At 68.1% G+C, this 54127-nt stretch carries 61 protein-coding genes and 1 tRNA gene; 30 read left to right on the forward strand and 32 right to left on the reverse strand.

Features of this window, described 5'->3' with window-relative positions; translation table 11 throughout:
- Nucleotides 1-104: 104 nt before the first annotated feature.
- Nucleotides 105-1865, reverse strand: coding sequence for an ABC transporter ATP-binding protein (locus ACWIGI_RS31435; RefSeq protein ID WP_454206443.1), 1761 nt, complete (start codon nt 1863-1865; stop codon nt 105-107).
- 84 nt (nt 1866-1949) lie between these two features.
- Here ACWIGI_RS31435 and ACWIGI_RS31440 point away from each other — a divergent pair, with 84 nt between their 5' ends.
- On the forward strand, nt 1950-2387 hold the full coding sequence (locus ACWIGI_RS31440) for a MarR family winged helix-turn-helix transcriptional regulator (protein ID WP_454206445.1): 438 nt from the start codon (nt 1950-1952) through the stop codon (nt 2385-2387).
- Nucleotides 2388-2405: 18 nt separating this feature from the next.
- On the opposite strand, the gene ACWIGI_RS31445 is transcribed toward ACWIGI_RS31440, so the two are convergent.
- From ACWIGI_RS31445 to arc, 4 genes are all read right to left on the reverse strand, one after another.
- Entirely contained in the window at nt 2406-3881 is a 1476-nt protein-coding gene (locus ACWIGI_RS31445) for a serine/threonine-protein kinase (protein WP_454206447.1), read from the reverse strand.
- A complete protein-coding gene (locus tag ACWIGI_RS31450) occupies nt 3878-5143 on the reverse strand; it encodes a DUF7373 family lipoprotein (protein ID WP_454206449.1) in 1266 nt (421 codons plus the stop codon). The genes ACWIGI_RS31445 and ACWIGI_RS31450 overlap by 4 nt, the downstream gene beginning before the upstream one ends.
- Nucleotides 5130-6608 carry a serine/threonine-protein kinase gene (locus tag ACWIGI_RS31455; RefSeq protein ID WP_454206451.1) on the reverse strand — a complete coding sequence of 493 codons (1479 nt, stop codon included), beginning with the start codon at nt 6606-6608 and terminating at the stop codon, nt 5130-5132. The genes ACWIGI_RS31450 and ACWIGI_RS31455 overlap by 14 nt, the downstream gene beginning before the upstream one ends.
- A gap of 175 nt (nt 6609-6783) precedes the next feature.
- Complete coding sequence (gene arc, locus ACWIGI_RS31460) at nt 6784-8544, reverse strand: proteasome ATPase (protein ID WP_454206453.1); 1761 nt, start codon at nt 8542-8544, stop codon at nt 6784-6786.
- A gap of 243 nt (nt 8545-8787) precedes the next feature.
- Between arc and ACWIGI_RS31465 the strand changes: the two genes are divergently transcribed.
- Entirely contained in the window at nt 8788-9249 is a 462-nt protein-coding gene (locus ACWIGI_RS31465) for a hypothetical protein (protein ID WP_454206454.1), read from the forward strand.
- A 54-nt stretch (nt 9250-9303) separates the two neighbouring features.
- On the forward strand, nt 9304-9726 hold the full coding sequence (locus ACWIGI_RS31470) for a hypothetical protein (RefSeq protein WP_454206456.1): 423 nt from the start codon (nt 9304-9306) through the stop codon (nt 9724-9726).
- A gap of 171 nt (nt 9727-9897) precedes the next feature.
- On the opposite strand, the gene ACWIGI_RS31475 is transcribed toward ACWIGI_RS31470, so the two are convergent.
- The gene (locus ACWIGI_RS31475; RefSeq protein ID WP_454206458.1) at nt 9898-10731 is read right to left on the reverse strand and encodes a tRNA (adenine-N1)-methyltransferase; all 834 of its coding nucleotides are present in this window, start codon (nt 10729-10731) and stop codon (nt 9898-9900) included.
- 86 nt (nt 10732-10817) lie between these two features.
- Here ACWIGI_RS31475 and ACWIGI_RS31480 point away from each other — a divergent pair, with 86 nt between their 5' ends.
- Nucleotides 10818-11741: a RecB family exonuclease gene (locus ACWIGI_RS31480; RefSeq protein ID WP_454206460.1), complete on the forward strand. Its 924-nt coding sequence runs from the start codon at nt 10818-10820 to the stop codon at nt 11739-11741.
- A 57-nt stretch (nt 11742-11798) separates the two neighbouring features.
- Here the strand turns inward: ACWIGI_RS31480 and hisG are convergent, their stop codons facing one another.
- The 4 genes from hisG to ACWIGI_RS31500 all read right to left on the reverse strand — a co-directional run bounded on the left by hisG (nt 11799) and on the right by ACWIGI_RS31500 (nt 14051).
- Nucleotides 11799-12650, reverse strand: coding sequence for an ATP phosphoribosyltransferase (gene hisG / locus ACWIGI_RS31485; protein WP_454206462.1), 852 nt, complete (start codon nt 12648-12650; stop codon nt 11799-11801).
- 87 nt (nt 12651-12737) lie between these two features.
- Nucleotides 12738-13001 (reverse strand): phosphoribosyl-ATP diphosphatase, encoded by a 264-nt coding sequence (locus tag ACWIGI_RS31490; RefSeq protein WP_067710097.1) that lies wholly within the window; start codon nt 12999-13001, stop codon nt 12738-12740.
- Nucleotides 13002-13172: 171 nt separating this feature from the next.
- Nucleotides 13173-13754, reverse strand: coding sequence for a TerD family protein (locus tag ACWIGI_RS31495; RefSeq protein ID WP_454206464.1), 582 nt, complete (start codon nt 13752-13754; stop codon nt 13173-13175).
- A gap of 84 nt (nt 13755-13838) precedes the next feature.
- Nucleotides 13839-14051, reverse strand: coding sequence for a hypothetical protein (locus tag ACWIGI_RS31500; protein ID WP_454206466.1), 213 nt, complete (start codon nt 14049-14051; stop codon nt 13839-13841).
- A gap of 337 nt (nt 14052-14388) precedes the next feature.
- On the opposite strand from ACWIGI_RS31500, the gene ACWIGI_RS31505 reads away from it, so the two are divergent.
- The 3 genes from ACWIGI_RS31505 to ACWIGI_RS31515 all read left to right on the forward strand — a co-directional run bounded on the left by ACWIGI_RS31505 (nt 14389) and on the right by ACWIGI_RS31515 (nt 15828).
- The gene (locus ACWIGI_RS31505; protein WP_454206468.1) at nt 14389-15288 is read left to right on the forward strand and encodes a helix-turn-helix domain-containing protein; all 900 of its coding nucleotides are present in this window, start codon (nt 14389-14391) and stop codon (nt 15286-15288) included.
- Complete coding sequence (locus ACWIGI_RS31510; RefSeq protein WP_454206469.1) at nt 15285-15488, forward strand: DUF397 domain-containing protein; 204 nt, start codon at nt 15285-15287, stop codon at nt 15486-15488. The genes ACWIGI_RS31505 and ACWIGI_RS31510 overlap by 4 nt, the downstream gene beginning before the upstream one ends.
- A 136-nt stretch (nt 15489-15624) precedes the next feature.
- A complete protein-coding gene (locus ACWIGI_RS31515; protein WP_454206471.1) occupies nt 15625-15828 on the forward strand; it encodes a DUF397 domain-containing protein in 204 nt (67 codons plus the stop codon).
- 232 nt (nt 15829-16060) lie between these two features.
- Here the strand turns inward: ACWIGI_RS31515 and ACWIGI_RS31520 are convergent, their stop codons facing one another.
- Entirely contained in the window at nt 16061-16744 is a 684-nt protein-coding gene (locus tag ACWIGI_RS31520) for a DUF998 domain-containing protein (protein ID WP_454206472.1), read from the reverse strand.
- 89 nt (nt 16745-16833) lie between these two features.
- Nucleotides 16834-17700: a helix-turn-helix domain-containing protein gene (locus ACWIGI_RS31525; RefSeq protein ID WP_454206474.1), complete on the reverse strand. Its 867-nt coding sequence runs from the start codon at nt 17698-17700 to the stop codon at nt 16834-16836.
- A 153-nt stretch (nt 17701-17853) separates the two neighbouring features.
- Between ACWIGI_RS31525 and ACWIGI_RS31530 the strand changes: the two genes are divergently transcribed.
- Nucleotides 17854-18627, forward strand: coding sequence for an ATP-grasp domain-containing protein (locus ACWIGI_RS31530; RefSeq protein ID WP_454206476.1), 774 nt, complete (start codon nt 17854-17856; stop codon nt 18625-18627).
- A gap of 302 nt (nt 18628-18929) precedes the next feature.
- Here the strand turns inward: ACWIGI_RS31530 and ACWIGI_RS31535 are convergent, their stop codons facing one another.
- Complete coding sequence (locus ACWIGI_RS31535; RefSeq protein ID WP_454206478.1) at nt 18930-19130, reverse strand: CsbD family protein; 201 nt, start codon at nt 19128-19130, stop codon at nt 18930-18932.
- A gap of 227 nt (nt 19131-19357) precedes the next feature.
- On the opposite strand from ACWIGI_RS31535, the gene ACWIGI_RS31540 reads away from it, so the two are divergent.
- On the forward strand, nt 19358-20164 hold the full coding sequence (locus ACWIGI_RS31540; protein WP_454206480.1) for a hypothetical protein: 807 nt from the start codon (nt 19358-19360) through the stop codon (nt 20162-20164).
- Between the two features lie 84 nt (nt 20165-20248).
- On the opposite strand, the gene ACWIGI_RS31545 is transcribed toward ACWIGI_RS31540, so the two are convergent.
- The 3 genes from ACWIGI_RS31545 to ACWIGI_RS31555 all read right to left on the reverse strand — a co-directional run bounded on the left by ACWIGI_RS31545 (nt 20249) and on the right by ACWIGI_RS31555 (nt 22685).
- Nucleotides 20249-21499: a DUF6630 family protein gene (locus ACWIGI_RS31545; RefSeq protein ID WP_454206482.1), complete on the reverse strand. Its 1251-nt coding sequence runs from the start codon at nt 21497-21499 to the stop codon at nt 20249-20251.
- 123 nt (nt 21500-21622) lie between these two features.
- Entirely contained in the window at nt 21623-22126 is a 504-nt protein-coding gene (locus ACWIGI_RS31550) for a nitroreductase/quinone reductase family protein (RefSeq protein WP_454206484.1), read from the reverse strand.
- Between the two features lie 190 nt (nt 22127-22316).
- Nucleotides 22317-22685: a VOC family protein gene (locus tag ACWIGI_RS31555; protein WP_454206486.1), complete on the reverse strand. Its 369-nt coding sequence runs from the start codon at nt 22683-22685 to the stop codon at nt 22317-22319.
- Between the two features lie 236 nt (nt 22686-22921).
- On the opposite strand from ACWIGI_RS31555, the gene ACWIGI_RS31560 reads away from it, so the two are divergent.
- The 5 genes from ACWIGI_RS31560 to ACWIGI_RS31580 all read left to right on the forward strand — a co-directional run bounded on the left by ACWIGI_RS31560 (nt 22922) and on the right by ACWIGI_RS31580 (nt 25507).
- A complete protein-coding gene (locus ACWIGI_RS31560) occupies nt 22922-23260 on the forward strand; it encodes a DUF1330 domain-containing protein (protein WP_454206488.1) in 339 nt (112 codons plus the stop codon).
- Nucleotides 23261-23456: 196 nt separating this feature from the next.
- Complete coding sequence (locus ACWIGI_RS31565) at nt 23457-23918, forward strand: DUF4189 domain-containing protein (RefSeq protein WP_454206490.1); 462 nt, start codon at nt 23457-23459, stop codon at nt 23916-23918.
- A gap of 11 nt (nt 23919-23929) precedes the next feature.
- Nucleotides 23930-24367 carry a DUF4189 domain-containing protein gene (locus tag ACWIGI_RS31570; RefSeq protein WP_454206492.1) on the forward strand — a complete coding sequence of 146 codons (438 nt, stop codon included), beginning with the start codon at nt 23930-23932 and terminating at the stop codon, nt 24365-24367.
- 106 nt (nt 24368-24473) lie between these two features.
- The gene (locus ACWIGI_RS31575; protein ID WP_454206494.1) at nt 24474-24878 is read left to right on the forward strand and encodes a hypothetical protein; all 405 of its coding nucleotides are present in this window, start codon (nt 24474-24476) and stop codon (nt 24876-24878) included.
- A 167-nt stretch (nt 24879-25045) separates the two neighbouring features.
- The gene (locus ACWIGI_RS31580) at nt 25046-25507 is read left to right on the forward strand and encodes a hypothetical protein (RefSeq protein ID WP_454206496.1); all 462 of its coding nucleotides are present in this window, start codon (nt 25046-25048) and stop codon (nt 25505-25507) included.
- Between the two features lie 61 nt (nt 25508-25568).
- On the opposite strand, the gene ACWIGI_RS31585 is transcribed toward ACWIGI_RS31580, so the two are convergent.
- From ACWIGI_RS31585 to ACWIGI_RS31595, 3 genes are all read right to left on the reverse strand, one after another.
- Nucleotides 25569-25644, reverse strand: a tRNA-Glu gene (locus ACWIGI_RS31585).
- A gap of 64 nt (nt 25645-25708) precedes the next feature.
- Nucleotides 25709-26245: a hypothetical protein gene (locus ACWIGI_RS31590; protein ID WP_454206498.1), complete on the reverse strand. Its 537-nt coding sequence runs from the start codon at nt 26243-26245 to the stop codon at nt 25709-25711.
- Nucleotides 26246-26257: 12 nt separating this feature from the next.
- A complete protein-coding gene (locus ACWIGI_RS31595) occupies nt 26258-26503 on the reverse strand; it encodes a hypothetical protein (protein WP_454206500.1) in 246 nt (81 codons plus the stop codon).
- A 513-nt stretch (nt 26504-27016) separates the two neighbouring features.
- Between ACWIGI_RS31595 and ACWIGI_RS31600 the strand changes: the two genes are divergently transcribed.
- The 7 genes from ACWIGI_RS31600 to ACWIGI_RS31630 all read left to right on the forward strand — a co-directional run bounded on the left by ACWIGI_RS31600 (nt 27017) and on the right by ACWIGI_RS31630 (nt 32778).
- Entirely contained in the window at nt 27017-28405 is a 1389-nt protein-coding gene (locus ACWIGI_RS31600; protein WP_454206502.1) for a TY-Chap domain-containing protein, read from the forward strand.
- Between the two features lie 583 nt (nt 28406-28988).
- A complete protein-coding gene (locus ACWIGI_RS31605) occupies nt 28989-29438 on the forward strand; it encodes a hypothetical protein (protein ID WP_454206504.1) in 450 nt (149 codons plus the stop codon).
- 89 nt (nt 29439-29527) lie between these two features.
- Nucleotides 29528-29944 carry a YybH family protein gene (locus ACWIGI_RS31610; RefSeq protein WP_454206505.1) on the forward strand — a complete coding sequence of 139 codons (417 nt, stop codon included), beginning with the start codon at nt 29528-29530 and terminating at the stop codon, nt 29942-29944.
- Nucleotides 29945-30236: 292 nt separating this feature from the next.
- Entirely contained in the window at nt 30237-30491 is a 255-nt protein-coding gene (locus ACWIGI_RS31615) for a hypothetical protein (protein WP_454206507.1), read from the forward strand.
- 212 nt (nt 30492-30703) lie between these two features.
- Nucleotides 30704-31399, forward strand: a complete 696-nt coding sequence (locus ACWIGI_RS31620) for a hypothetical protein (RefSeq protein WP_454206509.1) — start codon at nt 30704-30706, stop codon at nt 31397-31399.
- A gap of 165 nt (nt 31400-31564) precedes the next feature.
- Nucleotides 31565-32338 carry a phosphotransferase gene (locus tag ACWIGI_RS31625; RefSeq protein WP_454206511.1) on the forward strand — a complete coding sequence of 258 codons (774 nt, stop codon included), beginning with the start codon at nt 31565-31567 and terminating at the stop codon, nt 32336-32338.
- A 77-nt stretch (nt 32339-32415) separates the two neighbouring features.
- Nucleotides 32416-32778: a nuclear transport factor 2 family protein gene (locus ACWIGI_RS31630; RefSeq protein ID WP_454206513.1), complete on the forward strand. Its 363-nt coding sequence runs from the start codon at nt 32416-32418 to the stop codon at nt 32776-32778.
- A 106-nt stretch (nt 32779-32884) separates the two neighbouring features.
- Here the strand turns inward: ACWIGI_RS31630 and ACWIGI_RS31635 are convergent, their stop codons facing one another.
- Complete coding sequence (locus ACWIGI_RS31635) at nt 32885-33319, reverse strand: hypothetical protein (protein ID WP_454206515.1); 435 nt, start codon at nt 33317-33319, stop codon at nt 32885-32887.
- 534 nt (nt 33320-33853) lie between these two features.
- Between ACWIGI_RS31635 and ACWIGI_RS31640 the strand changes: the two genes are divergently transcribed.
- Entirely contained in the window at nt 33854-34255 is a 402-nt protein-coding gene (locus ACWIGI_RS31640; protein ID WP_454206517.1) for a DUF4259 domain-containing protein, read from the forward strand.
- A gap of 106 nt (nt 34256-34361) precedes the next feature.
- Here the strand turns inward: ACWIGI_RS31640 and ACWIGI_RS31645 are convergent, their stop codons facing one another.
- On the reverse strand, nt 34362-35600 hold the full coding sequence (locus tag ACWIGI_RS31645; protein ID WP_454206519.1) for a thiolase family protein: 1239 nt from the start codon (nt 35598-35600) through the stop codon (nt 34362-34364).
- A gap of 117 nt (nt 35601-35717) precedes the next feature.
- Nucleotides 35718-37001 carry an NADH:flavin oxidoreductase/NADH oxidase family protein gene (locus tag ACWIGI_RS31650; RefSeq protein WP_454206521.1) on the reverse strand — a complete coding sequence of 428 codons (1284 nt, stop codon included), beginning with the start codon at nt 36999-37001 and terminating at the stop codon, nt 35718-35720.
- A 62-nt stretch (nt 37002-37063) separates the two neighbouring features.
- Here ACWIGI_RS31650 and ACWIGI_RS31655 point away from each other — a divergent pair, with 62 nt between their 5' ends.
- The 4 genes from ACWIGI_RS31655 to ACWIGI_RS31670 all read left to right on the forward strand — a co-directional run bounded on the left by ACWIGI_RS31655 (nt 37064) and on the right by ACWIGI_RS31670 (nt 39920).
- Complete coding sequence (locus ACWIGI_RS31655) at nt 37064-37639, forward strand: TetR/AcrR family transcriptional regulator (protein ID WP_454206522.1); 576 nt, start codon at nt 37064-37066, stop codon at nt 37637-37639.
- Between the two features lie 73 nt (nt 37640-37712).
- Complete coding sequence (locus ACWIGI_RS31660) at nt 37713-38630, forward strand: acetoacetate decarboxylase family protein (protein WP_454206524.1); 918 nt, start codon at nt 37713-37715, stop codon at nt 38628-38630.
- Nucleotides 38631-38670: 40 nt separating this feature from the next.
- Nucleotides 38671-39384, forward strand: a complete 714-nt coding sequence (locus tag ACWIGI_RS31665; RefSeq protein ID WP_454206526.1) for a type 1 glutamine amidotransferase domain-containing protein — start codon at nt 38671-38673, stop codon at nt 39382-39384.
- An 83-nt stretch (nt 39385-39467) separates the two neighbouring features.
- Nucleotides 39468-39920 carry a hypothetical protein gene (locus ACWIGI_RS31670; protein WP_454206528.1) on the forward strand — a complete coding sequence of 151 codons (453 nt, stop codon included), beginning with the start codon at nt 39468-39470 and terminating at the stop codon, nt 39918-39920.
- A 29-nt stretch (nt 39921-39949) separates the two neighbouring features.
- On the opposite strand, the gene ACWIGI_RS31675 is transcribed toward ACWIGI_RS31670, so the two are convergent.
- On the reverse strand, nt 39950-41401 hold the full coding sequence (locus ACWIGI_RS31675; RefSeq protein ID WP_454206530.1) for an amidase: 1452 nt from the start codon (nt 41399-41401) through the stop codon (nt 39950-39952).
- Between the two features lie 241 nt (nt 41402-41642).
- Complete coding sequence (locus ACWIGI_RS31680; RefSeq protein WP_454206532.1) at nt 41643-42533, reverse strand: LysR family transcriptional regulator; 891 nt, start codon at nt 42531-42533, stop codon at nt 41643-41645.
- A gap of 112 nt (nt 42534-42645) precedes the next feature.
- Here ACWIGI_RS31680 and ACWIGI_RS31685 point away from each other — a divergent pair, with 112 nt between their 5' ends.
- Both ACWIGI_RS31685 and ACWIGI_RS31690 read left to right on the forward strand, forming a co-directional pair.
- A complete protein-coding gene (locus tag ACWIGI_RS31685) occupies nt 42646-43023 on the forward strand; it encodes a DoxX family protein (RefSeq protein WP_454206534.1) in 378 nt (125 codons plus the stop codon).
- Nucleotides 43024-43151: 128 nt separating this feature from the next.
- A complete protein-coding gene (locus tag ACWIGI_RS31690) occupies nt 43152-43325 on the forward strand; it encodes a hypothetical protein (RefSeq protein ID WP_454206536.1) in 174 nt (57 codons plus the stop codon).
- A 64-nt stretch (nt 43326-43389) separates the two neighbouring features.
- On the opposite strand, the gene ACWIGI_RS31695 is transcribed toward ACWIGI_RS31690, so the two are convergent.
- From ACWIGI_RS31695 to ACWIGI_RS31715, 5 genes are all read right to left on the reverse strand, one after another.
- Complete coding sequence (locus tag ACWIGI_RS31695; protein ID WP_454206538.1) at nt 43390-44178, reverse strand: MerR family transcriptional regulator; 789 nt, start codon at nt 44176-44178, stop codon at nt 43390-43392.
- A gap of 274 nt (nt 44179-44452) precedes the next feature.
- Nucleotides 44453-45220, reverse strand: a complete 768-nt coding sequence (locus ACWIGI_RS31700; RefSeq protein WP_454206540.1) for a hypothetical protein — start codon at nt 45218-45220, stop codon at nt 44453-44455.
- A complete protein-coding gene (locus ACWIGI_RS31705) occupies nt 45204-46403 on the reverse strand; it encodes a hypothetical protein (protein WP_454206542.1) in 1200 nt (399 codons plus the stop codon). Before ACWIGI_RS31705 ends, ACWIGI_RS31700 begins: the two co-directional genes overlap by 17 nt.
- A gap of 149 nt (nt 46404-46552) precedes the next feature.
- Nucleotides 46553-47488, reverse strand: coding sequence for an alpha/beta fold hydrolase (locus tag ACWIGI_RS31710; RefSeq protein ID WP_454206543.1), 936 nt, complete (start codon nt 47486-47488; stop codon nt 46553-46555).
- A 236-nt stretch (nt 47489-47724) separates the two neighbouring features.
- The gene (locus ACWIGI_RS31715) at nt 47725-48273 is read right to left on the reverse strand and encodes a TetR/AcrR family transcriptional regulator (protein WP_454206545.1); all 549 of its coding nucleotides are present in this window, start codon (nt 48271-48273) and stop codon (nt 47725-47727) included.
- Between the two features lie 126 nt (nt 48274-48399).
- Here ACWIGI_RS31715 and ACWIGI_RS31720 point away from each other — a divergent pair, with 126 nt between their 5' ends.
- Complete coding sequence (locus ACWIGI_RS31720) at nt 48400-48927, forward strand: hypothetical protein (protein WP_454206546.1); 528 nt, start codon at nt 48400-48402, stop codon at nt 48925-48927.
- Nucleotides 48928-49009: 82 nt separating this feature from the next.
- The gene (locus ACWIGI_RS31725) at nt 49010-50188 is read left to right on the forward strand and encodes an NAD(P)/FAD-dependent oxidoreductase (protein WP_454206548.1); all 1179 of its coding nucleotides are present in this window, start codon (nt 49010-49012) and stop codon (nt 50186-50188) included.
- 327 nt (nt 50189-50515) lie between these two features.
- Here ACWIGI_RS31725 and ACWIGI_RS31730 read toward each other — a convergent pair whose 3' ends face one another.
- The 3 genes from ACWIGI_RS31730 to ACWIGI_RS31740 all read right to left on the reverse strand — a co-directional run bounded on the left by ACWIGI_RS31730 (nt 50516) and on the right by ACWIGI_RS31740 (nt 53977).
- Nucleotides 50516-52318: a choline/carnitine O-acyltransferase gene (locus tag ACWIGI_RS31730; RefSeq protein WP_454206549.1), complete on the reverse strand. Its 1803-nt coding sequence runs from the start codon at nt 52316-52318 to the stop codon at nt 50516-50518.
- A gap of 23 nt (nt 52319-52341) precedes the next feature.
- The gene (locus ACWIGI_RS31735) at nt 52342-53187 is read right to left on the reverse strand and encodes a class I SAM-dependent methyltransferase (RefSeq protein ID WP_454206551.1); all 846 of its coding nucleotides are present in this window, start codon (nt 53185-53187) and stop codon (nt 52342-52344) included.
- Between the two features lie 61 nt (nt 53188-53248).
- Nucleotides 53249-53977, reverse strand: coding sequence for a HalD/BesD family halogenase (locus ACWIGI_RS31740; protein WP_454206553.1), 729 nt, complete (start codon nt 53975-53977; stop codon nt 53249-53251).
- Nucleotides 53978-54127 lie beyond the last annotated feature (150 nt).

Consider the following 54127-nt stretch of genomic DNA (forward strand, 5'->3'; position numbering starts at 1 on the left):
ATCTTCCTTTTTGGGGCCCCTTCGACTCTCCAGCGCGGTCGTCCCTGGTGGCTGCCACGACTCCGGCGCGGCACGACCGCTCACAGAAACCGGCACGCGGCCGCTCAGGCCGCCGCCAGCACCTCGTCGCGCGCGAGCAGATCCGCGTAGAACCCGTTGCGCGCCAACAGTTCCTCGTGCGTTCCGCGCTCGGCGACCCGTCCGTGATCGAGCACCACGATCTGATCGGCATTGCGAATGGTCGACAGCCGATGCGCGATGGTGATCGTGGTCCGGCCCGAGGACAGCGCGTCGATCGCGGCCTGCACTTCCCGCTCGGTGCGGGTGTCCAGGGCGCTGGTGGCCTCGTCCAGCACCATGATCGGCGGGTTCCGCAGGATCGCGCGCGCCACCGCGAGCCGCTGCTTCTCGCCGCCGGAGAACCGGTAGCCGCGTTCGCCGACGAGGGTGTCGTAGCCCTGCGGCAGGCTCGCGATGTGCTCGTGGATCTGAGCGGCGCGGGCCGCGGCGACCAATTCCGCGTCCGTGGCATCGGGTTTGGCGAAGCGCAGGTTGTCCGCGACCGAGGCGTGGAACAGGTAGGTCTCCTGCGACACCACGCCCACGGTGTTCGCCAGGTCCGCGAAACTCAGCTCCCGCACGTCGATTCCGTCGATCGCGACCCGGCCGTCGGTGACGTCATAGAGCCGGGCCACCAGGTAGCCGAGTGTGGTCTTGCCGGAACCCGTTTCGCCGACGATCGCCAGGCTCGTGCCCTCGGGCACGCTGATGTCGATGTCGTTCAGCACCTTTCGATCGGCGGGATCGTAGGTGAAGCTCACGCCCTCGAAGCGCACGTCGCCGCGCACGCCCCGCTCGGGCAACGCGGCCGGGACGGCCGGTTCGGCGATATCGGGTGTCAGGTCCAGGTATTCGAAGATGCGCCCGAACAGCGCCAGCGAACTCTGCACTTCCACACCGGTGGACAGCAGCATCACCGCGGGCCGCAGCAGTCCGGCCTGCAGCGTGGTGAACGCGACCAGCGTGCCGATGGACACCAGCGGGTTGCCCGAGGCCGCGGTCAGACCCGCCGCCCAGTACACCACCGCGGGCATGGCCGCCATCACGATGGTGATGGTCGACTGCCGCCACCGCCCGGCCATGCCGGAGCGGATCTCGAGATCCACCAGCCCGCGCGACTCCTTCGCGAAGTCGTCGACCAGCGCCGGGGAGCGACCCATGGTGCGGCCCAGCAGAATTCCGCTGACCGACAGCGATTCCTCGACGATCGCCGACATGCCCGCGAGCTGCTTCTGCTTCTCGGCGGTGATGCGCCGGCGCTCGGAGCCGACCTTGCGGCTGATCCAGACGAAAAACGGCAGCATGGCCAGCGACACCAGGGTCAGCCGCCAGTCCAGCACGAACATGGCGATGACAGCGGCGAGCACGGAGGTGAAGTTGGAGATGAGCGAGGTCGCGGTCGAGGTGACCGTGGACTGCATGCCGCCGATGTCGTTGGCGATGCGCGACTGCACCTCACCGGTGCGGGTCGCGGTGAAGAACGAGAGCGGCATCGACTGCAACCGCGCGTAGACCGCGGTCCGCAGATCGTGCATGACCCGCTGCCCCACGGCGGTCGACAGATACGTCTGCCAGACCCCGAAGACAGCGGTCAGCGCGGACACCGCGATCATGCCCGCGGCCATCAGGGTGAGCAGCCCCGTCCGCCCGTGCGGCAGGGCGTCGTCGATGATGCCGCGCACCAGGAACGGTGAGGCCAGGCCCACCGCCGAGGCGAGGGCCACCAGCGCGCCGACCAGGGCGAGCCGGGAACGATAGGGATGGAACAGCCGGATTATCCGGCGCAGCTCGGATCGGGCGGCCATAGGCGCCTCCTTCCTCGGGAACAACACACATAACTGAGTCTCACTCAATAATGTTCCCGGCAACTATGACCTATGCTCAGAATCATGGACGAGAGCCCCGACGCCGACCTCCCCGAGCTCTTCCTGCGGACCGCCAAACGCATCCGCCACTCGCAGCTGACCGACCTCGCGCCCCTCGGCCTCACCCCCGGGCAGAGCCGTGCCCTGCACACCCTGAGCCGGGCCGACGCTCCCCTGCGCATGTCCGATCTGGCCGATCGCCTCGGCATAGTCCCCCGCTCGGCCACCACCGTCGTGGACGCCCTAGAGTCGGCCGGCCTCGTCGCCCGTGCCACCGACCCCACCAACCGCCGCGCGACTCTGGTCTCGCTCACCGACGCCGGCCGGTCGACGCTCGCCCGCATAGGCGCGGCCCGCCGCCGAGCCGCCGAGAACCTCTTCGCCGAACTACGGCCGGACCGTCGCGAAACCCTGCGCGACATCCTGGCCGAACTCGACGCGGCCGCCACCGGCAAGCGGTGACGGTCGCGTTTCCGGCACCTAGATCGGCATACCGGGAAACCAGCGCTCGAACATCTCCCGTCCGGTAACCGTGCCGGTCACACCGATCCCGCAGAAGTTCCGGGCGGCATCGTCGAACTGAATCGACAAGTGGCCCTGCGGATTACCCAGATTGTCGGTGCTGTCCCACCAGTACACCCGCCCGCGGCCGGACGCGCGTTCCCAGGATTCGACGGCGGGCCGGACCCCATCCGGCAACTGCGTGGCCAACGGCGTCCGGTCCGTGTTGCAGATGACGAACAGATGGGCCACCGGATTCGCGGTGCCGCGGCAGTCCAGATCGGCCATAGCCGGCAGCGGCGTGGTGTCGCTCACCGACGGTTCATCGGGGAAGGTGGTGCAGCGCATGGACTCGAAGCCCACCGACAGCGGCGTCTTCGGCAGCAGGTCCGGGAAAGCCCGCACCAGGAAGTCGTACTGCCCCCAGGTGAGCACCGGCGCGGTGGTGGTCGGTGCAGCGGCCGCCGGCTGCGGTTCGTCCGCGCCCCGGACGCGCACACCCACCACCGCGAGGACCGCCACCGCCAGCACGGTCACACCCACTCCGAGCGTGACGCCCAGTCGCCGGCGCGCTGCCGGTGGTTGCTCCGGAACCGGCGGCTCGCCGTGCAGGGCGGCCCGGGCCGCATCGGCGAGCTCACCGCAGGACCCGTAGCGTGCCGCCGGATTCTTGGCCAGCGCCCGGGCGATGACCGCGTCGATGGCGGCCGGCAGGGACGGATCGGCAGCCGTCGCGCTCGGCGGCGGGTCCTGCAGATGCGCCACCATGAGCCGCATCTCGTCGGCGCGCTCGAAAGGTTTTGCCCCCGTCAGCAGTTCGTACAGCACGCAGCCGAGTGCGTACACGTCGACGCGATGGTCGACCGGTGCGCTCTCGAACACTTCGGGCGCCGCGTAGGCCAGCGTCGCCACGACCGCGCCCGGTCTGGTCAGCATGGTGGCCTGGGTCGCCGACCGGGCAATGCCGAAGTCCGAGACGTACACCCGATCCGGTGCGCCCGGCCGGGATTCGAGCAGGATGTTGGCCGGCTTCACGTCCCGGTGCAGCAGGCCCGCCCGGTGTGCGGCATCGAGCCCCCTGGCGGCCTCGGACACCACGTGCATCGCCTCGTCCGATCCCAATGCCCCCGAACCGCGCCGGCGCAGCAGCTCGCTCGCGTCGGTACCGTCCACGAACCGCATCGCGATCCAGAGCCTGCCGCTCTCGATCCCGCGATCCCAGACCTCGACGATGTTCGGATGCTCGACGCGCGCGGCCACCTCGGCCTCCCGAACGAACCGCGCCCGGAACTGCGGATCCTCGGCGAGCTCACCCGGCAGCACCTTGAGCGCGTCGAAACGCGGCAGGCGCGGGTGCCGTCCCAGATAGACGGTCCCCATTCCACCCCGGCCGAGCACCCGGACTATCCGGTATCCCGCGAATATCGTTCCGGGAAGCAGCTTCTCGTCCGTCATTCGCCGCCGCTGACGAGCAGGCCGTACTGGGCGACCACCCGCTGGCGCAGGGTGGCGAGCTCACGATTGTTGACGACGGCGACATAGCGGCCGACCAGCAGGCGGCAGGTGTATCTGATCGCCGCGTTCGTCGGGTCGTCCAGGCACAGCACGTCCGGCATTCCCTCCGGGCCGGGTACAGTCACGGCGGTCTCGTTCAGGGCGGCCGCACGGACCGCATCGCCGAATGCGCCGCGCGCGTCGGCCGAGTTCGAGTATCGGGTCAGTACGTTCGAGGTGTTCAGGGCGATCGCGTCGATCGGGCGGCGCGCACTGCGCACACCCTGCAACAGCGCGGCCGCCCGGGAGCCGTACACCACACCGGAGGCGATGATCCGCGCGTCCCACACCGCCGTGGGCACGGTCGGCGCGACGACGACTGCGGGATAGGGCCAGCGATCCGGGGCCCCCGGCACCAGGCGGCGGATCATGCCCTCGCGATCGAGCGGGAGGCTCGCGATCCGGTCCGCCGGGGTCGGCGCGAACGCGGTGAGCCGCGATATCTGCAGCGTCATCGCCTTCTGCGCCACCGCGCTCAGCGCCGTGAGATCGGCGGCGGTGTGCCCGGCGAGCACGCTGATGACGTAGGCGTCCCGCGCGATGGTCGCCGACAGCGTGGGCACCCCCGGCCGCCAGTGCGCCTGCGCCGCGGCATGACCCGGAATGGACACCGTCACGCTCCCGGCCACTCGATCGGCCGCGTTCATGTCGCGCGCGGCGCGCTGCGCGGCGTCGGCATCCGGAAGACGCAGCACCGCCACCGACACCACCCGTGCCGCGCCGACCGCCGGGCTCCCCTCGGCCGCATCGGTTCCGGCGACCGCGCAGCCGGCCAGCATGCCTTCCCGGCGCAGGACCGCACCCGCCGATTCCCCCAGCAGCGCACCGGCTTTGGCGGCCGTGGGCAACGGCAGTACCCCGTACGCGTTGACGGTGAACGCGAGCGTCGCCTCGATCTCGGCCGGATCCACCATCACCTCGGCCAGCCGCGCCGATTCCACCACGCGCCCGTACTTCTCGGCGCCGGGCGGTTCCCGCAGCGGCTCCACGCTGTACGCGCCGGAGTCCATGGACGCCGGATCCGGATACGCCGGCACCGCGGAGCCGGGAATCGTGCAGCCCGTGGCGAATCCGAGAATCACCGCGAGCAGCAGCGCCAGTGGAACCGGTGCCCGCCGCGACGTCGATCGCGGTCCCACCGCCATCCGATCAGATCGGCGCATCGATCCACCACCTGCTCCGCAGGTCGGCGCCGTCCGGGGTGTCGCCGATCACCTGAATGCGGCAGAAGTTCCGGCTCGGCTCGTCGAAATACACATCGAGCACCCCCGCGTTCTTGCCGTCCATCAGCGTGCCGGTCCCCTCGGCCTGGTACTTGCCCCAGAAGAGCCGACCGCTGCCCGAGGGGCGCCGCCACTGCTCGTCGCCCTCGGCGAAGGCCGGGGGCAGCGCCGGTTCGATCGGCGCCCGGTCGGTCCGGCACACGAACTGCACGAGCCACACCGGATCGAGATCACCCTGGCAGGAGATGGTCATGATCTTGCCGGTGCTGCGCATCTGGGTGAGCTGTTCGTTCTCGCTGAAGCTGCTGCAGGTGCTCAGATCCTGGTACCCGGCGGCCCGCGGCGTGGGCGGCAGCAGGTCGGGGAACGCCTGTGCCAGAAAGCCGAAGTCACCCCACTCCGTCGGCTCGGTGGTGCCGGTCCGGGCCGGGTGGTCGGCGGCGGCCGCGGGCGCGGCGCGGTCCTGGCCGGTCACCAGAAACCAGGCGGCGGCCGCGGCGGCGACCGTGACCGCCGCGACGCCCGCGAGCCGGCGGCCGCGCCGAACAGCCCGGCGCGGGACCGCCGCCGCGCCGCCCGCGAGCACGACGCGCGCGGCGGCGGCCAGTTCACCGCAGCTGTCGTACCTGTCGCCGGGCGACTTCGCCATGGCCGCGGCGACGATCGCGTCGAAACCCTTCGGCACCTCGGGATTTCGCACCGATGGCCGCGGCGGTGGTTCGTGCACGTGCGCGTACATGACAGCGCCGAAGGAATCGTGCGGGAACGGTGGGTACCCGGTGAGCAGGTGGTACAGCGTGCAGCCGAGCGCGTAGACGTCGGCCCGATGGTCCGAGCCGGCGCCGGTGAACTGTTCCGGTGCGGCGTAGGCGACGGTGCCGGACATGCCCGAGCGCCCGTCCGCGGTGGCCTCGCTCGCCCGGCGCGCGACGCCGAAATCGGTGATGAGCGCCCGGTCCGGACCGGATCCCTGGTCGGCGACAAGGATATTGGCGGGTTTCACGTCCCGGTGCACCAGGCCCGCCCGATGGATCTCGTCCAGCCCGCGCGCGGCCTCGGTGAGAATGTGCACCGCGCGCTCGAGACCGACCGCGCGCCGCCGGATCAGCTCGCCCAGGTCGTGGCCCTCCACGTACTGCATGGCGATCCAGAGCCGCCCGTTCTCCTCACCGCGATCACGGATCGTGACGAGATTCGGATGATCCAGCCGCGCAGCGCTTTCCGCTTCGCGCAGGAATCGGTCGCGGAAGTGCGGATCCTGTTCGTTGCCCGGGGACAGTATCTTCAGCGCGTCCCGGCGCGGCAACCGCGGATGCCGGGCCAGGAACACCGCGCCCGAACCGCCTGCGCCGAGCCGCCTTTCGATGCGATAACCGGCGAAGATCGCGCCCTCGGCGAACTCCACGTGCCCTCCCCTCTCACCCCGCGGGCCCGCGAACCGGCCCGAAAGCGCTGAACCACAGACCGAATGACCAGTTTGCGGTCTTCCACCCTATCGCCATCCCCGTTGCCGGGTCAGCCCCCGCACAGCACGAGGCCCGTGCCCCCGAGGGGGGCACGGGCCTCGAATCGCTTGCGCCCTACAGGTACTGACCCGTGTTGGATTCGGTGTCGATCGCCCGGCTCGCCGAGGCGTTCTTGCCCGTCACCAAGGTGCGGATGTAGACGATGCGCTCGCCCTTCTTGCCGGAGATGCGCGCCCAGTCGTCGGGGTTGGTGGTGTTGGGGAGGTCTTCGTTCTCGGCGAACTCGTCGACGATGGAGTCGTAGAGGTGCTGAATGCGAAGGCCCGGAGTGCCGGACTCGAGGACCGACTTGATGGCGTACTTCTTGGCCCGGTCCACGATGTTCTGGATCATGGCGCCGGAGTTGAAGTCCTTGAAGTACAGGACTTCCTTGTCACCGTTGGCGTAGGTGACCTCCAGGAAGCGGTTGTCCTCGGACTCGGCGTACATGCGCTCCACGACCTTCTCGATCATGGCCTGCACGCACTTGGACTTGTCGCCGTCGAACTCCGAGACGTCCTCCGAGTGCAGCGGCAGCGAATCCATCAGGTACTTGGAGAAGATGTCCTGTGCGGCTTCGGCGTCCGGACGCTCGATCTTGATCTTCACGTCCAGGCGGCCGGGCCGCAGGATGGCCGGGTCGATCATGTCCTCGCGGTTGGAGGCGCCGATGACGATGACGTTCTCCAGGCCCTCGACGCCGTCGATCTCCGAAAGCAGCTGCGGCACAACGGTGGTCTCCACGTCGGAGGACACACCCGAACCACGGGTCCGGAAGATCGAGTCCATCTCGTCGAAGAACACGATCACGGGGGTGCCTTCGCTGGCCTTCTCACGCGCGCGCTGGAAGATGATCCGAATGTGACGCTCGGTCTCACCGACGAACTTGTTGAGCAGCTCGGGACCCTTGATGTTCAGGAAGAACGACTTGGCCTCCTTGGCGTCCTCGCCACGCGCCTCGGCGATCTTCTTCGCCAGGGAGTTGGCGACCGCCTTGGCGATCAGCGTCTTACCGCAACCGGGAGGGCCGTACAGCAGCACGCCCTTGGGCGGCCGCAGCGCGTACTCGCGGAACAGATCCTTGTGCAGGAACGGCAGTTCCACCGCGTCGCGGATCTGCTCGATCTGGCGCGAGAGGCCGCCGATGTCGAGGTAGTCGACGTCCGGCACCTCCTCGAGCACCAGGTCCTCGACCTCGGCCTTGGGAATCCGCTCGAACGCGAACCCGGCCTTGGAGTCGACCAGCAGCGAATCCCCCGGCCGCAGTTTACGAATGGGGCGATCGGGATCGTCGATGTTGTCGACGTCCACCATCTCGGACAGCGGGCCCGAAAGCCACACCACCCGTTCCTCATCGGCGTGGCCCACCACGAGGGCGCGCTTGCCGTCGTCGAGAATCTCGCGCAGCGTGCCGATTTCACCGATCTGATCGAACCGGCCCGCCTCGACCACGGTCAGTGCCTCGTTGAGACGCACCGTTTGACCCTGGACGAGAATGGTGGTGTCGATGTTCGGCGAACACGTCAGGCGCATTTTGCGTCCCGAGGTGAAGACGTCGACCGTCTGATCCTCGTACACACCCAGGAGGACGCCGTAGCCGCTCGGCGGCTGGCCGAGCCGATCGACTTCCTCACGTAGCGCGACCAATTGCTGACGAGCTTCCTTGAGCGTGTCCATCAGCTTGGTGTTGCGAATCGTCAGCGAATCGATGCGCGCTTCCAATTCCCGTGCGCGATCCGGTGAATCGGCGAGTTGCCTCCGGAGTGCAGCCGCCTCGGCACGTACCGCCTCGAGTTCCCTCCAGGCTGCCGAATCCGAATGTTCGTTGGGGCTCATGATGCTGCTCCTCCCAGTCCCGGTCTATCAACGCTACCGGGCGATACTCGATCCCGCTTTCCGACATGGTTTCGTCGTGATCACATCTAGGCTGCGGCGGGCGGCCCGGTCAAGCATGTTAGCCTGCCCTAACCTGTTTCCGGCGAGTTACTTCGCCGCCGATCCGAAAGGGTGCCGTAGATGCTCCTTCCCACCGGCCGTATCCCTGGTATGCGCAACGTCACGCGGACGCTGCGTGTTTCCGTGGCTACCGCTGCTGCGGCCCTCGCCGTTACCGCAACTGTGGCGGGTTGCGGCTCCGAGGACAACACCCATTCCAACCATTCGACCTCGGCGAGCGCCACGACACAGGCCGCGGCCACCGCTCCCGCACCCACGGCGGCCGAGCTCCAGGGCATCCTGACCGGCTTCGCCGATCCCGCGAAACCGGCCGCTGACAAGGCGAAACTGGTGGTCGGCGGCGACAAGCGCCTGGCCAACATCGAGACCCTGAACCAGGGCCTGGCCGGCTACCAGGTCACCTTCACCGTCGGTGAGGTCAAGACCGAGGGCAACACCGCCACGGCGACCGTCGCCGTCGGCTCGCCGCACGGCGCCATGCCGGGCGTGCCGATCGCGTTCCAGTACGACGGCGGCAGCTGGAAGCTCGCCGACGCCGGCGCCTGCACCCTACTCGGCATGGCCCGCGCCGCCTGCCAGCCGTAATAGCTTTCTCGCATAACTCGAGAAACCCGAAAGACCCGAAAGGCACGTTCGCACATGCTCGCTCGCACCGCCCGCCTCACCCTCGCCGCCGCCGGCACGGCCCTGCTCCTCGCCGCGGGCGCGGGCCAGGCCGCCGCCGCACCGGCTCCGTCGCCGGAGGAGTTGCAGTCCACGCTCGACCGCTTCGTCGATCCCGCGGTGCCCACCGCGGACAAGGAGAAGCTGATGGTCGGCGGCGCCGCGAAGTCCGGCAACATCGAGAAGATGAGCGCCGCGCTCGGCAACTACGGACATGTCGGTTTCGGCGTCTCGGGCGCGCAGGTGAACGGCGAGGGCGCGAACGCCGCGGTCGCCATCTCCTCCCCGCACGGCACCATGCCCGGCGTCCCCATGACCTGGCAGTACGCCGACGGCGCCTGGCAGCTCTCGGAGGGCACCGGCTGCATGATCCTGGCGATGGGCAAGGCGGCCTGCTGAGTCACCGCCGCACGCACGCGCGCTGAACGACGAAGCGCCCCCTGCTCCGGGTCGGCAGGGGGCGCTTTCGCGTGAAAGGGGCGTGGTCCAAGCGTTTTCGCGGCCGGGAACCCAGCGGGCCCGGCGTCCCCGTCACAGCGACAGGGACGCGAAAGCGCCCTCAGGCGCCCGTCAGCCCTTTCCGGCGCGGCGCTGGGGCTTGGGTGCCACCGTGCCGTCGGCGAGGCGGCGTGCGCTCACCAGGAAGGCCGTATGGCCCTGCATGCGGTGCTCGGGGCGCACGGCCAGGCCGACCACGTGCCAGCCGCGGACCATGGACTCCCAGGCGCGGGGCTCGGTCCAGCATTCCTGGCGGCGCAGGTGCTCGACGACCTCGGACATCTGCGTGGTGGTGGCCACGTAGACCATGAGTACGCCGCCGGGGACCAGGGCCTTGGAGACCGCGTCCAGGGTGTCCCAGGGCTTCAGCATGTCCAGGATGACCCGATCGACCTGTTCGCCGGAGTACTCCGCGACGTCGCCGAGGGTCAGTTCCCAGTTGTCCGGGCGTTCGCCGAAGAACTTCTCGACGTTGCGCACCGCGTGCTCGGCGTGGTCCTCGCGGATCTCCCAGGAGATGACCTTGCCCTCGGGGCCGACCGCGCGCAGCAGCGAGCAGGTCAGCGCGCCCGAGCCCGCACCGGCCTCGAGCACCTTCGCGCCGGGGAAGATGTCGCCCTCGTGCACGATCTGCGCGGCGTCCTTGGGGTAGATGACCGCCGCGCCGCGCGGCATGGACAGCACGTAGTCGGTGAGCAGCGGCCGCAGCGCGAGGTAGGCGGTGTTCTTGGCGGAGGTGACCACGCACCCCTCGTCGGCGCCGATCAGATCGTCGTGCGCGATCTCGCCGGCGTGGGTGTGGAAGAACGCGCCCTCCGCCAGCAGCACCGTGAACTTGCGGCCCTTGGCGTCGGTCAGCTGCACCCGGTCACCGATCTGGAAAGGCCCGGTCCGTCTGGCCGTCATGAATCTCCGTCCCTCATTGTTTCGCTGCGATTTCGCTGCCGAATCGGCATCGCACCTTGTCGGTGCCGGCGTTTAGCCTGCCAGGTATGTCGGTACCCGCTATCACTACCCCGGACTCGGCGGGCGAGACGCCACGCAGGCCCGCGCTGTCGCCTTCGCGCGCAATAGATTTCAAACAGTGCCCGCTGAAGTATCGACTACGCGCCATCGATCGGATCCCCGAGCCCCCCTCGCGCGCGGCGGTGCGCGGCACGCTCGTGCACTCGGTCCTGGAGGACCTGTTCGGACTGCCCGCGCCCGAGCGCGATCGGGCGCACGCGGACGCGCTGATCGCCCCGGCGTGGGAACGCCTGACCGCGTCGCGCACCGACACCGCCGACCTGGTTGCCAATGATGAGCTGGAGAGCTTCTTCGCGGAGGTGCGCGCGCTGGTCGAGGTGTATTTCCGCCTGGAGGACCCCACCGCGTTCACCCCGCAGTCGCTCGAGGCGTTCGTCGAGGCCGATCTGCCCGACGGCACCCCGCTGCGCGGCTACGTGGATCGCATCGACCGCGCGGACGACGGCGGCCTGCACGTCATCGACTACAAGACCGGGAAATCACCCGCGCCCGACCACGAGATGCGCGCGCTGTTCCAGCTCAAGTTCTACGCGCTGGTGCTGCTGCGCACCTTCGGCGCCGCCCCGACGGCGCTGCGCCTGATGTACCTGGCCGACGAGCAGACCCTGACCTACGAGCCCGAAGCCGAAGAGTTGCTGCGGTTCGAGCGCATCGTGTCCGCGCTGTGGCTGGCGATCCAGTCCGCGACCGCCTCGGGCGACTTCCCGCCCAGCCGGTCGTGGCTGTGCAAGTACTGCGATTTCAAACCGCTGTGCCCCGAATTCGGCGGCACCCCACCGCCTTACCCGGCCGACCCGCAACCGCTCTCGGGCGGGCGGCAGGATCTGCCGACACCGGTCGTCATCGCGGCGGCCGCCGAGATCGAATCCGCGGACCTGCCAGCCGATTAGCCCGCGAACGACGTGCGCCCGCCGCGAAAACGCAGCGGGCGCACGATCTTCGAGGAATCAGAAGGCGCGGCAGGACCGAATGTCGGTGGCCAGGATGGCCTTCGCGCCGAGATCGGCGAGCTGATCCATGAGCTCGTTGCCGTTCTTGCGCGGCACCAGGGCGCGCACGGCGACCCAGTCCGGATCGGTCAGCGGGGACACCGTCGGCGACTCCAGACCCGGGGTGATCCGGACCGCGGCGTCCAGCAGCTCCTTCGGGCAGTCGTAGTCCAGCATCAGGTACTGCTGGGCGAAGACCACGCCCTGGATGCGCGCGACCAGCTGGTTGCGCGCCTTGTTTTGCTGATCGGCGCCCTTGGCCTCGATGAGCACGCCCTCCGAGTCGCACAGCGAGTCACCGAAGGCGACGAGGTTGTGCTGGCGCAGGGTCCGGCCGGAGCCCACGACGTCGGCGATGGCGTCGGCCACACCGAGCTGGATGGAGATCTCCACCGCGCCGTCGAGGCGGATGACCTCGGCCTCGATGCCACGGGCCTGCAGGTCCGCGAGCACCAGGTTGGGGTACGAGGTGGCGATGCGCTTGTCGTAGAGGTCCTCGACCTTCCATTCGCGGCCCGCAGGGGCGGCGTAGCGGAAGGTGGAGCGGCCGAAGCCCAGGGCCAGGCGCTCCTGCACGGGGGCGCCGGAGTCGAGCGCGAGGTCGCGCCCGGTGATGCCGAGGTCGAGCTCACCGGAGCCGACGTAGATGGCGATGTCCTTGGGGCGCAAGAAGAAGAACTCGACCTGGTTGCCCGGATCGAGCACGCTCAGATCGCGGGCGTCCTTACGGCCGCGGTAGCCGGCCTCGGCGAGGATGGCCACGGCCATCTCACTGAGCGATCCCTTATTGGGGACGGCGACGCGAAGCATAGATATTCCTTTCGGGGCGGGTGGGTGGACGCGAAGACAGTGGTCGCGGGGTCGTCGGCCGCACTGGCTGTGCGGTGAATCGGCGCATCACAGATGTCGGTAGACGTCCTCGAGCCGCAAGCCGCGGCCCACCATCAGCACCTGCACCCAATAGAGGAGTTGGGATATCTCCTCCGAAAGGGATTCGTCGCTCTCATGCTCGGCGGCGAGCCAGACTTCGCCGGCCTCCTCCAGTACCTTCTTGCCCTGCGCATGCACTCCGGCGTCCAAGGCGGCGACGGTTCCGGACCCCTCGGGTCGGTTGACAGCACGATCCTGCAGCTCGGCGAACAGGGCTTCGAAAGTTTTCACGGTGAGTCATTCTCGCAGACGGCCGCATCCGGCCCGCAATTCACCCGGTCCGTTCGGTGCGGTCAGCGGCGCGGGCCGGTTGCGGACGGACGCGGAGACCCCCGGTGCACCCGCGTCGGCGGGCCGGGGGTCTCGGGGGTCGGGCGTGTGAGCGCGGGGTCGCGCGCCCGGTCAGGCCAGGCCGAAGCGCAGCAGGGCCTGCATGTCGCCCTGCTTGATCTTGCCCTTGCGGTCGAGCACCTCGAGCTGCCAGTCGGGGCCGTTGCGGAAGGCCCGGGCGATGGCGTTGGCGTTGTCGGCGCCCAGCAGCGAGGGCCAGATGTCGGCGACCTGCTGGGTGCTGCCGCCGGTCGCGTCGTAGATCTTGAAGGAGATGTTGTTGGCCTTCTCGAAACTCGATCCCTTCTTGAAGGCGGCAGCGACGAAGATGATCGAGTCGATGGCGGTCGGGACGCTGCCGAACGTCACGTGCACGGTCTCGTCGTCGCCGCTGGCCGCACCGGTCTGCTCGTCACCGGTGTGCAGGACCGCGCCGTTGCCGAGCGGATCGAGCGAATCCAGGCCCGCGAAGCGCACCGGCTCGGCGCCCTGCATGAGAATCGCGATCAGATCCAGATCCACCCCGCGCTTGCGCCGCGCGATGCCGAGCACACCGCCGCTGCTGCCCGCCGAGGGATCCCAGCTCACACCCACACTCAGTTTGGTGATCCCGCCGAGATCAGCCGCACCGTCTTCTTTTCGAAGCGTAATCACGCACACAGCGTACCGGCGATCGCCGATTTCGTTGGGGGGCAGAGAAATAGCAGGTGACAGGCCCGCACGACGGTTTGCGAGGCGTCAGCTGGGTCGGATCCAGATGTTCCACGCGCCCGCGCGCCGCTCGATCTGCGGCACCAGCCGGGTGTAGTAGCGCTTGGCGTCGCAGTCGTCGCCGCAGTCCCGGTGCTTGTCCCGCTCGCGTTTGGCGATCTCCAGATCGAGCACGGGACGCTCGGGGTAGTTGTGGCTCATGTAGGTCTTCGTGTCGGTGGGGGGAAGGTCGTCGAACATCTCGGTCACCTCCTTGGGATTCGATGGTGGGTGGGCTGCGCCCGAGCCGCGGGGAGAGCCTTCGAGAGCGGCGGTTCGTGAATCCGGTACGGACACTGACGACTACCGAATCGAAGTGCCCAATTCCCTACCGGCCGGGGCGATCCCCAGTAGACACGTCGCTCGCCTGCGAAAACAGCACATCGGATCACCCAAAGCAGATCCGCCCATTTTCCCTGCACGGCATCCGAAGTCGACGGACAATACAGCTGGGAACCTTTCACGCTCCGCCCCGGAATTAGATATCTGCCACCCACGTACGGCGCACGCGCCACCCAAAAAATGGGGAGCCAGGCTAATGAGCGGTAAGAATCGAACCACCATCCCCGGTCGCAGACTCGGCAGACAGCTGCGGGAACTCCGCCAAGCCGCCGGTCTATCGATCGCCGACGCGGCACGACTGATCGAACGGGGCGCAGGCACACTGCAACGCCTCGAATCCGGCGAGTCACCCCGAATCCGCCTGCTGGACATCGAAGCACTGTGCAAGGTCTACGGCTGCGAACCGAAAACCGATGCGCTGAAAGCACTGGCCACCGAGGCCGACCATCGCACCCGGCCGGTGGACGAGCGGGTGTGGTGGCATCGCTACGAGGACCTCATCCCCGACGACTTCGAGACCTATGTGAGCCTGGAAGCCGCTGCGGCACAAGTGATCATGTATCAGGCAGACATCGTGCCCGGCGTGGTGCAGACGGCCGACTACGCGCGCGAACTCGACCGCGTGTTCTTCTCGTCCGATACGCCGATGGAGCTCGAGCAGCGCATCCAGGTGCGGATGCAGCGGCAGACGGCGCTCAACCGCAGGCTGTCTCCGGTCGAAGTGGATCTACTGCTCGACGAGGCGGTGCTGCACCGCTGGTCGGGCAGCAAGCGCATCATGGCCGCCCAGCTGCGAAAACTGGCGGATACGCCCCCGAACGTCCGCGTCCGTGTCATCCCGTTCAAGGCTGGCTTTCCCCTGGGAATCCCGTCCGGGCCCTTCGTGATCCTGCATTTCCCCAATGATCCGGCCACCAAGCGACCGGTGGAACCCACGACGGTCTACATCGAGGGCTACGGCTCCCGGCTCTACTACGACCGTGCCAGCGATGTCGACAGATACCTGAACGCGCATTCGGCGCTGGGACGGGTAGCGTTGAATCCTGCTGATAGCAAACACCTTCTGAGGTGGGTAGCGAAGGAGTACGAAGCGTGAACGAACTAGACGGAGCGCGCTGGTTCAAGAGCAGTCGCAGCGGTGGCGGTGAGCATTGCGTCGAAGCGGCCCACTTGCGCGGGGGCAAGGTTGGCGTGCGCGACTCGAAGCTCGGTGTCGCGAGCCCGGTGCTCGTCTTCGAGCCCGCCGCCTGGGACCGGTTCGTATCCTCGGTGGGTACGGGCGCTTTCGATTTGTAGCCGAGAACGACCGACCGGGGCCGCTTCGAGGAGCCGTCCCGGATCAGCCGCGATACGCCAGAGCTGGCACCGACTGCAAACCCACATCGCGGTGAATCCCGCTGATAGCAAAGCGGGTAGCGAAGGAGTACATAGCGTGAACGAACTAGACGGAGCGCGCTGGTTCAAGAGCAGTCGCAGCGGCGGTGGTGAGGCGTGCGTCGAAGCGGCCCACTTGCGCGGGGGCAAGGTTGGTGTACGAGACTCCAAGCTCGGTGCCACGAGCCCGGTGCTCGTCTTCGAGCCCGCCGCCTGGGACCGGTTCGTATCCTCCGTGGGTACGGGCACTTTCGACCTGTAGCCACAAACAGCTGCCCGGGCCCGCTTCGAGGAGTCATCCCGATCAGCCGCCCAGCGCCGGATCCACCACCGACCGCAGGCCCCGGTCCTTGTCGCGGCCGGCTTCCGCGCCACGGTCGGTTCCTCGGCCCGATTACGCATACCCCTCGGAACGATTCGGGACCACAAATGCCCGGGCCGAGGCAACGCGAACTCGATGCGGCGCAACAGACTATGCGCAGCTGACACGATGCTTAGGGCATCGAGGACTCAGCTCCCACCACTGATGTTCTCGGCTCGCCGCGCGCAGGACTCTCGGCGGCCCTCCGCAACAGTCGCAGTGCCAGCAGCACGATCCAGCTGCCGCAGGCGACGAGACCGATCCGTTCGACGAGCCCGGCCGGGCCGCTGTCCACCAGCTTAGCGGTGAGTGCGAACGCGATGTAGGAGACGGCGACCAGCACTCCGTTGGTTATCGAATACCGGTACCAGCCGCGGCTGTCGCGCGGTCCGGCGCCGCGCGACAGGACGAAACACGCCGCGCTCAGCGACGTGAACTGGATCAGTCCGAGGACGCTGTGGATCGCGCCGTGCAGGGTCAGGTCGGTCGGCTCGCCCGGCGGGTAGCCCAGGGACGGGTCGGGCAGGATCGGCCCGATGGCCACGAAGGTGAGGGCGTAGACGGCGAGCAGCAGCGGGCCCCGGGTGGCGGTGCGGCCGGCCGGTAGCGACCGTCGCGCACCGTAGGCGAAGGCCAGCAACAGTGTTCCGGTGACGATGTAGTTGGTGATCTGCATCCATCCGCCGGGCCCCAGTTCGAGGTTGCTGTCGGGGACCCGCCAGGCGTCGTACTCGGGGCGGACGGCCCCGAGGATCAGCAGCACGGTGATGTTGAGCAGTGGGGCGACGATGCCGCAGGCCAGCAGCAGTCTCGTCACCGAGGATGTCCGCACCACAGGTGTCCTCTCATCGGCCGGGTGCGGTGTGCCGAATCATGGTGAGTCGCTCCGCATCCGGGGGGACACCACTATCGACCGGCGCCCCGGCTCGAGGATTGGAAAAATGTTCCCCAAGCCAGGTCTCGGTCCCTGGCGATGGCCGGCAGCACGTCCGACCGCAACGACCCGGGCGTGCGTTCGGCGAAGATCGCCACGTCCCGGGACAGGTGCGCCTGATCGGTGTACCCGCAGGTCGCGGCCACCTCGGCGGCGGGCCGGCCCGCAAGCAGTCCCGCTGCCGCGCAACGGAATCGGGCCAGCATCGCCGCGCGCTTGGGCGTGAGACCGATCTGGTCCTCGAATCTGGACCACAGCCTCTTGCGGCTCCAGCCCAGCGAGCGCGCGAGCTCGGCGACCCGCACCTGCCCACCCGAGGCCACGACGCGTTGCCAGGCGGCGAGCACCTCGGGCTCGGGCACCCTGTCCTGCCGATCACGCTGTGCCAGAAACGCGTTCGTCACCGCGAACCGCTGCTCCCAGTTCCCGACCGCGGCGAGGCGCTCACGCAGCCGGCGCGCGTCCGGCCCCCACAGCTCGTCGAGGGATACGACGCCGGGCCCCAGCGCGTTGGCGGCGACCCCGAGCACCGAGTAGGCCCGAGCCGGTGACAACCGGACCTCGACACATTCGGCGTACCGACTGCGAATCCGCGTGGCTCCCATGGGAAGTCCCACGACGAACCCGCCCAGCTCCCGCCGCACCCCCGCCCCGTCGATGATCAGATCCCGCCCCGCGAACTCGATCACCACCCCGACCGCCGTGGTAGCCGCGGCCCGGTAGTCCCATCCCGCACCGCCGAGGTCGCGGTACCCGATCAGCGCCGACCCCGGCAGTTCGCCCGCCACCGGCCCCGCGAAGTCCCACCCCGCCCCGGCGGCGTCCTCGGAAGCTCCCACGCGCTCCAGACTACGGATGCGGCGTGACCACACGGCGACGTCGGCCGGCCGATCACCGAAACACGGTGACGGAGAGCGCCCATCGGGGTGCGGGAGCGCCGAGTCCGGCTGCCGCCCCGCGGACCCCACGCCGGTCACGCCTAGCATCGGATCATGCGACCGCAGTGGATCATCGACCTCCATGACGAGTTCCCGGGCTCCGCAGTTGTCGCGGCCGCACTCGACGACCCGCTGATCGTCGGCGACCACGATGCGCTGATGGGCCGCTGGCCCGAGGTCGAGCCGGGTCGCGCGGTCGTCGGCTACGGGACGATGCCCACGATGACCCGCCTGCGTCGCGACCCGAGAGTGGGCGAGGCGGTGTTCGATGACTATGCGGCACTGCGCTGTTCGTCGTACTACCGCCACGTCTACGACCTGCTCGGCCGCGTCGCGTTCCTCGTGCCCTTCGCGGCGGTCCCCACCCTGCCGCTCGAGCGGATGGTCGGAAGCGACCGGGTCTTCCTACGGAGCGATACGAACTTCAAGCTCTTCCCCGCGGGCGTCCATCCGGTCGGCGATCTGACCGAGTGGCTCCGGCTCCACGACCGTCACCGCGACGAGCTGGTGGTCATCTCCGAGGTCGTGACGTTCGAACACGAGTATCGCTGCTTCTGTCGCAACGGCCGATTCGTCTGCGGCAGTAACTATCCGGACGAGCCGTACCTCCCCGTCCCCGATCGGGTACGGACGTTCGCCGAGACCACGGCGAATCGCATGCTCACCCACGGCCTCACCATGATCACCGTCGATGTCGGCGTGGACCCGGCCGGCGTCCCGCGCCTCGTGGAACTGGGCGGTGTGAACAGCTGGGGCGTCTACGGATCGAACGTCACCGACTTCATCGCGGCGATGGAAGCCGAGGCGGTCACCCGCACCGAGGGATGAAGCCCGCCGCCGGTTCGTTCACCTCGCGTCCGAATAAACGTGCACAATCGATCGTCCCGTGGCGGTTTCCGCCGTTTCCACCGCGATAGTGCACGTTTATTCGGCTCCCCACGCCTGACAGTGGCGCTGTGTCTCGATCGCCTATCGCGCCTACTTGCGAATTTGCCCGGTCGGCATCCCGACCGTGACCCAGCGCACCTTGCTGACTGACGTCACACGATGGCCTCGGCATCGAGCACGGCAGACCCACCGGAGGGCGGGTCCCCGAGTACTCGGGGACCCGCCCTCCGAATCGGTGAGTGTCAGTGGCCCTGCAGCTTCTCCTTGACCGACTCGGCGGCGTCCTTGACCTTCCCGGCCGCCTCGTCGACGTGCTGCTTCACCTTCGATGAAGTCTGGTCGGCCTTGCCTTCGGCCTTCAGATCCTCGTCACCGGTCAAGCTGCCCGCTGCCTCCTTGGCCCGGCCCTTGAACTCCTCAGCCTTGTTCTCTGCTGCACTCATGGCGTTCCTTCCACTCTGCGGATGTGGCTTACGAACGACGTCGGTGACGTTCCGATCACGCCATACCCGGGTCCGCCCGGTTCATGCCCCCAGAGTTGATCTAGATTTCAGTAACGATGATCACCGTCGGCGTGGAGCCGGCCGGCGTCCTGCGTCCCGTTGGGACTGGGCGGTGCGAGCAGGCGGGTCGGATAGCGTAGGGCTCCGGTGTGATCGGGAGGGGAATCATGACGGACTCGACAGCGGCGGTGGAACGTGCCGAACACGCGGTGGCACGCCTGCGAGCGGCGGCAGCGGCGGCGACGGGCGCGGTCCGCCTGGAGCCGGGCCTACCGGACGAGGTGATCGGCGCCTGGCCGGTGCCCGTACCCGCCGAGATTCGGGTGCTGGCGCGGGAGATCAGCGCGATCTGGTACGACGACTACGACCCGATCACGTTCTCGCACAAGGCGAACGGCGAGCGGACGTACTGCCGGGCCGGCGCGGAGGACACCCGGTGGATGCTGCACTCCAACGCCGCCGCCGACACCTACTACGTCGACGTCGATCCCGGGACCGGGGACTGGGGCCGGGTATTCTCCCACTGGGAGGACAATTCGAGCACCCTCGTCGCCGCGTCGCTCACCGACTGGTTCCTGGCGCTGGCAGACGGCATCGAGCTGGCGGCCCGAGTATGCGGTGGCGAGCACGTCGAAGACCTGGACCCGGACCTCGACGAGGACTACCTCGCCGACCTGGATTTCGAGACAGTCTTCCTCGATTGGTTCCAGCGCACCGGCGAGATCCTGCTCACCGACGAAACACCCTCCGCTGCGGGACAATCGGCTTTCGACGCCCGCTACTCCCCCGATCCCGAAACAGCCGCGTTCGCGGCCGCTCTCCCGGAGAGCGCCGTCCTCGCCGACCTCCGCGCAGCCGGCTACCCGACCTACGTGTCGTTCAACGAGCTCGCGGGCGGGATAGCCGAATATCGCCGGGTCGGCGGCGGGTCGTTCCTGGCCGCGATTCCCGTCGACCTCTACCCGGCCCCGTAGCGGGCGGATCACACCCACTCGGGTCCGCAGCTTCTGCTCGGGAGCTTCCCCGCAGCGGGTGAGGTTCCCGAAGCCGCCGTCCGCTCACCGGTGCCTGGCGTACTCCGGATATCGCTGCGCCAGTTCGGCATCGAACGCAGCGACCTGGTCGGCGGAGTCCCAGGGGTCGAACCCGGTGCGCGACCGGTACCAGCGAACCAGGTCGGCGGTCGCCTCCGGCCGGCCGTTCTCGATGCCCAGCACCGCGACCGCGCGCAGGCGCGTCGAGTCCGGGTTGACCGTGTCCAGCACGTGTCGCGGATTCCCCGTGCGCGCCAGCGCGAACAGCTTGGCCAGCGAGTCGCGGTCGGCCCACCACCGCCGCGCAGGGCCTCGGACCTCGTCCAGGAATTCCCGGATCGCGGCGTCCAGGTCGATGGACGAGTGCACGTAGAACTCTCGCCTCGGCAGTTGCGGACGGTAGCCGAGCGGGACCGACTCGACCTCGTCCGAGCCGCGCAGGCAGTGCCGGTCACCCGCGCGGGCAACGACACCCGCGGCGGTGGAACCGAGCCATGCGCTCCCTGCGAGGGTCACCCTGCCGCTCTGCCGATGGAATTGGGCCGCGATCGCGGGGACCATGCCCGCCACCGCGCCCTCCGGGGCCGTGAACCACACCGTACGCAGTTGGAGCCGACTGCCTTTGAATACTTCCGCGGGTTCCTCGTCCAACGGCGGCGACACCGTGTAACCCGCGTCGCGCATGGCGTCGGTGAGGGCGGCAGTCGCCAGTTCCATGAGATCGGCGGAGTCGTCCGCGATCCGAACGGCGCCCTGCCTCGCCGGTGTTCCGTCGGCCTGTGCGGGTTCGTTCGCGCCCGGCGCGCCCCCGGAGGCCCGGCGCAGCACGCTGAATGGCGTCCCCGCTCGCGCTGTCAGCTCCAGGAGCTCACCGAGGCGCGCGTGCTCGATCGTGGTGAGGGCGTATCCGTCCGCGTCGAGTTCCAGTGATACCAGCGCGAATCCGCTGCCGTGGCAGTGCTCGCCGATCTCCTCGAGCAACGACATCGTGTCTTCGGTCGGATCCCAATCCAGGTCGGGGTCGCCTACGAAGTCGTCGTACCACTCCCAGCAGAACGATCGCGGGAACGTCAGCGTGGCGCCGAGGTCGTGGCGAACATCGCCCGGGTCCGAACGCCAATCGATGTAGGCGCTCAGATTCGCATCGCCCAGCGCCCACCGCATGTCGTCGTACGGGTCGTCCGTGCCGTCCAGGATCCGCTGCTCCACCGTGTGCCCGGCGGGCCACACGCATCGCGCGACCGCCGCCCACGCTTTCCTGCTGTCGAATCCCATTGCACCCCTTCGTCCGCGTACGGCGGACAACGTACCCGCGTGCTACGACACGCGCGGCCGACGCCTCTCACCTCGGCAGCCGCCCGGGGCGCGTCGTTGCCGGCGCGCTCCGGGCCAGGCGCCTCAGTCCTGCTCGGCGCGGGTCAGGACGACCAGCGGGAGCGGGCGGTCGACCTTGGACTGGAAGTCCGCCAGCAGCGGGTTGTTGGCCAGGACCCAGGCGGCGAACTCGTCGTAGGCCGCGCCCTCGAGCACGGTGCCCACCGCCGCGTAGGTCTCGTCCCGCAGTTCGATGGTGACCCGCGGATTCGCCTTGATGTTGTACCACCAGGCCGGGTACTTGTCTTCGATGAACGAGCTGACGTACATGATCCCGTCGCGCTCGAGCGGGCCGAGCGGGGTCACGTGCGACTTGCCGCTCTTGGCTCCGGTGGTGGTGAGCAGGATCAGGTCCCCGCCCGCGTAAGCGCCCCCGACCTTGCCCGAGTTCTCCCGGAACTCTTTGATCACGTCGTTGTTCCAGTCGGCGATCCCGCCCTCACCGTCCCACGCCTGGTTCCACGGCGCGTCCGGGTCGTTGTAGTCGGTGATGTCCGGCTGTCCCACGGTGGCTTCGTTTTCGCTCATGGGACAAGTATTTCCGGGAGTTAGGACAGTTCGGGTCCTAGTTCGGCGGGCAATCGCGACGAGTTTTCGCGGGCTGCACGGTTCGTGGCAGCACCCGTGACCCACACCCGGGTCACGCCGAACGGATAGGTCTGCGCCGACTGCGTAGGCCGGCGCGCAACGCAGCACCTGTGTCGGCTGAACCGGTCGACTAGCTCCAGTTGCCGGCGAGAGTGAGGCAGAACGGGTGGCCGCTCGGATCCAGCAGCACCCGCCAGGATTCGCCCGGTTGAAAATCCGGCACGGTGGCGCCCAACTCGACCAGTTGCTTACTCGCGACGTCGATGTCTTCGACCGCCAGATCCAGATGGAACTGCTTGGTTCCATTCTCGTTCGGCCAGGTGGGCGGCTCATAGTCCGCGACCGTGCCGAAGCCCAGCGCGTGGTCCGGACCGGCGAGCATGGCGTACTCGTCCTGCACGTGGGCAATCTCCCAGCCGAGCGCGGCCGCCCAGAACTCCGCGTCCCGCCGTGCATCGGCGCTGTCCAAGGTGACCATCTTCAGCGTGGCAATTGACATGTGATTTCCTTCCCGCAACAACCGTCGTTTCAGCCCAGTCTGCAACGCCGACGCCGCAGGCGATTGTAAGAACACGACACCGGTCGGCAACCCTCCAGCAGCTCGTGGATCCGGCCGGCTCCGGGACCCGGGCATTACCGGCGAGGTAATTGGATGCCCCAGCATCGCGTCCTACCGTCGAGGGGTCGCCCGATCCCGTCCGCCCGGTGCGTCGTCCTTGCCCCGAAGGAGTTCCCTTGTCCGCCTATGGTTTCGCGCATCTGCGCGCCCGCCGTCCGCATCCGCAGATCCTGGAGTACCTGGAAAAGATCCAGGCCACCCTGGATCCGTTCCAGGGTCGCTTCGTCATTCACGGCCCGCCCACCGAAGTGGTGGAGGGACACTGGCCGGGCAGCATGGTGCTCCTCGAGTTCCCGGATCTGGCCCACGCCCGGGCCTGGTATCACTCACCCGCCTACCGCGAGATCGCCCACCTGCGCACCGACCATATCGACGGCGACCTGCTGCTGATCGAGGGCGTGGGGCCCGGCTACGACCCGAGCGAGCGAGCCGCCAAACTCCGCGCCGAAGCCTGAGGTCGCGCACGACGACTTCCGCCCTGCGACCGACCGACGTGCACCTCTCATCGGCGAACGAGTGTCCTTGTCAGCGTTGCCGATTGGTCGCCGAGGCATCCAGATACACTTCGCTCTACCGTGATTGGACTGGACAACCGGGAAGATCGTCGCAATGATGCCCGGGTATCGTTGCGGATTCTCGGGGGTTTGATACATGTCATTGTTGAGCAGGTCCGGGCTGGCCGTCGTTATCGCGTCCGGTGCGACACTGCTGTGCGCCGAAGCCGGGACCGCACACGCGGCCGGAAATCAGTACGGCGCCATAGCAACCGATTACATTCAAATCTTCCCTGCTATCGACTATCCGACGCAGGCGGCCGCGAATCAGGCCGCGATGGATGCCTGCGGCAAGTACTGCGTCATCAAACTGGAGCTCAAGAACAGCTGTGGTTCCGCGGCCGAGCTTCCGATCCGCGGCTGGTGGGGCCTGGTGCCCATGACATCCACCGTGTGGTGGGGCACCGGTGCGACGGCCGCCGACGCCGAACAAATGGCCCTGGCACAGACACCGTGGCCGTTGCCGGCAGTCGCCGTCGCGGTGCAGGCCGCCTGGGGCAGCACGGTGACAACGGCCCCGTTCATCAAGCAGACCGTCTGCACCTCGAACGCTCGGTGAGGCGAAGAACCATGTCACTGCTGAAGAAAATCACCGTCACCACCGTCGCCGCAGCGGCCGCCCCGCTCCTGAGCGCTGCCCCCGCGCAGGCAGCTCAGGACCTCTACGGCGCCATCGCAGCCGGAGGCTTCACCGTCGGCACGTCCATCGACTACCCGACCCAGCACGAAGCCGATCAAGCCGCCATAGACTCCTGCGGCCTCGCCAGCGGAGCCCGATGCAACGTCCAGGTCCGAATCCACAACAATTGCGGCGTTGTGCTCGAACGGGATTCGTGGAGCATCGTCGCGGTTCACCCCTCGTATACTTCGGGCACCGGAGCCACCATCGCAGAGGCGGAGGAGAACGCACGGAAGCTGGCCGGCCCGGGCCTGAACCAGCCGCCGCTGTTCTACACGGTGAAGCCGCTGTTCGTCCTGGACGCGATCTGCACGTCGAACGCCGGGTAGGCGACCTACAGTTCCTACCCTGCGGCACGACCGGTCAAGTCGACCAGGCGGCAGAGATCAGCTTCTGCGGCAAGGTGTTTCCGGCCGCGCCCACCATACTGACACCGTGAAGACCTGGTGGGAGACAGTCAGTGCAGCGGAGGCCTGCGGCGACTGGGATGCGGCGATCTCCGCGGTCAGCGGCGTTGCCGAGTGCTTCAGCGCCGACCCCGACCGGCACGGTGCACACCTGTGGCACCTGGACCTGCTCGTGCACGCGGGCCATCTCGACGAACTGGCCGCCCGCGGCGAGTCCGACCCTCATGCGGCACGGAGGTTGAACCGGTTTCTGTACGAGCAGGGCAGCGACGCCGATCTTCGGCAGCGCGCCTTGCACGGAAGCAAATCGGCGCTTTATCTCCTGGTGCGGCTGCTCCGGGAGCGCGGGGAAGACGAAGCCGCTCGGCAGGCGGCGACCGAGATCGACGCGACGGATACCTACGCGCTCGAATTGGCAGGCATGGCAGCTTGATCGGGGCACCCTGAACAGAGACATGGGCGGGAAGCCAGTCGCAAGCGCACCGGACTAGCTGGAAGTGCGGCCCACCTGATTTCGCCAGACCGCACTCGCTTCTGCCGTTGATCGCGCACCCGATGCGGACCGAAGAACCTGTCGTTGACCCGTACTACGTTGTGCGGGTGGCCGATATCTATGAGCTCGCGCTCTCCCTGGACCTGCACGCCGACCTGTCGACATTGGATGTCGCAGAGTTGCGCTGGCAGATCGGCCAAGGGCCGGCGCCCGAAGACGAGGTTCGGCTCTCACGAGGCTGTGTCTCCGTTGTGGAGGACGAGGACGGGGAGCTGGACTGCACAGAACCGCAACCGTTTCTCGACCAGAGCGGCGATGCGTGGAAGATCGACGGCGCGCTGGGCTCGAGCCTCGAGAGGACCGCGACCGGCTGGCGTCTGGAAGCCCGGCAAGAGGTTCATCCCGACGACTTCGAGGCACTGGAAGGTCTGTTGATCTGGCTGTCTCGCCAGGTTGATTCCGGCTGGGCCGCCGCGGATGGTTCCGTCGAGATCGGCCGCCTCCGCTGGTACGAGGACCTGGACTCCCAGCCGCTCCTCGTTCGAGAGGACAGCGTCCTCTGGCCCTGATCCGGGCCCGGCCGAGGGTACGCATCTGCCGATGACAAGACTCGATGCCTGCTCGATGATTTGGTCGCGAAGACGGGAATCGAACCCGCGCCCTCCCGTCTGAGCGAATGGTGCTCTACCAACTAAGCTACTTCGCGACCGCTGGCAAGCGTAGAGCTCGAAAACAATTGCGGCAAGGGGCTTCCGTTGACTGGAGCGCGTTCAGAAGAGCTTCGTCAGTGATCCCCACAGCGTCCTCAACCTGCTGCCCGGAGCAAGCGAGTCCTGTTCGCGAAGAAGCCGAACCGCTTCCAGATCATCCAGCATCCACTGCGGCACTCGATCGCGTGGATACATCTCCAGATCCTCTTCGACGCCGAATTCGCTGTAGCACCATGCATCTGGCCTGCCATAGTCGAACTGGGTGGTGAATTCGCCAGTGGACAGGATGTGGAAGTCCAGGCGGAACCAGGTGCCTGCGCCAGGCGCGGACATGCTCGCGCGCAGGAGTTGCAGCGCCGGCGGAAAGTCGGGATCCTCGTCCAGCCAGCCCGTGAACGGGCCATCGGCCGTGTCAACCCCGATCTCGAGTGTCGTCATCGATCGACCAACCACGGTGTAGGACCCGTCGATCTCCGTCCACTCCAAAGGCATTCCGTCCACGAACATCTTGCTGCGGAGGTAGTCGAGAACCTCCTGCAGCAGCTCCTCGCGCGTGCGGTCGCCGTCCGGAAGCTCGGCATCGGCTGACAAGCTCATCTCACGTACCGATCATCCTCGGAGGGTCATCCCCCGGCACCGGAATCCGCCGTTACGTCGATCGGCCCTGACTGCCCCCACCAGGGCAGCGCAGAAGCCGCCGAACAGGATGGCTCCTGCCAGAAGGATTCCGACCCCGGCAAGGACGGTCGCGAGCACCGGGACACCGAAGCCGAAGTACATGGAGAACGGGCTCGACAGCACTACGCCGACAAAGCTCCCGATCAGGGCCGCGACGACCACGGGCCGGTCTTTCATGAATCCGACTCTAGCCCTCAGGCAGTCGATCGCCCGCTCGAGAGACTCGCATCTCACTGAAACCTCGACAAAGCCGAGGTCCACAGCAGCATGCCGCCCTCGCTTGTCTCTTGACGCGGCCGTGCCGGGGCTACGCGCGGCAGGATCCTCGGCCGTGCAACTGGCCGAGCTGATCTGGCGTCGACCGAACGCACCATACTGCCGAGTTGAGTGCATGACCGTCGTCCGCTGGGACCATCCGGTCCCGGCGGCCACGTATTTCTCCCTCTGGATGGCTAGTGAGTGGTTGATGTATGCCGAGGTCCTGGCGGCTTCTCCGATAGCACAAACGGGGCTGCTGCTTGAGTGGCTTGCGCGACCTACTGGGCACCAAAGACTCGCCGACCTTGTTCCGTGACGTCTTCGGAGGCGAGGATCCAGCTTAGGGCGCGCGTCACCTGAATCAGGTCGAGATTGGGCTGTCGGGGGATGTGGGTATCGTTCCGGCAGTCGGCAATTGAAGATCGGGGTGGCGTGGAAGAGAACAGTTTTTGGTCCGGGTTGGGAGCAGAGATTCCAGAGTTCCTGGCTCCGGACTACGACGATGAGGGGGTGCAGTTCTCCCGCCAAGATGACGTCGTGCTGTTGCGTGATGTCCGCACCGGTGGGCGGGTGGTCTTCACGGTCAATGGAAATTCCGTCGAGGTCTTTGTCGACTTGCCCTCCGATGCTGCGGAAAAGCCGCGCCTGATGGCGGTGATCGGGTCGGAGATGAGCGGGCGGACGTGGAGAACGGGTTGGCGGCAAGGTGCGAACCTTGACTATCGGCAGCAAGTTTCGGAATCGGTGCTGCGGGTGATGCGGGACGGTCTGGGTATCGACCCGTCCGGGCTGCGGTACAGCGCTTGGGGTGACGGCGGGCCCGACCAGTGGGGACTATGCCGATCTGTCGTTGTTCCAGCCCGTCCTACCGACCGTGGTGCACCCGAGACATGCAGCGGTTGGGAGGATTTCGGGGAACGGCTCGAATGGGTGCTAACCACACTACCGATGCGCGCGCCGATGGTCCTCGTGGTTCGCTCGGGTGGCCAGGCGGTGGGCTTCCTCCAGTTCTACCGCTATTTCCAGCACTATCGGCTCAGTCGCGCTGTCATACATGCCTCTTCCGGTATCTACTCGGCCGCTGCGGTCGAGTCGCTGAAACGGGCTATGGCTCAGCTCGGTTGGGTATCGACGGATCAGACGGGTGGGCCGCAACCTGCGCCGCCGGTCGCCGATGGGGACCAGGTTTGGGTCGGTCCGCCGGTGTGGGACAACGCGTTTGGTGTGCGCGAAGACGCTGTGCCGTGGATTGTCGATACATTCCGGGATGCGCTGGGGGTAGCGGATCCTGGCGAGCTTCGTCTCGAATGCACCACGCTGCAAACCAGTTATATCGGAGCTGAACTCGGTGTCGTCGATCATCGACAACGTGTGGCGAGTGAGGTGCTGACCCGGGAGCAGTGCCAGAGTTGGGACAACTTCATCGACCGGCTCGACTGCGTGTTAGCGGCACTGCCGGTCGGGGGGCTGATCCACTTGATGGCCGACCTGCGCACCGACGCGGCGTGCGTTTCGCAATGGGTCGAACGGAGGTCGGGTACAAGCACATACGAATACGGCGCCTCGCAGTACGGCCTCACCAGCGAGGAGTCGACCGGGCTGGCCGGCGGCCTCATCGAGTCTGGTTGCCACCCTGTCGATGGTGGCAGCGGATATTGGCAGGATTCCAGCAGTGACACGCGTGCCTTATCCGAACGCGTCGTTTGGATACTCCGTGAAGTACTTGCTGTAGCCGGCCCAGCGGACCTTCGATACCAAGCGTTCCAGGACGACCCGGAAAACGAACTGCCCCAGATCTACCGGGATCTCGGGGTGAACTGATAACGGTCGCCGGCACTCGCCAGCAGCAGCCGTCAGAGAGAACCTTCATCGCGGAGGACCTGGTTCGGTCAACAAATGTGCGGGAGGCTCGGGTGGATAAGCGCGGTTCGGTCCCACCCCGAGCGACCTCTCACGGTGTCTCTGGCGTTCCAATCCGGAACCTGGTATGCGCCGTCTGCGATTGCGGTGTCGATGATCGTCAACGCTTTCGCAGGCAGAGTTGCAGGTCCTCGGTGAGGCCCGCGGTGAATTCATCCCAGTCGGTCACGACAGTGCCTGTTCGTCCCGCCACGGCACACCGTTGCCGCACAGTTCATCTGGCGTAGGCAGCGATACTGCAGACCGACAACGGCCGGTTCCACTCACTGACCGTCTCGTTCTTCTGAGCGTGCCGCGGAGGCGGTGTATCGCGCGTGAATAGGGCCGCCCCGGATGTCAGGGGTGCGTCGTACGGTCTGTGTGTAGTGACACGAAGATCGCGCTCCACGCGGGCTCGCACGCACTGGACCGAGTCCACCACTCACGAAGAGAGAATGTCGTGAACCCGATTCCACTCGGCCCGAATCCGGCCGGCGACCTGTGCATGCGCATTCGCGCCGCGTTACCGGCCAGCATGTATCAGATGGTCTGGACCCCTTCGGGTTTCGATGTGCTCGTCAACGACGCCAACCCGGGTGGCGGCAAGCGAATCCGAGAGCTGGTCCACCATGTCCGCCTGAATACACACGACTACACCGTATCGATTCTCGACGAATGGCAGGAACACGACGGCGGTGAGATCAGCTACCACGGTGGGCGGCTCTACCGCACCTCCGGCCGGATCGTGTTCGGTCGGCGACCTGACGGCAAGATCGGAATCGTAGAAAGAGAGTCTTTCTCCATCACTGACGGACGGAGCGAGATCTGCCGGATCGCCGAGGAGCTCGGCTGGGGAACAAAATCCGGCGTCGAAGACATGACCGCCATGTACATCATCACGGCGTTCGGAGTCCTCGGAGCCCTGGGCACGCTGGTCGCCTGGCTGCTGGCCTGACGAGCACGATGCCTCGACATCCCGGGTGTCTACAACCCCGGTCATTCGACAGAGGCCACCCCCGACCAGCCACACATAGTGTTCCCGGCATGACCACAACCGAGCGTCCCGAAGTATTCACCCCCTCCATCAGCGACGACGACCGAGCGCAACTGCACTCGCTGATCGCGGACTTGGAGGACGGATTCAACAGCAAGCGGGCCGCCGTCCTCGACCGGCCGTTCGCGCGGGACGCGGTGGTCATCGTTCCCGACGGCACACTCATTCGCGGGTGGGACGAGCTGTTCGCTTATCACACCGCGCGGCTGGCCAACGTCGTCGCGAGTTGGACCACGCGGGTCCGGGTGCTGAGCATGGCGACGCTCGACCAGGACACGGCGGTGGTGCATTTCAAACAGGAGACCTCCACGCCCGACCGTGTATTCGCCAACCACGGGACGGTGGTCGCGGTGCGGCGCGCTGGCGCGTGGTGGATCAGCGCGCTGCACAACACCAACATCGCGTGACTGCTCATCGACCACGTCGAAATGGCTTTGCCCGCAGCGGGAATCGGGCGCTAGCGTACCCATCGACCTCGCCTGAGGCGCGTTGGCCGCCGGATGAGCGCGTCCGCTGTTTCGGAGAGGGCAGTTGCCCGTTCGAGTCGGGCCGAGGTCCGGAGGGGTCCGCGTAGCTACGCGGGCCCCTCGAGCCATTCTTCCCCGCGATCGATCTCTCCACTGCCAATTCCGGCCGAGCGGTAATGGTTAGCGCCGCAACGCGATACAGCCGGAGAAGGCGCGGCGAGGGAGGTACGACGTGGCCGAAGACGCCCCGGAGGGAGGGCGCAGCCGATACCGATTGCGCTGGAACGTGATCGGCCGACTACTTGTGGCATCCGGAGCGCTGTACGTGCTCATCTGGATCGCCACGGTCATAGTGAACACCACGTGGATCACACCCACCGACGAACCCATCTATCGGATCAAACAGGTACCCATCAGCATCCCCCTGACCCCGACGACACCGTCGAGTCCACCGCCCTCGGACACCCCGAACACGCCACCACGCTGAGGACATCCACCCATTCGGAACAAGCCCTCCGGCCATGTCACCAATTCGTGACGTCCCGATGTTTGCCAAGGAATTACTATCACTCGGTGGCTAACCAACCACCACCGTGATCGGACTCGAGTTCCTCTAGAACACGCGGACACCCGCGTCATGACCGTGCCGATGCCCGAAATTCGCCACCCTTCAGCCATCGGCTCAGGGACAGGAGCGACATGAACAGCAGCCGGAGAGTGGCAGTACTCGCCGTGGCCGCCGCGGCGGGCCTGGCGGCGGTTCCCGCCGGCGCAGACGATCCCGCCGAAGTCCGGGTCGACGCCCAGGTCGCCGACGGCAGGGGCGTCATCACCGTCCAGGACGGCACCATCCAGGTCAATCCGGACAGCGTGGTCATCGCCGACGCGAGCGGCGCACTCGTCCGCACGATCCCGAGGTACTTCCGGCTGGACGATTTCCGGTTCCCCGTCGACCTCGTCGTCGACGCCGACAAGGTAACTCTCACACCGGTTCTCGACACCGACCGTGCGGAATACGACCCCGCGGTTCCACCCCCGACCCCCGCACAGCCCGTGACGCCGCCCCAGGTCTGGGAGGGCGCCGCGATCGGAGCGGTGGCGGGCGGCATCACCGGCGCGGCGGCCGGATGCTTCATCGGCGCCGGGATCGGCGCGATCGTGGGCGGGGTGATGGCCGCGGCCCTGGCCCCGTTCGTGGTCCTCACGGTCGTGCCCGAGGCGCCGGAGACGGGTGCGGGGCTCCTCGCGCTACCGATCGGCGGGGCCGTGGGCGGGTGCGTGCTGGCGGGCGCGCTGGGAGCGGGCGGCGGTGCGGTCACAGGGGCCCTCGTCGGCGCGGCTATCGGCCAAGGCGTCGCCAACATGACGACCAACCCGCCCCCGCCGAACCCCTGACCTCACGCGAGAACTTCTCCCGCCGGCACCGCAGCGGCGATGACCCCGGTGCCGAGCGCGTTGGGCGGCCGAGCAGATCGTGCAGATCGCCGCCTGCAGGGTGTGCCAACGCATCCATGACGGCAGTCAACACCGGATACCCCACTCGGCGAGCATCCCGGAACAATGGCCGGTGTGGAAGAGGTGAAAATCGTTGTCGCCCATCAACAGCGCGTGACTGTGCGGGTAGGTGATGTGTTTCTCAAGATCGACGGTGACCAGGCACGACTGGACGCCGAGGTCACGGCAATGGTGGCCGCGCCGATCCCGACACCGAATATCCTGTGGCGCAAGCCCTCCGTGCTCGCACTCTCGGCCTTACGCGGATCCGCGCTGGGCCGGCTCGGCGAGCCGTCGTCCGCAGCACCAGCCGCGTGGGCTGCGGCGGGCGAGGCGCTTCGGACACTGCACAACGCACCGCTGCCACCACGACCCACGCGCACGCCGAACCACCTCGCAGCCGAACTCGATACCGAGTGCGCGTGGCTGGTCCGGAACGATGTCCTTCCCGCCGAGACAATCACAGCCAACCGCGAGATCGCGCAGGCCGCGATCCGGTCGTTCACGCCGGTGTTCATCCACGGGGATCTGCAGCTCGAGCACGTGTTCGTCGATGGAGACGAAATCACCGGGGTTATCGACTGGTCCGAGGCGGCACAGGGTGATCCGGCATACGACATCGCCACCCTGACGCTCGGTCACCCGGAACACCTAGAGGATGTCCTGTCGGGCTACGGCACCCCCGTGGATCTCGATGTGATCCGGGCGTGGTGGTCGGCGCGAAGTCTGCGCGGTGTGCGATGGCTGATCGAGCACGGCGTCGATCCCGGGGCGCCGGGGCGCGAGATCGACGTGCTCAGGGCTCAGGCGAGCCGGCGCGACACCAACCGGGCGTCGTGAAACAGAATGCCTGGCAAGCATTGCGCCAACAGCGAAACGGGATGCCGCACCGGTGCCGAGCTGACAGGGTCGACACCATGGAGACCGAGCTACGGGAAGCCGAGCGGCGACTGCAGGCGGCGCAGTTGGGCGGGGACGTCCAGGCGCTGGACGAGTTGCTCGACGATCGGCTGATCTTCACCTTCGGCGCGGACACTTTCACCAAAGCCGACGACCTCGAGGTGCACCGCACGCGAGCTCAGGTGCTGACCAAGGTCGAGGAAGAAAAGCTGACCGTGCTCGTCGAGGGCACCACCGGGGTCACGTGGTTCCTCGGTGTACTGGAAGGGAGTGTCCAGGGGGCGCCGTTCGCGGCGCGGATGCGCTACACCCGCACGTGGGCACACGACGTCTCGCGGGGATGGCGGGTCGTTGCCGCTCACGCCTCGACAGTGGAGTGAGCAGGGCTTTCGGCCGCTATTCGATTCGCTCCTGGGTGATCCCGGGTATCGCGCGGCTCGGGTGCTGATGGCCTGAGATAGAGGTCCCGATGCAGTCGACGAGGTGTCAGTCGACGACGCAGAACGTCGGAACGCTCCACGCGTACGCGCACAGCGCGGCGGTGACCACAATTCCCACGACCGCACCGACGATCACACTCCGGGCGCGATTCTCCTGCACTGCGGGCGCCGAATCCACGCGCGGGCGGGTTCGCAACACCGCGGCGATATGAAGAAGGGCGCCGGCCCCGAGAGCGCCTGTGGCACCCCACAACGTCAGAACCGCAAACCCCTCGGTCATCGGCGGAATCCGGTTCACGTCGAGGTGGTGAGTGAACGTCGCAATTCCCGTGTGCTGCAACACGAGTACACCGAACAGCAGCCACACGACTCCCGCCGATCCCAACCCGCCCCGCACCCGGCCGACGAGTGAACCGGCTCGATCCGGGCGCGACACATCCGCCTCGGTCGCGATCACGGACAGCACCAGGGCCGAGCCCACCAAGGCTCCGACAATCAGCAGCGATCTCTCGAATGCGCTTCCCGTGGGAGCCGACCAGCACGGCGAAAGGTCAGGGAAAGGAAGTAGGCCGACTCCAACCCCCACGACCGCAAGTCCGGCTCCCGCACCGAACAGCCCACGCCGCCATCGCAACAACTTGTGCCCGCCACGCTTCCGCGACGACGCTGTTTCGATCATCAATGCCCCACCCTGTCGGCCCGAATACCACCGCCCCGGAGCTACCGGCGTGCACGGCCGTTGCCCGCTCCACTCGATGGTCGGCGAAGCCTATCGACAAGCTCCGACAACGCTCGAATATGTCCGCCCCGAACCACTTTGGACGAACAACGCGCTGACACTCGCCATCGACCAGCACAGAGTTCAGACGAGCCGCCGGCACCCATCGGTCGACCGAACCCACCGGCACGAAGCGGAGCGCCTCGAAGCGGTAACCCGCCCATCGGCGAACAACCCACCCCACCCCACCTTGATACGCTCCCCGCGAAAACACGCGGGTCGAGCGAAGAGGTTGGCATGGGAGTCTGGGGTCCGGGGAACTTCGACAGCGACACCGCCGCGGACGGGCTCGGGGAAATCACCGACCTGCTCATCGGGAACATCAGTGAGCAATTCCAGGACCCGGAGGACGACACGCCTCTCGAGCCGGACGAGTGGGGCGGGGACATGGTCCCGGCCTGGCTCGAGATTCTGGTGCAGCTGGCCGAACCGGCAAGGGTGGGAACGACATTCCCGGCGGCGGCCACGCTGGGTGAGTGGCGGGAGCGGTACCTGCGAGTGTGGGACGGGTACATCGACGAGCTCGGGCCGGACGAGGAATTCAAGACCGCGCGGCGTGCCACGCTCGCGGGGACGTTCGATCGCGCCATCGCCGTCGCCACCGCGAGGGAGCGGGAAGAAGCCGAGTACGCGGGGTAGCGCCGGGGCGAGTACGAACCGCCCCGGCGCCACATCATGTCACTCCGAGGCTGTCTCCCCGGCGCACGGCCGAGCGCATCGGGCTGCCGAAAGACAACCCAGAACCTCAGGCGGCGGCCGGGTTCTCCAGCACGAGCGCCACGCCCTGCCCGGACCCGACACACACCCCGATCGCCCCGTACCGCGCGTTGCGCTCGCGCAGCTCGGTCGCCAGGGTCAGCACGTACCGGCCACCGGTCGCGCCGAAGGGATGGCCGATCGCCACCGACCCGCCGTTGGGCGTCAGCTTCTCGTCGGGAATCGTGAAACCGCCCAGCTGATTGGGCAATTCGCGCAGCACGCCGAGCGCCTGCGCACTGAACGCCTCGTGCACCTCCCACACGTCGATCTGCTCGGGCGCGAGACCGGCCCGCTCGAGCGCCAGCGGCAGCGCCCACGCCGGCGCCAGCCCCATGTACTGCGGGTCGATCCCGTACACCGCGGACGACACGACCCGGGCCAGCGGCTCCACCCCGAGCTCGGCGGCCCGCTCCCCCGAGGCCAGCACCAGCGCGCTGGCGCCGTCGGTCAGCGGCGTCGAGTTGCCCGCGGTCATCTGTGTCGTGCCCGGCTGCGGGGGCAGGGCGGCCAGGCGTTCGGCCGTGGTGTCCTCGCGGATGAACTCGTCGTGCTCGAACAACCGGGCGGGTGTCTTGCGCGTGCCCGGGATCTCGACCGGCATGATCTCCTTCGCCAGCCGCCCGGAGTTCCTGGCCGCCAGCGCGTTTCGCTGGGTACGCAGGGCGAACGCGTCGATCTCCTCGCGCGTCAGCCCGTAGCGGTCGGCCACCTTCTGCGCGGTCTCGATCATGCCGATGTAGGCGTTGCGCCCCAGCAGCGCCGGATTCGCCGGACCGCCCGCGCCCGCCCACATCGTGTCGAGCAGGATCTGCGGACCCCGGGGCGCGAACGCGGCGTCGCCCTTCATGTACGCGTAGCCCGAGCGCGACATCGACTCGACGCCACAGGCGATCCCGACGCCCAGGTCTCCGGCCTTGATCGCGTGCGCGACATTGATCGTCGCGCTCAGCGACGACGCGCAGAACCGGTTGATCGTCGCGCCGGCGGCGGTGTCCGGGAAACCGGCCGCCAGGGCCGCCCACCGGGCGATGTCACCCATGCCCTCGTGGGCGGGATTCACACAGCCCGCGACGATGTCCTCGATCTGATCCAGCGGGACACCGACGCGCTCGCACGCGCCCTTCATGGTCATACCCAGCAGGTCGTCGGTCCGAATATGCGACAGCGAACCACCGTATCGAGCGAACGGGGTCCGGACACCACCGAGCACGAACGCTTCCGTCATGACATCTCCTTCGATCGTGTCCTCGAAGCTGCTTCGAACGAGCCGAGTCAGCGTTTTCGATCTTGCCAGCCGGAGCGCTGTTCCAGGCGAAAGACTTCGTCCCGTGCGGTTTTCGCCCTACGCGGCCCGCCCGCGCAACCAGCGCCGATAGCCGCGCAGCGCGCGCCGCTGGAGCAGGGTCTCCTTGATCAGCGCCCAGCCGGGATGGATACCCGGGCGCGGGTCGCGCCCCGCACCGAGCCTGCGCAGCTGCTGCCGCACCCGGGCCATGCTCGCCGCGGACGCGACGGCCTTGTCCCGCATCCGCACCGGTGCGATCACGACCGCGGCCGCGGGGTCGTGCCGCCACCGATTCGGCAGCTCGGGGTCCAGCGCCAGCGCACTACCCATACCGACGAGATCGATTCCGCCGGAACGGATTTCCTCGGCCACCGGCAGCCGCACCACCCCGCCGGTCAGCATCAGCGGCAGCGGACTCGAGACCGCGAGGTCTTCGGCGAGCCCGAGGAAGTACGCCTCGCGCGCGCGGGTCCGCTCGTCACCGGCCTGCCCGGTCATGGCGGGGGCTTCGTAACTGCCGCCGGACAGTTCGACCACATCCACGCCCAGCGGGGCAAGCAGCGCGATCACCGCGGCGGCGTCGTCGGCGTCGAATCCGCCGCGCTGGAAATCGGCGGAGTTCAGTTTCACCGCGACGGCGAAGCCGGGCGCGACGACGGCCCGCACCGCGCGCACGATGTCGAGCAGCAGCCTGGCCCGATTCTCCAGCGTCCCGCCCCACTCGTCCGTGCGCCGATTCGACAGCGGCGAGAGGAACTGCGAGAGCAGATAGCCGTGGGCGGCATGGATTTCCACGCCGTCGAACCCCGCGGCCTCGGCCCGGCGCGCCGTCTCGGCGAATCGGCCGACGGTCTGTTCGATCTGCTGCGCGCTCATCGCCACCGGCGCGGCGAAACGCCCGCTGTTGCGGCCGATGTCGACCCGGATCGCCGACGGCGCCCAGGCCACGCCGGGCATGTCCGCGCGAACCTGACGGCCCGGATGGTTGATCTGCATCCACACCCGCGCACCGCCGCTCTTGGCTGCGATCGCCCACTGCCGGAACGGTTCCAGCGGCGACCGCTCGTCCAGGACGACACCGCCCGGACCGGTGAGCGCCTCGGCGTGCACCATCACGTTGCCGGTGATGATCAACCCGGCACCGCCCAGACTCCAGCGGCGGTACAGCTGGAACAGCGCCTCGCCGGGCAGTTGCCCGGGCGCGGCCATGTTCTCCTCCATGGCGGCTTTGGCGAGGCGGTTGGGTATGACGGCCCCGTTCGGGAGGGTGAACGGGTCGAAGACCGGCGAGGTGCGGACGGCCTCGTCGAGCTCGCCCGGGGTAGGGGGTGTCACTGACATCGGTGGCTCCTGCGTACGGTATGTTTACATTGCTAACATGAGGCTAGAAAGGAATGTAAGCAGTGTCAACTTCAGCGAAGGGTGGTTACCATCACGGCGACCTGCGCGCCTCGCTCCTGACCGCCGCGATGCGCATGCTCGAAGCCGGTGAGCCGTTCTCCCTGCGCGCGGTCGCACGCGAGGCGGGCGTCTCCCCAACCGCGCCCTATCGCCACTTCGCGGACCGGGACGCGCTCGAGTCCGCATTGGCCGCCCAGGGCCTGCGCGACCTACGGGAGGATCTGCTCACCGGACGCGAGTTGCCCACGGCCCCGGCGGATCTCGGTGACTTCGCGGTCGCCTACGTCGAGTTCGCTCTGCGCAGGCCCGCGCTGTTCCGCCTGATGTTCGGCAACCCCTGCGACAGGTCGGACGAGGACCGCGCCCGAGCCGCGGAGGAGATCCACGAGCTGCTGCGCTTCGGCATGGGACAGGTCTTCCCCGACGGCGATCGGGAGGCGCTGGCCGCAGCAGGCTGGGGTCTCGCACACGGGCTGGCTTGCCTGCACCTGGACGGCAAGCTGGCCGCGGACTCCCCCGACGCGCGCGCCGCGCAGATTCGCGCCTCCTTCGCGGCGATCCTGTCCGCGCACACATAACCGGCATGTTGACAGTGCTCACATCAGCTTCTAGCCTCATCCGATGTAAGCGCTGTCTACATTAGGGGTTGGTATGGCACCCGCACCACAGCAGGTCGTCGTAGAACTGGGCCGCCACTCGATCGCGGTCCCGAAAGGCGGTCTCTACGACCGCTTTCGGATGAACACCGATCTCGACGCCGTCGCGACGGATCCGCGAGTTCCCGGCGTCGACTTCTTCCGGCGCCTGCCGAAAACCCGGGTCGACTCACCGATCGGGCCCACCTGGACGCCGAACTTCTACTACCGGATCTCCACCGCGCGCCTGACGATGCTCGCGCCGCTGCGGGCGATCCGCGCGCGCCTGCCCCGGGAACTGTCCCCGCTGCAGCTCGCGTCCGGGATCGGGGTCGTATCGGTCATGTTCTTCCGGTACGAGGTGTGCGACATCGACTTCTACACCGAGGCCGCGGTCGGCATCGGCGTGCGGCCCGCGCGGCACGGCGGCCCGGGCCTGTTCGACCTGATCACGGGCCTGGCGAACGATCACCTGCACACGTACGTGCTGTCGCTGCCCGTCAGCAGCGACATCGCCCAGGTGCGCGGTCACGACGGGTACGGGTTCCCGAAGTGGGTCACCGGCATCGACGTCGACATAGACGACGCGCGCGTGGTGGCCCGGGTCGCGAACGCGGACGGCGACACCGACGTGAGCCTGTCCGCGCGCACCCCGCGCCAGGTCACGACCGGTTCGGGTGAACGGATTTCGAGCCTGACCTCCTACACGACCATCGACGGCGCCTGGCATTCGACGCTGAGCCAGACCAACGTCCTGGCCTCCGGCACCGCACAGCTCCCGCGGGGTGTCGAGCTGCGGCTCGGTACCGGCCGGATATCCGACGACATCCGTTCCCTGCGACCGTCGCGAACCATTCGACTCGACGTCATGACGGCCGGGCAGAACGCCCTGCACATGCCGATCCCCACGTCCGTACACGCGGTACCGCAATGACTTTCGAGTTCACAGTCCCTACGACAGCACCGGAGGAACCATGGTCGCGCGTGTTCTGAATGTCGTCACCAACGTCGGGCACTATGACGACCCTTCGCATCCGACCGGGCTCTGGCTGTCCGAGCTCTCGCACGCGTGGGAGGTGTTCGCCGCGAACGGATTCGAGCAGACCCTCGTCAGCCCGGCCGGCGGTCACGTTCCGCTGGAACCACGGTCGCTGAAGTTCCCCAACTACGACAGGTCAGCGAAGTCCTGGCACGGCGATCCGGCCCGAATGGCGTTGCTGGAGAACACCGCCGCGCCCGAGGACATCGCCTCGGCGGACTACGACGCCATCTTCTTCACCGGCGGGCACGCGGTCATGTACGACTTCCCCGACAGCGCCGGGCTGCAGCGGATCACCCGCGAGATCTTCGAGCACGGCGGCATCGTCGCCTCGGTCTGCCACGGGTACTGCGGACTCCTGAACACCGTGCTGTCCGACGGCACCCATCTCGTCGCCGGACGCAAACTCACCGGCTTCGCGTGGCAGGAGGAGGTGCTGGCCCGCGTGGACAAGCTCGTGCCCTACAACGCCGAGGCCGAGGTGAAAAAGCGTGGCGCACTGTATGAGAAGGCCATGCTGCCGTTCGTTCCCTACACGGTGGTGGACGGCACTCTGGTAACCGGGCAGAACCCGGGCTCGGCCAAGCGGACGGCGCGCGCGGTCGCCACACGGCTGGGCGCCGAAAAACCGGGCGATCGGCGGCGTTGACCTCCCCTTCGGCAACGATCGGGCATACGATTCTCGCGGGCAGCGGTGTGCGCCGGTGCCGTCGTCGAGGAACGGAGAGCGCCGTGAGCGTCGCCCTCGTGGTGATCGGCATCGTCCTGGTTGTCATCCTGGTCCAGTTGCTCTGGATCGTGCCCGTCGTGGTCCACTTCCGAGGGAAGAACGCACGGCTGGATCAGGAACTGGCGGCGAGCATGGCCGCCGAGACGGTCATTCTGCCGATGGAGCGCGGCAGCTATCGGGGCTCGACCGTGCCCGGCGCCCCCAAGGTCAAGAACAGCGGGCGAATCGGGCTGACCGGCCGACGCCTGGTCTTCCGCACCGCCACCTCGAAACTGATCGAGATCCCGGTCGCCGCCGTCACCGGCGTCCGGGAGTCCAAGGCGTTCAACGGCGCGGTGCACGGTGGGACCACGCACATGGTGGTGTCGACCGCCGACGGCGAGTACGGCTTCATCCTCTCCGATACCGCACGCTGGATCTCCGGTCTCGACGGGCTGGTTCGGCGCTCGCACTGAGCCATTACGTATCCGGTTGCGGCGCAGTCCTATTCGGGGCGCCGGAACCCGCCGAGACACGCTTCGAGGAGCTCGGCCAGCCGGAGCGGGGTGCGGTCCTCGAGCATCGGCCCGATGAGCTGCACACCTACCGGGAGGCCCTCGGGTGACGGGCCGGTCGGGATCGCGGTGGCGGGCAGGCCGGGCATCGTGGCCGCACCGGCCCACACGAGCTGGTCGAAGTAGGCGTGTGGGGTGCCGTCGATGTCGATCCGGCGGTCGTCGAGTCCGCCGGCGTGGTCGTGCGGGAAAGCGGGGGTCGGGGTGATGGGACAGACCACCACGTCGAACTCGGTGAACAGGTGACGCCACTGCTGCCGGTGAAGCTCGCGGTGGTGGTTCGCTTCGACCCGCTCGCGGTGACTGAGCACCGTGCCTCGCAGGCGCGTCGCGTCCAGGCCGCTGTCGTCCGGACGCAGTGCGGCGGCGCGGGCGCGCAGCTGCTCGTAGACTTCGGCGGGCAGGCTCGCGGCGGCGGTCGACATCATCAGCAGCATGTAGATCGTCGCGGCGTCGGCGAGATCCGGGAGCAGGGAGCTGTGGTGTTCGACGCGGGCGCCCCCGTCCGACAGCGCCCGGGCGACGCGACGCAGGCCCGCGCGCACCGCCGATCCGGTGGGAATGACCGGATGGTCCTCGACGATCAGCACCCGGAAGTCCGACAGTCGCTCGTGACGCGCGGGCGGCAGGGCGAGGTCGTAGCCGACGCCGTGGGTCAGCGGGTCGGGTCCGGCCATGACATCCAGCAGCAGCGTGAGGTCGCTCGAGGTGCGGGCCATCGGACCGGCCACGGCGAGGTCGAGATCGATCGGCAGGGGTGGGGCGGGCGGCGCGATCATGCCCCGGGTCGGTACGAGGCAGAGGGTCGGTTTATGTGCGTAGACGCCGCAGAAATGCGCGGGTGTGCGCAGTGATCCGGCGATGTCCGTGCCTATCGAGAGGGCGCCGAAGCCGGCCGCCAGGGCCGCAGCCGAACCGCCCGACGAGCCGCCCGCGGTGCGGTCGCGATCCCACGGATTCGTGGTGACGCCGTAGATGTCGTTGTAGGTCTGGATATCTCGCAGGGTCACCGGAACGTTGGTCTTCCCGAGAAGCACCGCACCGGCGGATTTCAAACGTGACACCTGCAGCGAGTCCTGCGCAGGAACGTAATTCGCGTACTGCGGCATACCCCAGGTCGTCGGCAGTCCGGCCATGTCGTAGGACTCCTTGACCGTCACCGGAATTCCGAGCAGCGGGCCGTTCTCGCCGCGGGCGCGCGCCCGGTCCGCGTTCCGGGCAGCGGTCCGTGCCCGGTCGAAATCGCGGACGCACATCGCGTTGATCGCCTCGTCGTCGCGCTCGATACGGGCGATCGCCTCCTCCGTCAGTGCCACCGAGGTCACCGCACCCGACCGCAACGCTGTCCCGAGTTCTGCCGCCGATCGAAAGCTCCATTCCATGGAATCGACGGTATGCACGGGCCGCGAAAGCCATAAAATGACTTATCGCGCAACGAGAATCGTGCGGTGCCGTTGTTCCGGGCCGAGCGAATACCTCGATTAACGCCATCCCGGCGGTCAGGACGCCAACAGCGAATACACGCCGGCGGCAAGGGCACGGAATGCGCACCGGGCGCAATGGGAGCGATGTCTCACCGCTCGGTGGCGGAAATCGCCCGCGGCGCACGCCGATCGGGAATTCTCACAACCGAATCGGTCCCCTATCGGTGGCGAGCGCGGCCAGCGCGCGCAGGGCGGAGTTCTCCGCGGCCGTGCGCCAGACCAGCGCCCAGTGCAGCAGCGGGGCGTCCGGCATCGGCAGGAAGACAATCCCCGGCGGGCTGTTGTAGCGAGCGGCGATCTCACCGAGCGGGTGCACGCACTCACCGGTCGCGACGAGGGACAGCAGTTCGTGGAACGTGCGGGCGATCGGGCCGCGCGCGATACGGCGGCCCCGCGGGGTGTGCGTGGGCACCATGGCCGCGACCCAGTATTCGGGGGCGTCGGGTCCCAGATCGGCGACCCGATAGTCGGCCAGGTCCTCGAGATCGGCGACGCCGCGTGCGGCCAGTAGATGGTCGGCAGACACGGCCAGGACGCGTCCCCCGGTGAGCACGGTCGGGCCGACCGTCAGATCGGGTTCGGCGACCGGGAGCCACAGCACGTTCGCGTCGTTGTCGCCGGTGCGCAGCGAGGTGAACGAATCCCCGCCGTTGACCTCGGCGAAGCTCACCTCCGCACCCGGGTAGCGGGCGGCGTACGCGTCGAGCAGTGGCCGCAGTTCGTGTCCGGCGTGCCCGAACACCCCGAGCCGCACCGACTTTCCGCCCCCGGCGCCCGTTGCCTCCGCCCGTTCCAGGGCCGCGTGCAGCAGGTCCTGCACCTGCTGGAGGTCCTCGCGCAGGCGGCGGCCGACCGAGGTCAGGCGCACGGTGCGGCTGGTGCGCTCGAACAGCTCGACACCCAGGCGCCGTTCCTGTTTGCGCACCGCCTGGCTGACCCGGGCCTGGGACACGTGCAGGCGCTCGGCGGTCCGGCCGAAGTGCAGTTCCTCGGCGAGGGTCAGGAAGATCTCGATGTCGCGCAGCTCCACTGATAACTCCAGAGTTATTGATCGGTGCACGAACCGTACCTTGTTCGCCCGATGGCCCGGATCGAAGCTGAATGCGTCCAACCCACGCCACTCAGCACAATCGGAGACCGCAGTGAACCTCACGCTCTGGATCGCCACCGGCCTGCTCGCCGCCGTCGCGCTGGCCGGCGGAATGACCAAAACCTTTCTGCCCAAGCCGAAGCTGGCCGCGGCGCACGGTGGCGAGTGGACCGCCGACTACTCCCCCGGCGCCATCAAATCCCTCGGCGTGACCGAGCTGCTGGCGGCGGTCGGGCTGATCCTGCCCGCCGTCCTGGATATCGCCCCGGTGACGGTGGCGATCACGGCCGGCGCGTGGATCCTGCTCATGGTCGGCGCGATGCGCACCCACGCCCGCTACGGTCAACCCGCGCTGGTCGCGGTGAATTCGGTCTATCTGGCTCTCGCCGTGTTCATCGTCGTGGGCCGCCTGGCCCTCGAGCCGTTCTGAGCGACATGTCCGCCCGCCGACGGGCGGCGATCGATGCCCACCTGCCGTTCACCCTGCGCCCCAACACATCCCGCCGACCCCGATCCATCCCGCGTACCATGGGGTGACGGATCGAGAAGGGGGCCGTCATGCCATCGAACACCAGCCCGGAGCCGGTCGAGGACCCGCGCGCCCACTGGCGCCACCTCCCGCCCGAGCCCACGCCGTTCGTGGAAGAGACGCAGGTGGCGGGCACGTCGTCGAGCTTCACCGTTCCCAGCATCGACCCGGCGCAGGACTTCATCCGGCTGTACGGCGGGTAGGCGGCGTCGCCAACAGCGATGCGGGAACCTTCAGGCATCCCGCATTCCTGCTCGCTCGAGCGAGTTAGCTTGCAACACTGTCGAACTCCCGGAGCGTCTGATCGGCGATCAGGTAGGCCGCGTCCGCCGTGGACCTGTTCACCGTGAACTCTGCCTCGAAAGGCCGCGCCCGTACGGCACGGTCCGGCAGCAGCGTTCCCGTCACCCGGAACAACGTGCGGGTTTCGGTATCGGGCTCGAGCTCGACGGCGTCGACCGTGTACCCCGCAGCCGGGATCCGGACGAGTTCGTCGACGATCGCCGACGGGCCGACGCGCGCGACGTCGCCGAGGGTGAGCCGCGCGTCCGCGGCGTACCAGAACCGCAGTGCGCCTTGCCGTGCGGTGAGCTGAGCGAAGTAGAGGGTCGCGAACGCCCGTGCGTTCTCGCGGGTGAAGTGGTTGTCGTCGATCATGGCGGTCCTCCTGATCAATCCCAGGAAGTGGTCCGTGCTCAGGCCGGGACGCTGCTCGGCGGTGTCGGCGAGAGCGCTGACCAGCGCGTGCAGCTCGCTCATCGCGGTCAATCGCGCGGCCAGGCCGTCGCGATGCGCCGCCAGTACCCGTGCCATGGGCACGGTCCCGGCGAGCGTCTCCGCGATCCGGTCCAAACCGAGCCCGAGCTGGCGCAGCGCCAGCACCCGGTACAGGCGCCGGACATCGGCCTCGGTGTAGCGGCGATGGCCGGTTCCGGTGCGCGCGGCCGGGCACACCAACCCGATGCGGTCGTAATGGTGCAGTGTGCGAACCGTCAGGCCGGCTTCCGCCGCGAGTTCACCGATCTTCCACACCCGCCCGATTCCCGTCTCGTCCATGCGGCGAACCACCTCCCCCTGCGCACCTCGCGCGGGCATCGAGGACGTTAGGACCTGACGTTACGTCAGGAGCAAGTGGCGATCTCCGCGATGAGCGGCGGGCGGTCCTGTGCCACGTTCCACGGCGGGTACGGACCCGGGCGTTCGCACCGAAGAACCGGCTCCCGCGGAGCACCATGCGATGGCGTGGCGGCAACGCCGAGTTCTCTTCGGCATCAGCACTTTCCGAGCCCTACGCGGCCAGCGCCTCGCTCCGATAGCAAGCGCCGACCGGTCAGCCGGGCGGGATCAGGTCGCTCGAGCTGACGGTGTAGGTCAGGGGTGGGTAGCGGAAGCCGGGTTCGTTGTTCTCGCGGCGGCGGAGTTGATAGAACTCCCGGCGTTGATCCTCGTCGGCGAGGGTCAGGCGTTCGCCGTGTGGGAGGTGCGGGTGGCCGTTTTCGAAGCGGAGGTGGGTCTTCGAGGTTCGGAACGTCACGCCGAGCCAGTCGTTCTCCGCGGGGCGGGCGGGGGTATCCAGCACGATCTTGTGTTTGAGCAGGCGGTTCGTTTCGACTGAGAAAACCACGAAACCGTTGTGCGACAGCGGGATCTCGTACCTCTCGGCCGAGCCTTTGGGTTCGACGATCAGTTTCCTGGGGGCCGCCGGTTCGGGGCGGCGGTAGCAGGAGAAGACCGCGATGTGCGAGCCGTCTGCAAGGTCGAGTGCCTGATCCGAGTGACTGCCCATGGTCGCGTAGGCGTTCGTGTAGGTCTCGATCAGTGCGTTGTCGAACGTCGCGGGCAGACCCGCCCCCGCCCTGATCCGTTCCGCGAGACGATCATGCACCGGACCGAAGGGCTGGGCGGGGTTCTCGTACCGGGTCGTGGTGCGCACGAGCGGAACACCGCCCGCCGCATCGGATTTCGTGAGCGTGGCCCCGCGCCTGCCGGTGCCGAGCTCTTCCCACCGGACCGAGGCCGACAGCTCCGCGTACCACTCCTGCTCGAACGGCACGGTGTACGAGGCGATCCCGGGCGCGACCTCAGACGCGCGGAGCAACGTAGTCCCCCGAATTCATGCTGAAGCCGAACCGGTCGCCGTAGTCGATGTGCGCGGAGGTCTTGTTCTCCTCGGAGTACAGCCTGCGCAGCTCGTCCATGCCCTCCGGCGTCGGCTGCTCCAGTTCCGTGAGGCCGCCGGCCAGTTTGAGGAATGTCCGCCCATCCCTGTGCACGGCTTCGGTGCTCGAGCAGCGCACCACGTACCCCAGCCGAGTCGGCAGCGACTCCGCGTCCAGGCTCGACGGCCGGATCTCGTGGGTGTACAGGCGGTTTGTCGACAGCGGCATGAAGAAGACGGAGCCTGGATACAGGGTCAGCTCGAACTGCGCGGGCAGGTCAGGGCCGGCGTGCTCGGCAGCCGAATCCTTGAGGCGGAAGCGCAGTTTGGTCAGCCCGCTGACGTTGCGCACGCCGCGATCGAAGGGATCCCCGGCCAGTGGCTCCAGCCGGTCGAGCCCGTCGTAGAACGTGCAGAACGCCATGATCCCGTTACCGGGCATGTCCTTGGTCTTGTCCGCGTGCGCCGAGATCTTGGCTTTGGCTTGCTTGCGCTCGGGGGTGGCGCGGGTGTTGTGATAGATCTGGGCGAGCACGTGATTCAGGGGCGCGCCGTCCCGGAAGATGGTGGCGGCCTCACGATTCAGCGCCGCCACGATGTCCGCGTCGGTCGGCCCGAACCCCTCGGTGGGCCCGGAGAGATTCGTCGAACACCGCAGCAGCCGGAAATGCAGATCCGCGCCCTCACGACGCACCGGCGTCAGGTAGATGCCGCTCCGGTGGGCGGCCCCCGGCTTGGTCGACTCGGTCAGCGACTGGAAGACGTGCTCGGCGCCGATCCGGCCGAAATGGTCGTCGGCGGGGTCGAAGAAGCGGCGGTAGTACACACCCGCGCCGTGCACACGGACGGGAACCCTGCCTACATCGATCCGGGTCCACCCGTCGCCGTGTTCGCCGCCTGTCAACTCCCGGACGACGAACGCCCGAGCGGCCGAACGCACTACGGCCGCGTCGATCTCGGCCGGATCCCCGCACAGGTAAACAGATTTCCCCTCGACGTCCACCGCCCCGGCCGCGAGCTCCTCCGGCGTACGGACGACGCCGAAAAAGTCCCCGCACCCCACCCCGTCGGGCGCGATCAAGATGTTGTCGCCACCGTCGATCCGGGCTTGCGTCGTGCTCATCGCTCGGTAACCACCGTTCGAACTTCCGGTGGTGCGCCACGCCCGCCACCCCCTGCGCACCACACCTGGACAATCGGAAGCGGACTTTCACCCTACGTCAGGCGCCACACGCGACAGGAAACCCAACCGTCAGCCAGATCGAGCGCGAACTACCTATCGAATTTCGCCACCGGTCCTTCGGTCACCGATCCCTCGGTCGCCGGATTCAGCGTGAGCCACGAGCGCAGGGCCGCGATGAACTCCTCGGGGGCATCGGACTCCACGTAGGTGCCCGCGCCCTCGACGATGACGGTCGTGTGGTCGGCGAAGGTGGCCTCGAGGCGCTCGCGTTCGACCGGCCGGAAGGCGATATCGGCCGCGCCCCAGACGATCAGGGTCGGAACATCGGAGATCGCGGGGAGGCCGGACTCCACCTCGGCGAAGAACTCCCGGCTCGCCAGCACCCGGTTGGGGAACATGGCCGAGGCCTCGCGGCGGGCGGGAGTGTCCAGGGCGTTGCGGTAGTGGGCCATCTCGGCGGGGGTGGGTGTGCGCCTGCGGTGGCCGGTGGGGATGAAGGTGTTCACCAGGAGGTTGAACCTGCGGACCAGGTGGCGGCCGGGCGCGCCGCCGAGAATCCGCGAGAACGCCTCGAAGTGCAGGATGCCGTTGACGGGCCAGGCCCAGGTGTTGGCGAGGACGAAGCGGGTGAAGACCCCAGCACGCCGCTGGGCGACGGCCAGCCCGATCAGCCCACCCCAGTCCTGGCCCACGAGGGTGACATCCCGGAGCCCGAGCGCGTCGACGAATCCGGTGACCACCTCCGCGTGCTCCTCGGGCAGGAAACGGTAGCCGCCCTTCGCCGCCGACAACCCGAATCCCGGGTAATCCAGTGCGACGCACCGGAAGTCGCCCCGCATCGCGGCGATGACCTCACGCCACAGGAACGACCAGGTCGGGTTGCCGTGCAGGAACAGCAGGACCGGACCCGCCCCCTCGTCGACGTAGTGCACTGTGTGCCCGTCGATGTCCATGAACCGGCTCTCGAACGGAAACAGGTCGTCGTCGACCCATGCCGGTCGTGCGCCGCCGCTGATCTCGGCCATGTCGTTCCCCTCGTCGACCCGGTACCGCAGTGCGCTCGATTCTCTCACTCACCTCGGGGTGACGAACGCCCCCGGCCCTCGGCGCGGCGGCCTCTCACCGCCGGCGACAGGTTCCGCCCCCGCGACGCCCGGGCCGTCGCCGCCACGCTGCGCGCGGAACCCGACAGCGTCGCAGGCCCGGCCGCGAGCAACCTCACCCCGGAGGCCGCCCGCGCGTTCGGACCGGGTGCGGCGCGCTATCCCAGAATCAGATCCGTTGCGGCGGCCGCGATTTCGGCCCGTGTACCGGTCTCGGGGGTGAGGGTTATCAGGTAGTCGGCGATCATCAGGGAGAAGGCCAGGAGGCTGCGGGCCTCCACCTCTCGGGGGTCGGCGTGCAGGGTCCCGATCAGGTCACGGAGGTAGGTCATGCGGCTGGTGTCCACGCGTTCGAGGCGGGCGGCCACGGCGGGATCGCGGCGGGCCCACTCGCGCACCGCTAGGTCGATGGGCATCAGATCGCGGGACAGGGTCCAGCGGCCGGCCTTGCGGACCTTGGACCTGGCGTCGCCGTCGTCTTCGGCCAGGCGGCGCAGGACGTCGTCGATCGCGCGATGTTCCCAGGCGTCGAGCACGGCGTCGAGCAGTTCCTGGCGGCCCGCGAACTGGCGATAGAAGCCGCCGCGGGTCACTCCCAGTTCCGCCGCAAGGGTTTCCACCCGGACGGCGTCCGGGCCGGAGGTGGCCAGAATGCCCAGGGCGGCGTCGATCCAGGCTTGCCGGGGAGTTCGCACCGGAGGGGCCATCGGCAGTCAACCAATCAGTCGCAGGGGCTCTTGATTACATCATCCTCGATAGATACAGTACTGTTCTGTATCTATTGGTGCGAGCGGAGATTCGCCGCCGACCTGCGACCATCCACGGGGAAAGACATGACGCGACACGACGCGAACGAACAAAACGACCTGATCGAGCGGGCGAACGTCCGGGAGATCGAGCTGGGCCCGGAGGACCTCGAGTTCAGCACCCTGACCGATATCGGGCACATCGACGCGACCCTGCTGAGTACCGCGAACGCCGCCGCGTTCCCGGCCGAACAGTGGGCGCGCATCATCCTCGAGGGCGCCTCGGCGGAGATGCGGGCCGACCTCGAACAAGCCTGGCAGAAGATCGCGCTGCGCCGGCATCCGATCGGCGCGACCCGCACCGTGCAGGGCTGGCCGATCGCACACGCCGAACCCGATTTCGTACTGCTGCAGGTGGCCTCGGACTTCGGGTTCGAGGGTCAGCTGCTGTTCCGGCGCGACGAGCGCGGCGTGCTGCTGGCCACCTTCATCCGCTTCGACGAACCGGCCGGACGCGCGGTGTGGGATCGGGCGCTGCCCGCGCACCTGCGGTTCGTGCGGACCCTGCTCGAGAACGCCGGCGAGCGCGTCGCGACCGGGCACGCGAACGGCTAGCCGAACCCCGCGCGCTCGAACGCATTCACCCGGCTCCGGTCACGGTCCGGAGCCGACCTCTCACCGAACGAAAGAGAACACCATGAACACCGATGTCATCGTGATCGGCGGCGGCTACGCGGGCGTGCTGGCCGCCAATCGCCTGACCCAGCGCGACGGCGTCACGGTCACCCTGATCAACCCCCGCCCCGAGTTCGTCGAGCGAATTCGCCTGCACCAGTTGGTCACCGGGTCCGACGACGCGGTCATGGACTACGGGGACCTGCTGGCCCCGACGGTGCGACTGCTGGTGGACACGGTCACGCGCATAGACCCCGACGTCCAGCAGCTCGAGCTGGCGAGCGGTGGCGACATCGGCTACGACTACCTGATCTACGCCGTCGGCAGCGGGAGCGCCGACCCGGGAGTGCTCGGCGCGGCCGAATTCGCCTATCCGATAGCCACTTTCGAGGAGGCCGAGCGCCTGCGCCCGGTGCTGGGCGCCACCCCCGACGACGCACCGGTCACGGTCGTCGGGGCGGGTTCGACCGGCCTCGAGATCGCCACCGAACTGGCCGAGGCGGGCCGCGCGGTGACCATGATCTGCGGCGCCGCCTTCGGAACCTACCTGCATCCCAAGGCCCGACGCTCGGCGGTCAAGCGCCTGGCGAAACTCGGCGTGACCGTGCTCGAGGGACCCGCCGCCCGCGTCACCGCGGTGACCCGCGACGCGGTGCGCCTGGCCGACGGCGCGGAACTGCCGAGCGCGGTGACCATCTGGACCGTGGGATTCGGCGCACCGGATCTGGCCGCCCGCAGCGGCCTGACCACCGACGCGCTGGGCCGCCTGCTCACCGACGAGACGCTGACCAGCGTCGACGACCGGCACATCGTGGCGGCGGGCGACTCGGCCGCCCCGTCGAACCTGCCCTACCGCATGAGTTGCCAGGCCGCGCGGCCGCTGGGCGCGCACGCCGCCGACACCGTCCTGGCCCGGATAGCGGGCGAACACCCCGAACCCATCAGCCTCGGGTTCGCCGGACTCTGCCTCAGCCTCGGCCGGCGCGCGGGCATCTTCCAGGTCGCCGACCGGGACGACCGCCCGAAGCGGATGTATCTGGGCGGACGGCCCGGAGCCACGCTGAAGGAGCTGGTCTGCAAGCAGACGGTGAAGGAGTTGGTGACCGAGTCCCGCAAACCCGGTGCACTGACCTGGGTTTCGGACCGGACGCGGGCGGACCGGCTGCGTGAGCGCCGCGACGCGACCCAGCCCGCTCGCTGATCCCGGGCGGCTGTCCCGGCTGCCGTCGCCCGCACCCGCAGCGCCGCTGTCACGAATCCCCGGCGCGTGGCGGGCTCGCCGAGTCCCCCGCTGCCGCTCAGGCCACGCGCTGCACAGGTGCGGCGGTTCGAAGGACAGCGACGCGATTCGGCCCGCCGACATCACCGGCGGGCCGAATCAGCGTAGCGCTCGGCATCCCGAACTGCCGTGCGCCACCGCCCCGGCTCACCCGCCGCATGCGACCGGCGAGCCGGGGTGGTAGTCGATGTGTCGTAACAAGCACCGGGCGGCGAACACCCCTTGTGGCCCGTCACAACCGCTTCCGGGTCAGGGCGTCAGCAACGCCGCCAATTCGTCTGCCGCGATGCGCAATTGCGCGGCGAACTCGTGCATCTCGTGGGCCACCGACTTCGGGGTCGCGAGGTACAGATTCCAGTGATCGGGCAGCAGCACGTAGGCGATGCCGATGCAGGTCGGGCTGGTGGAGCCGAAACCGAAGTACTGGATGTTGACCGAGGGCGCCGAGCTCGTGCTCAGGTAGTCGTCGCGGCTGATGCGCCAGCCGGGACTGTCGAAGAAGGCCATCGGTTCGGTCGCGCCCAGCCGCTCTCCGCTCCGGCGCTGGCGCAGTTGCAGCTCCCAGAGGTGCTGTTCGGGGGCTTCACCGCGCTGGCACTCCTGGGCCCGCTGCACGTGCGCGGCCGCCGCCGCCCGCGCCGCGGCCAGTTTGGTCTCGGCATCGGCCGCCGGATCCTGCATGGCGGCAACGAAATCCAGGATCTCGGTGGTCACCACCCGCATGGCCTCGGTGCGGCCGTCGCGGTACTGGCGGGTGGCGATCGACTCGTAGGTGGCCCCGGTCAGGCCCTTGCTGCGCCGGTGCGCGAGCTGGTAGCTCAGCTGCGCGAACGCGTCCGGGGAGATGCCCAGGGTCTTGACGTACGAGGTGCCGAAATCGAAGGACACCGTGGAGGTGGCGGTGTCGGCCGCGAACTGCGCGAAAGCGGCTGCGGCGGACGCGATCACGGCCCGGTGCTGGGCTTCGAGCTCGAACTCGATCGGCTCGATCGCGGGCAGGCCCTGAGCCTGGGCGCCCGAGCGCTCGGCATGGGTTCCCACCGGATCCTGCAGCAGCGTGTCGACGAAGGACAGGATCGTGGTGCCGTCGAGCCCGCAGTGCTCGACGTTGATACCCGTCTGCCCGTCGGCGAACACGACGAAGGACACCGCCTTGTCGAACCAGCGATTGCCACTGTCGCCGTGCAGGAGCTGATCGCACGCGTGCAGGGTGTCGCGCGGCGCGAAGTCCTCCAGGCACACGCAGAACAGCGCCGTTTCGATGGTCTCGAAGGCGGCGGCGTTGGCGGACAGCAGCTCCGCGCGCACCGGCGCCCACTCGACGCGGGCCAGGGTGGTCAGATGCCCGGCGGAGGCGTTGACAGCCGCCCGGCGCGCACCGGCCTTCATCACCGCCTGCAGGCCCGCGGTCAGGTCCTCCGGAGTGTGGGGCACGCCGGCGGGGCCGAGCGCGTCCATCCGGAACATGTTGCCGCGGTAGAAGACCACGATGTGCCGGGCCTGCGAATGACCCGGCCAGTCGTCGGTGTACGGCACGCGCACGGTGTCCTGGGGTTCCCCGGGAATTCGGGTCTCGGAGAACAGGAACTTGTTCTGCGCCATATTGAGTCGCTGCCCGCGCTGGGTGACCGGCGGGATCTCCTCGGCGTCCAGGCGCAGCTTGTAGTCCACCGCCGCGGTGATGAGCGCGGAGGCCCGCTCGGCCTGATCGGCCGAGGTGGAGGCCGCCAGCGCGGTGTCATCGTGGAACAGGAAGAAGAAGTTCGCGTTGAGCGCGATGCGGTCGCGGCGGCCCAGGTACCGGGAGGGCCAGAACTCGTCGAGCCAGCTGCCGACGCCGGGTTCGGCGTCGAATCGCTCCAGATCGGCGTGCAGCGTGCGGGCCGGGCTGTCCGGGCGCAGCAGATCCTCGACGGCCGCCGCGGTGGCGGCGTACTCGTCGCCGGTCAGCAGCGGCGCGCTCCAGTGCAGGAACCGGGTGCAGCTCTCCTCGAGCGTGGGCAGCGGCACCCGCGGCAGCTGATCGTCGTGGGCGAAGGTCCGTTCGCTCAATGCTTGTCCTCGTGGTCGGATGGTCAGGGGTGATCGGTGGCTGGGTCGGTTGACGGCCGGGACAGGTACAGCTGGGCGTAGAGCCAGCCGTCCGATTCCAGGTCGTCGGTGTCGATATCCTTGGCGGCCAAACTGTTCAGTACCTGCGCCTGTTCCTCCTCGGAGGCGAAGCGACGCTGCCGGAAGGCTCCGGGCGCCAGTTCGGTCTGATATCCGAGGGTGGCCAGGCGAGCGGCGATCGGGTCGAACGAGAACATGCGCAGCACGAAGTGCGCCATCCAGGGCAGCTTCTCACCGTGCGCGCGGGCCACGCGCAGCAGGGTCCGATCGGTGACGTATCCGACGCATCCGGTGGAGATGACCAGATCCGCGGTGGCCAGGGTCCGGCGCTGCGGCTCGGTCGGGTCGGCGGACTCGAGATCGGCGTGCACGGTGGCATGCAGGAAACCGGCGCCGCGCGCGTAATCCAGTGCGGGACTGGAGGAATCCATACCGATGAAGCGTACTCCGGGTAGTTGATCGTGCTCCAGGAGGCGGGCCCGATCGCGGGCGATGAGCTCGACCGAGTCCAGGGCCGCGGTCTCGCGGTAGCCGGCGAACAGATCGGTCATGTCGGTGTCCAGGCGCAGCAGCGCGGCGTTCACGCCGTAGGAGCAGCCGATGTCCAGCACGGTCGGGGCGGTGATGCCGGTGGCGGCGCGATGGTCGCGGAGCAACCGCTGGAAATGCGGCTTGGCCAGTTCCGGTATCCGATAGTCCAATTCGGACATACGGGCGAGGTACGCGCGCGGATCGGGGCGGTCGTAGATGTCGTCGAAGGAGGCTTTCCCGGTGCTGTGCAGGACGGTGCTGCGGGACGAGGCTGGCACGTGCTGGTCCTCTTCTCAGTCGAGCGATCTATCGGTCGAGCGGTGGAGCTGTGGAGCGGTGTCAGTCGAGCAGGCCATCGCCGCGCACGGCCGCGGCGGCGAGATGTTCGGGGGTGACCCGGCCGAACAGCTGGCGCGAGCGCTCGGCGGTGCCGATCACGCCCGGAATGTCGCTGTACGCGAAGATGACCGAATGCCGTTGCACCGCACCGGCAACCGGCGCGACGCGGTGCAGGGAGAACCGGCCCTGGAACAGCTGCAGGTCGCCGGGGCGTAGCTCGAGCTTGCGCACCAGATGATCGCCCTCGTCGCGCAGTACGGCGTGCACGTCGCCGAAGTTCTCCGCCGTGCGCGAGCGAATGTTCGGGCAGTATTCGAAGATGCCGCCGGATTCGGGTTCCTGGGTGAGCATGCTGACGGTGAACTCGTTGGTGTCGAAATGCCAGGGATGCGACATTCCGGGCGCGACGACGTTCAGGCAGAGCCCGGCCAGCGGATCGGTGTACTCGTGCAAGGTCTCCAGGCCGAAGCAGTCCGCGATGAATTGCTGGAACCGCGGATGGGTGTAGAGCCGGTGCACCACCGCCTCGGCGGGAATGAGATCGCGGGCCACGAAGGCGTTCCCGCGTTCGAGCACCATACGCCCGGGATGTTCGGCGGGCAGCTCGGTATCGAGCGGGATGTTGTACGCGTTGACGCGCTCGACCGCGTAGTAGGCGTGCGGGGCGAGCGCGACGCCCTCCTCGCGCAGGGTCTCGATCAGATCGGGGCGGATGAACCCGCGCAGCACGGTACAGCCGTCGGCCGCGAGATCGGCGCGGGGGGGGGGCCGCCCCCCCCCCGCCCCCCCCGCCCGCCCCCGCCCCCGCGCAGCGGGCGACGTATGAACAGACCGCCCACCAGCGAGCCAACCCCCCGGCCCCCCCCCCCCACAACCCCC

The sequence above is a fragment of the Nocardia sp. NPDC055321 genome, assembly GCF_053645575.1.

Excerpts from the sequence above, each read along its gene's own strand:
- ACWIGI_RS31435 (WP_454206443.1), bottom strand. The coding sequence starts at position 1,865 with ATGGCCGCCCGATCCGAGCTGCGCCGGATAATCCGGCTGTTCCATCCC.
- ACWIGI_RS31440 (WP_454206445.1), top strand. The coding sequence starts at position 1,950 with ATGGACGAGAGCCCCGACGCCGACCTCCCCGAGCTCTTCCTGCGGACC.
- ACWIGI_RS31445 (WP_454206447.1), bottom strand. The coding sequence starts at position 3,881 with ATGACGGACGAGAAGCTGCTTCCCGGAACGATATTCGCGGGATACCGG.
- ACWIGI_RS31450 (WP_454206449.1), bottom strand. The coding sequence starts at position 5,143 with ATGCGCCGATCTGATCGGATGGCGGTGGGACCGCGATCGACGTCGCGG.
- arc (WP_454206453.1), bottom strand. The coding sequence starts at position 8,544 with ATGAGCCCCAACGAACATTCGGATTCGGCAGCCTGGAGGGAACTCGAG.
- ACWIGI_RS31470 (WP_454206456.1), top strand. The coding sequence starts at position 9,304 with ATGCTCGCTCGCACCGCCCGCCTCACCCTCGCCGCCGCCGGCACGGCC.
- ACWIGI_RS31475 (WP_454206458.1), bottom strand. The coding sequence starts at position 10,731 with ATGACGGCCAGACGGACCGGGCCTTTCCAGATCGGTGACCGGGTGCAG.
- ACWIGI_RS31480 (WP_454206460.1), top strand. The coding sequence starts at position 10,818 with ATGTCGGTACCCGCTATCACTACCCCGGACTCGGCGGGCGAGACGCCA.
- hisG (WP_454206462.1), bottom strand. The coding sequence starts at position 12,650 with ATGCTTCGCGTCGCCGTCCCCAATAAGGGATCGCTCAGTGAGATGGCC.
- ACWIGI_RS31500 (WP_454206466.1), bottom strand. The coding sequence starts at position 14,051 with ATGTTCGACGACCTTCCCCCCACCGACACGAAGACCTACATGAGCCAC.
- ACWIGI_RS31505 (WP_454206468.1), top strand. The coding sequence starts at position 14,389 with ATGAGCGGTAAGAATCGAACCACCATCCCCGGTCGCAGACTCGGCAGA.
- ACWIGI_RS31530 (WP_454206476.1), top strand. The coding sequence starts at position 17,854 with ATGCGACCGCAGTGGATCATCGACCTCCATGACGAGTTCCCGGGCTCC.
- ACWIGI_RS31535 (WP_454206478.1), bottom strand. The coding sequence starts at position 19,130 with ATGAGTGCAGCAGAGAACAAGGCTGAGGAGTTCAAGGGCCGGGCCAAG.
- ACWIGI_RS31540 (WP_454206480.1), top strand. The coding sequence starts at position 19,358 with ATGACGGACTCGACAGCGGCGGTGGAACGTGCCGAACACGCGGTGGCA.
- ACWIGI_RS31545 (WP_454206482.1), bottom strand. The coding sequence starts at position 21,499 with ATGGGATTCGACAGCAGGAAAGCGTGGGCGGCGGTCGCGCGATGCGTG.
- ACWIGI_RS31550 (WP_454206484.1), bottom strand. The coding sequence starts at position 22,126 with ATGAGCGAAAACGAAGCCACCGTGGGACAGCCGGACATCACCGACTAC.
- ACWIGI_RS31555 (WP_454206486.1), bottom strand. The coding sequence starts at position 22,685 with ATGTCAATTGCCACGCTGAAGATGGTCACCTTGGACAGCGCCGATGCA.
- ACWIGI_RS31565 (WP_454206490.1), top strand. The coding sequence starts at position 23,457 with ATGTCATTGTTGAGCAGGTCCGGGCTGGCCGTCGTTATCGCGTCCGGT.
- ACWIGI_RS31570 (WP_454206492.1), top strand. The coding sequence starts at position 23,930 with ATGTCACTGCTGAAGAAAATCACCGTCACCACCGTCGCCGCAGCGGCC.
- ACWIGI_RS31590 (WP_454206498.1), bottom strand. The coding sequence starts at position 26,245 with ATGAGCTTGTCAGCCGATGCCGAGCTTCCGGACGGCGACCGCACGCGC.
- ACWIGI_RS31595 (WP_454206500.1), bottom strand. The coding sequence starts at position 26,503 with ATGAAAGACCGGCCCGTGGTCGTCGCGGCCCTGATCGGGAGCTTTGTC.
- ACWIGI_RS31605 (WP_454206504.1), top strand. The coding sequence starts at position 28,989 with ATGCGCATTCGCGCCGCGTTACCGGCCAGCATGTATCAGATGGTCTGG.
- ACWIGI_RS31610 (WP_454206505.1), top strand. The coding sequence starts at position 29,528 with ATGACCACAACCGAGCGTCCCGAAGTATTCACCCCCTCCATCAGCGAC.
- ACWIGI_RS31620 (WP_454206509.1), top strand. The coding sequence starts at position 30,704 with ATGAACAGCAGCCGGAGAGTGGCAGTACTCGCCGTGGCCGCCGCGGCG.
- ACWIGI_RS31625 (WP_454206511.1), top strand. The coding sequence starts at position 31,565 with ATGGCCGGTGTGGAAGAGGTGAAAATCGTTGTCGCCCATCAACAGCGC.
- ACWIGI_RS31630 (WP_454206513.1), top strand. The coding sequence starts at position 32,416 with ATGGAGACCGAGCTACGGGAAGCCGAGCGGCGACTGCAGGCGGCGCAG.
- ACWIGI_RS31640 (WP_454206517.1), top strand. The coding sequence starts at position 33,854 with ATGGGAGTCTGGGGTCCGGGGAACTTCGACAGCGACACCGCCGCGGAC.
- ACWIGI_RS31645 (WP_454206519.1), bottom strand. The coding sequence starts at position 35,600 with ATGACGGAAGCGTTCGTGCTCGGTGGTGTCCGGACCCCGTTCGCTCGA.
- ACWIGI_RS31650 (WP_454206521.1), bottom strand. The coding sequence starts at position 37,001 with ATGTCAGTGACACCCCCTACCCCGGGCGAGCTCGACGAGGCCGTCCGC.
- ACWIGI_RS31660 (WP_454206524.1), top strand. The coding sequence starts at position 37,713 with ATGGCACCCGCACCACAGCAGGTCGTCGTAGAACTGGGCCGCCACTCG.
- ACWIGI_RS31665 (WP_454206526.1), top strand. The coding sequence starts at position 38,671 with ATGGTCGCGCGTGTTCTGAATGTCGTCACCAACGTCGGGCACTATGAC.
- ACWIGI_RS31675 (WP_454206530.1), bottom strand. The coding sequence starts at position 41,401 with ATGGAATGGAGCTTTCGATCGGCGGCAGAACTCGGGACAGCGTTGCGG.
- ACWIGI_RS31690 (WP_454206536.1), top strand. The coding sequence starts at position 43,152 with ATGCCATCGAACACCAGCCCGGAGCCGGTCGAGGACCCGCGCGCCCAC.
- ACWIGI_RS31695 (WP_454206538.1), bottom strand. The coding sequence starts at position 44,178 with ATGGACGAGACGGGAATCGGGCGGGTGTGGAAGATCGGTGAACTCGCG.
- ACWIGI_RS31705 (WP_454206542.1), bottom strand. The coding sequence starts at position 46,403 with ATGAGCACGACGCAAGCCCGGATCGACGGTGGCGACAACATCTTGATC.
- ACWIGI_RS31710 (WP_454206543.1), bottom strand. The coding sequence starts at position 47,488 with ATGGCCGAGATCAGCGGCGGCGCACGACCGGCATGGGTCGACGACGAC.
- ACWIGI_RS31715 (WP_454206545.1), bottom strand. The coding sequence starts at position 48,273 with ATGGCCCCTCCGGTGCGAACTCCCCGGCAAGCCTGGATCGACGCCGCC.
- ACWIGI_RS31720 (WP_454206546.1), top strand. The coding sequence starts at position 48,400 with ATGACGCGACACGACGCGAACGAACAAAACGACCTGATCGAGCGGGCG.
- ACWIGI_RS31725 (WP_454206548.1), top strand. The coding sequence starts at position 49,010 with ATGAACACCGATGTCATCGTGATCGGCGGCGGCTACGCGGGCGTGCTG.